Source organism: Panacagrimonas perspica, from assembly GCF_004364935.1.
In the GTDB taxonomy this organism is placed as follows: Bacteria; Pseudomonadota; Gammaproteobacteria; order Nevskiales; family Nevskiaceae; genus Panacagrimonas; species Panacagrimonas perspica.
Window position 1 is genome coordinate 2,339,110 of the sequence record NZ_SOBT01000008.1, and the last position, 57,671, is coordinate 2,396,780.

Below are 57,671 nucleotides of genomic sequence, written 5' to 3' on the forward strand. Positions count from 1 at the left end.
CGAGCCCGGGTGAAACCCGGGGGGGCTGTTTCGAAGGCTCTTGAGGGAAGCCGAAGCCCCGGGTTTCACCCGGGCTACGCGGTACCGATCAGGAGGGCTCGATGACCCACTGCTTCCCGATCAGCTTCACGGCCTCGGCTTCCGGAACCATGCGCGAGAAGTACCAGCCCTGCGCGTACTCGAAGCCCATCTCGCTCAACAGCCGCGCTTGTGCGGCGGTCTCCACGCCTTCGGCGACCACGTCCATACCGAGCTTCTGCGCCAGCGAACCCATCGCCTGGACGACCTTGCGCGTGGGCTCGTCCTCGATCAGACGCCCGATGAACGTCTGATCGATCTTGAGCGTGTCGACCGGCAGCCGGTGGAGGTACGACAGCGACGAATAGCCGGTGCCGAAATCGTCGATCGCGATCCGCAGGCCCGCGGCGCGCTGCTCCGCGAGCACGCGGATCGCCTTCTCGAAATCCTCCATCAGCAGGCTTTCGGTGACTTCGAGCTTGATGCGTCGGGGCTCCACCGCGGCCTCGCTCACCGCGGCGGACACGGCATCACTCAATCCTGGCGCCATCAGCTGCCGACCGGAAAGGTTGATGTTCATGAAAACGTCGCCGGTCGGCGCCATGCGCGCGAGCGCCGCGCATCCCTCGCTCAGGATCCAGCGTCCGATCGACAGGATCAGCCCCGAATCCTCGGCAACCGGAATGAACTGCGCGGGCGACACGAAACCCTGCGACGGACTCTGCCAGCGGATCAGGGCCTCGAAACCGGCGGTCTGGAGGTCCGCCAATCGGATGATCGGCTGATAGCCCAGCAGGAACTCCTTGCGATCCAGCGCCAGCGCCAGGTCGTGCTCCATCTTCAGCCGCGTGAGCACGGCCTCGCGATCGCGATCCTCCGGGCCCAGCGCACGCTGGCTGCCGGGCGCGAGCACGTCGCGGTAGCGCGCGAGCAAGACCTTGAGCAGAAGGCGCAGCATCGGGTCCGCGGCACCGAGGCGTTCGTGCAGATGCTCGAAGGTGACCGTGCGCAGGCTCAGCTCGGTGGCGGCGCGCGCGGAGGCCGAGCGGACGCACCCGTCGATCAGGGCCATCTCGCCGATCAGTTCGCCGGGTCCCAGGTGCGCGAGCGTCTCGATCCTGCCGTCGTGCTCGTGGGTGATGGCAACCATCCCCTTCTCGATGACGAACGCGCAGTCGCCCGGATCGCCTTCGCGGAAGATCCACTCGCCTGCTCGCAGACTCCGCAGGAAGCGGTTGTCCGACCCCCAAGCCTCCATGATCCGCCCTCTTCCTCGACGATTCGTCCCGGGCTGATGTGTACCCGCTCGGCGTCCGAATGATGGCCCCTGCCGCGGTCAGCCTATCAAGCCACGTTGCCGGCGCACAGGTTCGGTCCCCGGGAAAACCGCGCCTCACCCTCTGACACAATCGGGATCGTTCCGGAACCGCCCTCGCCCATGCTGAGCAGCGTCCCGGCCGCCCTCGCCGCGGCCTTCCTCGAAATCGCCGGCTGCTTCGCGTTCTGGTCCTGGCTGCGGCTGGGCAAGCCGGCGTGGTGGATCGTGCCCGGCATCGCCTCGCTGGTCGCGTTCGCGTGGCTGCTGACGCGCATCGACGCGGTTCACGCCGGGCGGGCGTTCGCGGCCTACGGCGGCATCTACATCGTCTGCTCGCTGGCGTGGCTGTGGGCCGTTGAAGGCGCCCGACCCGATCGCTGGGACACTGCCGGCGCGGCGGCCTGCCTGATCGGCGCGGGCCTGATCCTGTTCGGCCCGCGCGGCGCGGCCTGAGCATCCCGCGCGATGTCCACCTTCACGCCCCGGCAGCGGATGCGCGCGATCTTCGGCGGATCGGTAGGCAACCTGGTCGAGTGGTACGACTGGTACACCTACGCCGCGTTCTCGCTGTACTTCGCGCCGGTGTTCTTTCCCAAGGACGATCTGACGGCGCAGCTGCTGAACTCTGCCGCGATCTTCGCCGTGGGTTTCCTGATGCGGCCGCTCGGCGGCCTGCTGTTCGGCTGGTACGCGGACCGGCGCGGCCGCAAGGCGGCGCTGACGCGCTCGGTCGTGCTGATGTGCTTCGGCTCGCTGCTGATCGCGCTGACACCCGGCTACGCGCAGATCGGCGTGCTCGCACCGGCGATGCTGTTGCTGGCGCGCCTGATCCAGGGCCTGAGCGTGGGCGGCGAATACGGCACCAGCGCCACGTATCTGTCCGAGATGGCCACGCGCGAGCATCGCGGCTTCTGGTCGAGCTTCCAGTACGTGACGCTGATCCTGGGCCAGCTCAGCGCGCTGGCGGTACTGATCCTGCTGCAGGCCGTGCTGACGCAGGAGCAGCTCGAAACCTGGGGCTGGCGCATTCCGTTCGCGATCGGCGCTGCGCTGGCCATCGTCGCGCTGTGGCTGCGGCGAAACCTGGAGGAGACCGAATCCTTCGTCGTCGCGGGTGCTACCAAGCGCACCAACCCGGCGCGCGAACTGCTGCGCCATCCGCGCGAACTCGCCACCGTGGTCGGCCTGACGATGGGCGGAACGCTGGCGTTCTACACGTACACGACGTACATGCAGAAGTTTCTCGTCAACACCACCGGGTTCACGAAGGCGGCCGCGACCTCGGTGTCCGCCGCCGCGCTGGTCGTCTTCCTGTTCGTGCAGCCGCTGATGGGCGCGCTGTCGGACCGCATCGGACGAAGGCCGCTGCTGCTCGGCTTCGGAATCGGCGGCATGCTGGTCACGGTCCCGCTGATGCATGCACTAGCCGGCGTGCAGACGCCGTTCGCCGCGTTCGCGCTGATCACGTTCGCGCTGCTGATCGTCAGCGGCTACACGTCGATCAACGCCGTCGTGAAGGCCGAACTGTTCCCGGTCGAAGTGCGTGCGCTCGGCGTCGGGCTGCCGTACGCGGTCACGGTGTCGATCTTCGGCGGCACCGCCGAGTACCTCGCGCTGTGGTTCAAGTCGATCGGACTCGAGAGCGGCTTCTACTGGTACGTCGTCGCGTGCATCGGCGTGTCGCTGGTGACGTACTGGCGGATGGGGGATACGCGCACGACGTCGCGGATCGATCGGGACCAACCGTAGCCCGGGTGCAACCCGGGATTCTTCCCCGATGTGAGAAAGAAGCCCCGGGTTTCACCCGGGCTACGGCGACTGCGGGTCCCTACTACTTCTTCTTCGCCTTCTTCGCCGGTGCCGCCTTCTTCTTCGCGCCCGCAGCCTTGGCACCCGCCTCGGCCTTCTTGAACGCCGCTACCTGCGCCTCGAGCGACGCGATGTACACGTCCTTCGGATTGAGCATGAACTGGCTCTGCAGCGCCGCACCACTCATCTTCACGCGCTGGCCCATCATCACGCCGTAGACCTCGCTGACGTCGTCGCCCCAGCAGCCCATGTACGGCAGATTCACCGGCGGCTCCGGCGTGTTCCAGGTCTTCACGAACTTGTCGTAAGGCACACCCCGCTTCATGCGCGCCTTGCGCTCGTCGGCGCGCGCTTTCGCCGTGGCGACTTCGTCGATGACGCCGCTCGCGGCGTCAAACACGACCTTGTAGATCTCGCGCGCGGTGTCGTGCGAGATCAGGTCTTCCTCGATGTCCTTCATCACCGAGGCCGGATCACGCTGCAGTACGTCGCCGTAACCGCCGCCGGCACCCTGGCACATCATGTAGATCTCGCCCGGCGCGGCCAGCTCGAACGTCATGGCCATCGGGTGCGTCGAATACGCCGCGCCCTCGATGGGCTGCTCGTTCATCAGCTTGATGATGTCGAACGGCACCCGTTCGGGATTCTTCTGCAGCTGCTCGAACACGTCGGTGTTCTTGATCTTGCACAGCGGGTAGGTCGGCGACGAATACCCGCCGAACAGCGGCTGCGACGACGGGAACAGCGAGCCCGAGCAACCGGTCATGTAGCCCCACATCGCCGACCCGCGGAACGTGTGGATCTGCTCGTAGCCCATGCCGCTGCGCTGCTTGCCGAAGCCGACGCGATCCTTGGTCAGCGTGAACGCGCCCAGGCGCACCAGCGGAAGGTCCTCTTCCATCAGCTCGATCTCGCCGATGTCGCAATGCGCGGCAAACGGCGGCGACACCGAGTGTTCGCCGTCGCGGTGGCTGCGGCCGCCCTGCCCCATGCCGTTGATGTCCGCGCAGAAGTTGCCGGTGAACTCGGCGTGCTGCGTCAGGCCGCCGTAGATCAGCGTGGCCGGCTGGTCGTACTGCGGCGCCACGATCGCGGTGTAGCGAACGGGCAACGAGTAATTGAACTTGGCCATCGGCACGCTGGCGATGGTCATCGTCTTGAACAGCGGGATCAGGCTCATCGCCTGCGGCGTGTCGAACGAGCCGTTGATGATCGACTTCTCGTCGAAGATGAAATCGAACGGCGTGAACACCGCCATCGTGAACGGCAGGTCCGGCCACACGTTCTGCATCCAGCCGCTGTAGAGCATCGTCTTGAACGAGGCCTGGCAGGCGTTGATCGAACGGTTGAGCAGTTCCGGCGAGGATCCGCGCATGTCGACGGTGAGCTTGTCGCCCTGCACCGTGATCGCCATGTTGAGCTTGAGCAGCGCGCTCTCGCGCAGCGTCGAATCGGCGAACGACATCGTGCGCATCGTGCCGTCCGGCATCTCGCGGATGCGGCGCTTGACCTCCTCCACCACGTCCTCGATGTTCTTGCGCAGCGTCACGATCAGCGCTTCCTCGCCGTATTCCTCCAGCACCTTGATCACGCGCTCACGCAGGCGCAGGCAGGAATGCAGGCGCACCTTCATGTCCTCGAGCTGCAGCTTGGGATCGCGCACCGAGTTCTGCAGGAAGGTGACGAGGTCGCGCTTGAGCTCGAACTTCTCGACGACCTTGAACGGCGACATCTTCAGGCCTTCGTCGAACTTGCTCTCGGCCGCGGCCGGCATGCCGCCGGGCTCGGTGGCGCCGTTCTCGCCTTCGTGGATCGTGGCCGAGATCCAGCACACCAGCTTCTCGTTCCAGAAGATGGGCATCATCATCGACTGGTCGGTGTTGTGGATGCCGCCGTAACGCGCGTCGTTGTGGATGAAGCCGTCGCCGTCATGCACGCCGACGCTGGGCTCGTGCGTCCAGTACTTGTTGACGAACTTGATCGGGTAGAACACCGCGGCCGCGAAGCCGCCGACGCCGTAGGGCGCGATCATCGACAGATCACCGGCGGCGGTGAAGATGCCGGTGGTCATGTCGCCCCACTTGGCGCCGGGCGCCGCGCCCATCTGCTCGATCATCGTGTTCGATTCATCGAGTGCCGCCGTGATCAGCCCGCGGACCTCGTTGACCTTGTGCGCGTCCACCGGCGCGGAGAGCAAGCGTTCCTCGAGCGCACTACGCGCCTCGATGCGGTGGTTCTCCATGATCGCCGGATCGGGGCCGTAGAACAGCTTGTTCTGGCGGACGAAGCGATCGAGCATCGCCTGCTGTTCGGGGGTGTTGGGTGCGTTCATCGGTAAGTTCTCCTCGATTTCCAACGTCTTCACCGCAAAGGCGCAAAGGGAAAAGAAAGGACGCAAAGAAAAGCCACAGGCTGATGAATCAAAACCTTTGCGACCTTTCTTTTCCCTTTGCGCCTCTGCGGTGAAAATCTTTCAGTCCGCGACGCGCGTGAACCACACCGCGTTCTGATCCGCCGCCGTATAGCGCCAGCCTGGTTCGATCAGGTACGTCGTCGCCCGCGTCACGACGATGGCCGGACCCTCGATCGTCGTGCCGGGCTTGAGCGCGGCCTCGTCGTAGACCGCGGTCTTCTGGGCGCCGTCGACGCCGACGAAGTGGCAGTCGCGCGTGCCGACCGGCGGCGGCGCCGGCAAGGTGTTCTTCGGCGGCTTGATGTTGCGGAACTGGATGCCGGGGTGCGCCACGTAGCTGCACACGCGGATCGTGTTGATGCGCACGCCGGCTTCCGGCGTCTGGCTGCCTTCGCCGAAGCGCTCGCCGTAGCGGCCGTGGAACTGCTCGATCAGCTTGAGCACGTGCTCCGGCGCCGTCACGCGATTGAGATCGGTGACCACCGCCGTCTCGACGCGCTGGTTGCCGTAGCGCATGTCCAGCTCCAGGCGGTACTCGATGCGGTCGGCGGCGAAACCCTGGCGCAGCAGATCTTCGCGACCACGGCGCTCGAGTTCCTCGACGATGCCGTTGAAGCGCGGATAGTCGCTGAAGAAGGTCTGGCGGTTGGCGTCGAACAGCGGCGTCCAGGTGCTCATCTCGTGGATGTGCAACTGGCTCATGTTGCCCGCGCCCACCGCTGAGAACACCGATGCGAACGGCGGCGCCAGGATGCGCTTGACGCCCAGCGCGCGTGCGATGCCGCAGGCGTGCAACGGACCGTTGCCGCCGTAGGCCAGCGTGGTGAAATTCTCCGGCTCGTAGCCGCGCGTGCGCAGTTCGCGCGCGATGCCGTTGGCCATGTTGCCGTCGACAGTGCGCTTGATCAGCTTGGCGCACTCGACAGCGGAGATGTCGAGCTCGTCGACCAGATGCTCCTCGATCGCCTGCTTCGAGCGCTTGGCGTTGAGCTTGATGCGACCGCCGGCGTAGTTGCCCGGATCGAGATATCCGAGCACGAGGTCGGCGTCGGTCACCGTCGGTTTCATGCCGCCGCGGTCGTAGCAAGCCGGGCCCGGGTCGGAGCCCGCGGATTCCGGCCCCACCTGCACGGTCTTGAACATGCGGTCGTACCGGCAGATCGAGCCGCCGCCGGCACCCAGGGTCACCAGATGCACCATCGGCACGCTGACCATCCAGCGTTCGATGATCGGGTTGAAGTCGTAGTGCTTGACGCCGCCCTCGACGACGATGCCGATGTCGAACGAGGTGCCGCCCATGTCGGTAGCGACGATGTTGCCCAGTTCGGTCTGCAGCGCCAGGTGCTCGCTGGCCGCGATGCCCGACACCGGACCCGAGTGCACCGTCTGCAGCGCATCGGTGGAATTGAGCTGCGCCATGCCGCCGGAGTTGTGGTTGCACAGCATCGGCTTGTCGTAGCCGGCGTTGCGCAGGTTCAACTCCAGCGTGCCCAGGCCGTGGTACATCACCTGGTGCAGGAAGCCGTCGATGATCGTCGACATGGCGCGCACGTACTCGCCCTTGCGTCCCGCCACCTGGTGTGACAGCAGCATCGGGATCGCGCCGAGCATGTGGCCCGGGTATTCCTCGAGGAAGATCTCGCGGATGCGCATCTCGTGCACGGGATTGACCACGGAGTTGGCCAGCACGACGACGATGGCCTCGGCGCCGCGGTCCACCAGCTCGCGCAACTGCTCGCGCAGCTGGTCCTCGTCCAGCGCCATGACCACCGCGCCGGCGTAGTCCACGCGCTCGCGGACTTCCAGGATCATCGGGATCGGCACGATCGGATCCGGACGCTGCGCGTTGGGCACGTCCATCTGCTGCTTGTACGGCAGGCCGGTGGAATAGCCCTTGGCGCGCGTCAGCGGCACCGAGGAGCGAAAGCCATCCGTCGTCAGCAGACCCAGGCGCGGACCCTTGCGTTCGATCAGAGCGTTGGTGCCCAGCGTCGTGGCGTAGCGCACCGAGTCCACCTGCGAGAGCAGGTCGCGCTCGCTGATCTCCAGTTCCTTGCACGCGCTCTTCAGCGCTTCGTTGAAGCCCAGCGCCAGATTCTGATGTGTGGTGAGCGCCTTGGACTCGATCGTGCGGTCGCCCCAGGCGACGAAGCAGTCGGTGAAGGTGCCGCCGATGTCGACCGAGACGCGCTTCACTTCTCTTCTCCGGTGAACATGCGCGCTGCGCGCTGGCCGCCATGTGCGATGCGTTGGCGCGTGTCCTTGTCGGCGGGCGGCACCGATACCTCGGGACGATCCTTCCACTGCGCCTTGAGCGCATCGATATCCAGCGTGATGTCGCGGATCGGCGGGTGACCCGGCGGCAGGTACTCGGTCTCGATCATCGAGCCGCACTTCGGGCAGTAGTACTCGAGGATGCGGCACCAATCGGGATTGGGCGCGTACGTGAGTTCGTACTTGGCCGGATCCAGCAGCGGCTTGTGGATCTCGCGCGGGTCGCGGTTGTGGACGAGCAGGCCGCGCTTGTAGTTCTCGCGCGCGCCGATCAGCTCGGCCTCGCAGCTACGGCATTCCCACTTCTCCGTGTCCAGATCGATACGGAGATTCTCGGTGATCAGCACTTTCTTCATTCGGGGCTCCTCGGGCGCAGGCTGCGTGTGGCCTGCGTTCGGCACCCCGGCAAGTTAATGGCCGTGGGAGGGCCCGACCCCACCCTAAACGGTGGCCGGGTAGAGACCGGCGCCACCGTAGCCCGGACGAAGTCCGGGGCTTGTCCCTGCAGGTCGAGGGGGATCCCGGACTTCGTCCGGGCTACGGCTTACGCCGGCTTCGGAGGCACCAGGAACTGCGCCAGCAGAATTCCCGCCGCGATCAGGACCGCACCGACGACGTGAAACCCCTGCAGCCGCTCTCCGAGGAAGATCGCCGCCAGCAGCGTCCCGAACACCGGCATCAGGTGCAGGTACTGACCCGCCCGGTTCGCGCCGATCAGCTCCACCGCGCGGTTGAAGCACAGGTAGGCCAGCAGCGAGGGAAACACCATCACGTAGACCAATGCGAGCGCAGTCGGTCCGTCGAAGTGCATCTGCCGGTAGCCGACATGCTCGACGAGATAGACCGGCAACAGCATCAGCGAGCCGATCGCGAACGTCCCCGCGCAGAAGCTCAGGGGATGCACCTTCGGCCGTTCCCGCAGCAGGACCGAATACATGCCGTAGAGAACCACCGCGAGAAAGATGATGCCGTCGCCCGGACGCAGCGCCAGCGCCAGCAGTGCCTGCACGGAGCCATGCGAGATGATCACGGCCACGCCGGCCAGCGAGATCAGCAGCGCCAGCATCTGGATCCTGCGCACCGGCTCGCGGTAGATCAGGAACGAGCCCAGCACGATCAGCAGCGGCATCGTCGACTGCAGCAGCACCGCGTTCATGACGGTGGTCGTGTTGAGCCCGAAGTAGACCATCGAATTGAACGTGGCCACGCCCAGCAGCGACAGCAAGGCCACGCGCCCGGGTTGCGCCCGCAACGTCGGCCAGTCGCGCTTCAGGTGCGGCCAGGCGAAGCCCAGCACGATGACGAAGGCCCCCGCCCAGCGGAAGAACGCGAGCGCGATCGGCGGAATGTGCTCATGCACCGCCCGGCCGAGCACGAAGTTGCCCGACCAGAACAGCGTCGCGAGGGCAAGCAGCAGCGGTGCGGTGGACCAGAGGGAGCGCAGCATCGGGTCGGATCATAGGGGCGGCCTGCTGCCGAGGCGAGCGGTTCCGGGTGCTCTGGAGCTTCGAAAAGCTTTCAGCGCAAAGGGCGCGAAGAAAAGCAAAGACAAGGGCGCAAAGGATTGCAAGGTGGGCCGTGCGCTCGCGCCGCCTCACGTCCGCGGCCGGCAGTAACGGCAACGGCGCAGGAGTTCCCGATTCCCTTTGCGTCCTTTCTTTTCCCTTTGCGCCCTTTGCGCTGAAAGCTTTTCGAAGCTCCAGAGCACCAAAGCCTCTCGAAGCTCCAGAGCACCCAGGACGCCTCGCTTACACTCGCTGCCGGCACCCCACTGTCTTCCCGCGTGCAACCCGCCATCTCGATCCAGAACCTCGGCAAGTCCTACGCGACCGGCCATGTGGCACTCAAGAACGTCAGCCTCGACATCCAGCATGGCGAGATCTTCGCTCTGCTGGGGCCCAACGGGGCCGGCAAGACGACGCTGATCGGCATCGTCTGCGGGCTGGTCAATGCCACGAGCGGTTCGGTCTACGCGGATGGCCACGACATCCGCAAGGATTTTCGCGTCGCGCGTTCCATGATCGGCCTGGTGCCGCAGGAGATCGCGACCGATTCCTTCGAGACCGTGTGGGACACGTCCTGCCTGAGCCGCGGCCTGTTCGGCAAGGCGCCGAATCCGGCGCACATCGAAAAGGTGCTGCGCGCGCTGTCGCTGTGGGACAAGAAGGATTCGATGATCCGCACGCTGTCGGGCGGCATGAAACGGCGCGTGATGATCGCCAAGGCGCTGTCGCACGAACCCACGATCCTGTTTCTCGACGAGCCCACCGCCGGCGTCGACGTGGAGCTGCGCCGCGACATGTGGCAGGTCGTGCGCGATCTGCGCGCGGGCGGCGTCACGATCATCCTGACCACGCACTACATCGAGGAAGCCGAGGAGATGGCCGATCGCATCGGCGTGATCCGCAAGGGCGAACTGATCCTGGTCGAGGAAAAGTCGGCGCTGATGCGCAAGCTCGGCCAGAAGCAGCTCTGCCTGCGACTCAAGGCGCCGCTCGAAGCCGTCCCCGAGGCGCTGTCCGACTACGCGCTCACCCTGTCGGCCGACGGCAACCAGCTCATCTACCGCTTCGATGCGCAGGCCGACGAGACCGGCATCGCCGCGCTGCTGCGCCGGCTCGGCGAGCAGGGCATCGATTTCAAGGAGCTGCAGTCCGACCAGAGCTCGCTCGAGGACATCTTCGTGAGCCTGATCCATGAAGAATCCAAGGAGCACGCGCGATGAATTTCCACGCCATCCGCGCGATCTACCGCTTCGAGATGCACCGGACCTTCCGCACGCTGACGCAGAGCATCGCGTCGCCGGTGCTGTCGACCTCGCTCTACTTCATCGTCTTCGGCGCCGCGATCGGTTCTCGCATGGGCGCCATCGACGGCATCAGCTACGGCGCCTTCATCATCCCGGGCCTGATCATGCTGTCGCTGCTCAACGAGAGCATCTCGAACGCTTCGTTCGCAATCTACCTGCCCAAATGGACCGGGACGATCTACGAGGTCTTGTCGGCGCCAGTGTCGTTCGTCGAAGTCATGGTCGGCTATGTCGGTGCAGCGGCGACCAAGTCGGTGATCCTGGGCGTGCTGATCCTGTGCACGGCGCGGATCTTCGTCGACTACTCGATCGAACACCCGGTGTGGATGCTGTTCTTCCTCGTACTGACCGCGGTCACGTTCAGCCTCTTCGGTTTCATCATCGGCATCTGGGCGGACAACTTCGAGAAGCTGCAGGTCATCCCGCTGATGATCGTCACGCCGCTGACGTTCCTGGGCGGCAGCTTCTACTCCATCAGCATGCTGCCGCCGATCTGGCAGAAGATCACGCTGTTCAACCCGGTCGTGTACCTGATCAGCGGGTTCCGCTGGAGTTTCTACGGCGTGGCCGATGTCAACGTGGTCGTCTGCATCGGCGTGATCGTGGCGTTCCTCGTGGTGTGCGTGGCGACGGTGTGGTGGATCTTCCGGACCGGGTATCGCCTGAAGCCGTGAAGTGCGCGTGCGGGAACGCGTTTTCTCGCGGCTGTCGCTGGACGGGCTGAAAAGCGGAACGGTCCTGGCCGTCGCGCGACATCGGGTTCCAGGCGACAGGCCCGCGATTCCTGCCGCAGCCGGTAGGGTGCGCTGTGCGCACGCGGATGTCGTCGGCAGGCCCGCGTGCGCGCGGCGCACCCTACGAAGCGCTGCGCTCAAAAGCGCGAGGCGGGCCTTCGCTTCAGCGACGACTCGCCAGGAACGCCGCGACCGATCTTGATGGCGAGGTGAAAACCGGGGCCTGACTGCCTCCCCGATTCCGCCGCCTTCTCAGTTCTTCCCGACGGTATGAACAAGGTTCGTCACCGGCTGGACAGGAGCGACAAAGCCGTCGAGGCTCGGGCCGTTCGGGTCGCTGCATTCCACGCTGTTCTTCGTGCAGGTCCGGATCGAGGGCGCCTGGGAGACCGTGCCGACGAAGCCATCGAGGCTCGGGCCGTTCGGGTCCGCGCACTCCGCGGTGGTCTTCGTGCAGGTGCGGATCGACGGCGCCTGGGAGACGGTGCCGGCGAAGCCGTCGAGGCTCGGGCCGTTCGGATCGGTGCATTCACTGCCGGTCCGGCACGTCTTGATGCCCAGCGACGCGTACGCGTGAAGGCCGACCGTTGCGAACGACGGGGCCGACACGAACGACAGGGCGACGGCAGAGATGGCGGCGGCGGACTTGAGGGTCTTGACGAGGTTCATCGGGAATCTCCTGAGCGGGTAGTTGGCCGAAGAGATCGTCCCTTCGATGGACGCTACTTTGCTCGCCGCCTTTCCCGACATCCTCCCCGCAGAACAACAAGATTCAAACCTCATTCACACCTGCCGCATGCGCGCGGACCATCACCGTCCCTCTCCGCAGGCAGCTGCATCGCATGGGGAGAGGGACGGGGTCCGGAGGAAGCCGCTCGCCGCAAGAGAGCGCTCGCGCGTCCAAACAGCCCGCCTCTCACCGCGGCCCTCTTGCGTGAACAGCCCACGGGGAGAAGGCGAAAGGCCCCTCACATCACGCGCGCACTGAGCGCCGGAAACTGCTCCAGCGCGTCCTCGATCACCTCGAGCGTGTGCCGGCATTCCTCGCGCGTGGCCTGCCCTCCGAGGCACACCCGTACCGCCTCGGGCGCCGGCGCCGTGACGGTGAACGCATCCGACACCACGACGCCCACGCCCTGATGGCGCAGGTGCGTCATGAACTCCACGCGATTCCACGGTGACGGGATGTGCAGCCACAGATGGAAGGCCTCGGGCTTGGCGACGTAGTCCGCGCGCTTGAGCACCTGCCGTGCGATGTCCTGGCGGGCGCGTGACTCGTTCCGGATCGCGAGCGTCGCCGCCTGCACGGTGCCGTCGTTGATCCACTGCGTCGACAACGCGACGGTGAACGGCGAGGCCATCACCGTCATCGTGCGCAGCGCCGACGACAGCCGCGCGGTGTAGCGGGAATTCGGCAGCGCGAGATAGGCCGTGCGCAACCCGGCGCCGACGTGCTTCGCAAACCCGGTGACATAGAACGTGAGCTCCGGCGCCAGCGCGGCCAGCGAGATCGGCGAGTCGCTGGGAAGAAAACCGTAGGCGTCGTCCTCGATGATCGGCACCGCATGCCGGCGTGCGATCTCGACGATCGCCTCGCGCCGTTCCCGCGACATCACGGCCGTCGTCGGATTGAGGTACGTCGGGTTGCAGTACAGGGCCTTGGGCGGATCGAGCACGCACACCGCAGCGAAGGCCTCGGGATCGATGCCCTCGTCGTCGGTGGGCAGGCCATGCAGGCGGATACCGAGCTGCGAGGCCAGGCCCTTCAAACCGGGATAGGTGATGGCCTCGCAGCAGATCGTCTCGCCGGGACGCGCCAGCACGGCGAGCAGGGCCAGCAGTCCCGACTGGATGCCGGGGCAGACCAGCACACGTTGCGGTGACAGGCCCGGGATGCGTTCCGACAGCCACGCCGCGCCCGCCTCGCGATCCTCGGGTGCACCACCGAACTCGTGGTAGCGCAGCAGCGCATTCGGATCGCTGACGTCCAGGCTCGCGAAGCCGCGCCGGAATCGTTCGAGCAGGGCCTCGTCAGTGGGCTCGGGCGGCATGTTCATCGTCATGTCGACCAGGCCCACGACCGCCTGCGAACGGACCTTGGGCGCCAGCGGCGCGATCGACACCTGCGCCGTGCGCACGAAGCTGCCCTGCCCCACGCGCGAGTCGATCAGCCCTCGCTGCTGCGCCTCGGCGTAGCCGCGCGCCACGGTCGTGAAGTTGAGGTCGAGCTCGCGCGCCAGCGTGCGCAACGGCGGCAGGCGTTGCTCGGGCAGCAGGCGCTGCGCGTCGATGTCGTCGGCGATGGCATCGGCGAGCGCGATGTAGGCCGGACGGCTGCTCGCACGCAACGCGGCGAGCCAGCGATTGGAGATCGTCGCCATCTCAGCGCGGCCCGATCCGGTGCAGTGCGCGCTCCGCTAGCGCGCATCTGCACCGCGCTGGACCAGCTCGCAAGGGATGCAGAGGCATGAACGGACAGGGCTTTGGTCGAGTCATGCCATCGCCTAGCAAAAACAAATCCAATCAATTCCAAACGCTGTGCCAGTGATCGCACATTGATCGCGTGGCTCGCTCGAAATCCTGGCGTGCAGGTTGCGGCTATGACAAGGCCATCCACCCGCTTCCACCCGGAGTTCCGACATGCCCGCAGTGACCACGCCCAAGACCAAGAAAGGCGACTTCTTCGTCGACTACGAAGAAAAAGTGTTCCCCGATGTAAAGGCCAAGCCGGGCGAGAAGGCGCTCGTCACGTTCCACACCGTCGCATTCGAAGGCTCGATCGGCCTCGTCAACATCCTGCAGGCCAAGCGGCTGCAGAAGAAGGGCTTCGAGACCTCGATCCTGCTGTACGGACCCGGCGTGACGCTGGGCATCCAGCGCGGCTTCCCGACCATCGGCGACGAGGCCTTCCCCGGTTCGCAGAACTTCGCCGGACAGCTCACGACGTTCATGGACGGCGGCGGCAAGGTCTACTGCTGCCGCTTCGCGCTGCAGATGCTGTACGGCCACGGCGAGCATTCGCTGCTGCCGGGCATCATCCCGATCAATCCGCTCGATGTGCTCGATTGCATCCTCGTCCACAAGGACGCGGGCGCTTTCATGATCCACACCTGGACGGTGTAGGGCCTCGTCCGATGAAGACCCAAGGCATCGTCAAGGCAGCGGCGGTCCAGCTTTCGCCGGTCCTCGGCAATGCCGACGGCACCGTGGCCAAGGTGATCGACACGATCGCGCACGCCGCCTCGCAGGGCGTACAGCTCATCGTGTTCCCCGAGACCGCGGTGCCGTACTACCCGTACTTCTCGTTCATCACGCCGGCCGTGTCGATGGGCGCCGAGCACCTGCGGCTGTACGAGCGTTCGCCGCAGGTGCCCGGCCCCGTGACCGACGCCGTCGGCAAGGCCGCACGCGAGCACGGTGTCGTCGTCGTGCTCGGCGTCAACGAGCGCGATCACGGCACGCTGTACAACACGCAGCTCGTGTTCGACACCAGCGGCGAGATCGTGCTGAAGCGCCGCAAGATCACGCCGACGTATCACGAGCGCATGGTCTGGGGCATGGGCGACGGCTCCGGCCTCAAGCCCGTGGACACCGCGGTCGGCCGCATCGGCGCGCTGGCCTGCTGGGAGCACTACAACCCGCTCGCGCGCTACGCACTGATGGCTCAGCACGAGCAGATCCACTGCAGCCAGTTCCCGGGCTCGCTGGTCGGCCAGGTCTTCGCCGACCAGATGGAAGTCACGATGCGCCACCACGCGCTCGAATCCGGCTGCTTCGTCGTCAACGCCACGGCCTGGCTGTCCGAAGAACAGGTACAGAGCGTGACCACAGATCCTTCGATGCAGAAGGCGCTGCGCGGCGGTTGCTACACCTCGATCATCTCGCCGGAAGGCAAGCACCTGGCCGAACCGCGGCGCGACGGCGAAGGCATGGTGATGGCGGAACTCGACTTCGCACTGATCACCAAGCGCAAGCGAATGATGGATTCGGTCGGTCACTACGCGCGCCCCGAACTGCTGTCGCTGGTGCTCGACGATCGCGCCACCGCGCCGATGGCTTCTTCCCCGACTCCCACCGGAATCTGACGCATGACGCCCAACCAGCAACTCATGACGGACCTGCAGTCGCGCGGCCTGCGACTGGTCGACGACAGCGCCGGCGCACCGAGCCGTCGCGGCGGTGCCGGGCCTTCCGATCACAAGGCCGTCGTCGTCGACGGGCGGACCATCATGGTGCCGGTGCACACCGGCAGCGCGGCGGCCTCGCCGTTCCAGCTCGGAGCGCCCGGGCCGGATGGCCGCGCAACCCTGCGCCGCAACGACACGGCGGTGGCGCAGATCACGTTTCCGAAGACACCACGCTTCTACAAGCTGCAGACCTTCGACGGCGTGCCGTACTGGCAGATCGCGCAGCTTCACGGCAGCGACGTGCTCGCCACCACGGTGCTGCAGACCTGCATCCGCTACGGCCGACGCAGCACGTCGTGCCAGTTCTGCGCAATCGGCGAGTCGCTGGCGCACGGCCGCACCGTCAATCGCAAGACGCCGCAGCAGCTCGCCGAGGTCGCCCGCGCCGCGGTGCTGCTCGACGGCATCCGGCACATGGTGATGACCACCGGCACGCCGAACTTCACCGATCGCGGCGCGCAGATCCTGTGCGAGTCCACGTTTGCCGTGAAAGCGGCCAACCCGGATCTGCCGATCCAGGCGCAGTGCGAGCCGCCGGACGATCCGGCCTGGTTCACGCGCCTGAAGGCCGCGGGCGTGGACAGCCTGGGCATGCATCTCGAAGCGGTCACGCCCGAAGTGCGCCAGCGCATCATGCCGGGCAAGGCCGAAGTCGATCTCGACGCCTACATGAAGGCCTTCGCCGACTCGGTCGCGGTATTCGGCCGCGGCCAGGTCAGCACCTACATCCTCGCGGGGCTGGGCGACACGCGCGAAGCCATCCTGTCGATGTGCGAGCAGCTCATCGGCCTGGGCGTCTATCCCTTCGTCGTGCCGTTCGTGCCGATCTCCGGGACGCCGCTGGAGAACCACGCGGCGCCGGACCCGCAGTTCATGCGCGAACTTCTGCAACCGCTCGGGAAAATGCTCGTCGCCGGTGGCCTGCGATCGGCGGACATCAAGGCCGGATGCGGGCGCTGCGGCGCGTGCTCTTCGTTGTCGGCGTACGAGAAGTGAACCTCGTCAACGTAGCCCGGACGAAGTCCGGGGATTTCTCCTGCTTCCAGAGCGCTGCCCCGGACTTCGTCCGGGCTACGTATGCGGATTTCACGGTGGCGCCGTATCGCTTTGCGCCCGGCGAGTTCCGCATCAAGCACGTCAGCGAATCCTGGGAACGCCGCGCCTGCGCCGAGCTGCGCCGCGCCGTGTTCTGCGACGAGCAGCAGATCTTCGAACACGACGACGCCGATGCGCTCGACGCATGCGCGCTGCCGATCGCGGCCATCGCCTGCCTGATCGGCCAGCCCGACGATGTCGTCGGCACGGTGCGCATCTGCGAGACCGAACCCGGCACCTGGTGGGGCTCGCGCCTCGCGGTGCGGCCGGACTATCGCCGCTCCGCCTGGCTGGGCGGTGAGCTGATCCATCACGCGGTCTGCACCGCGCATGCACGCGGCGCGAAACATTTCTACGCGCAAGTGCAGGTGCAGAACGTGAAGCTGTTCGAGCGCCTGCACTGGACGACGCTCGACGCCGTGATCGTGCAGGGTCGCCCGCACGTGCTGATGCAGGCCGATCTCGCGCACTACCCGGCGCGGGCGCAGGACGACGTCGGCTTCTTCAGCGGCCTGCGGGCCGCAGCCTGAGGTGCGCATGTCGCTTCCCCAGCTCCTGGCGAACGCGCTGCGCGCGAGTCGCGGCATCGCGCACAAGACCGACATCGCGGCGGCCGTCGCGGCGCTGGGCGTGTCCGATCCGCGCACGCTCATTCCGGTCGGGGACGACTGCGCGGCCATTCCGGATGGCGACGGTCACCTGCTGTTCGCCATCGAAGGCTTCATCAACGAATTCGTCGAGAAGGATCCGTGGTTCGCCGGCTGGTGCGGCGTGATGGTCAACGTCTCCGACATCTACGCGATGGGCGGGCGTCCGATCGCCGTCGTCGACGCCATCTGGAGCGCTGGCGAGTCGCGCATGCGCGCCGTGCTCGCAGGTCTGGCCGACGCATCCAGAGCCTATGGCGTACCCGTCGTCGGCGGACACAGCAATGCCCACAGCGATCGCGGACAACTGTCGGTCGCCATTCTCGGTCGCGCGCAGCGTCGCCTGCTGACCAGCTTCGACGCGAAACCGGGCGACGTGCTGGTGGCCGCCATCGATCTGCGCGGCAGCTATCGCGAGCCCTATCCGCACTGGAACGCCAGCACCGGCGCGCCACCGGCGCGACTGCGTGCGGACCTCGAGATCCTGCCTCGCCTGGCCGAGGACGGCCTGTGCCACGCGGCCAAGGACATCAGCCAGGCCGGCGTGATCGGCACGACGCTGATGATGCTCGAATGCTCCGGCGTGGGCGCCACGATCCGCGTGGACGCCGTGCCGGCACCGCCCGGCGTGAGCCCCCACAAATGGTTGATCTCGACGTTCCCGAGTTTCGGCTTCGTGCTCGCCGTGCCGCCGCAGAATCTCGCGCAGGTCACACAGCGCTTCCTGGCGCGCGACATCGCCTGCGCCGCCATCGGTCACTGCGACGACACGCGCCGCCTGCGCCTGCGCGATCACGCCGACGAATGCCTGGCCTGGGACCTTCACGAGCGGACGCTGATCGGCTGCGGTCCCGCGGCCTCGAATGCCCTGCAGGAGCCCCTCCATGCCTGAAGTCCATTTCCGCGTGCGCTGGCCGGACGACTCGGTGATGCACGCCTATTCGCCGAGCAGCACGATCAAGGATGCGCTGCGCCTGGGCCATCCGTATCCGGTCGCCGAGTTCGTGGCGCAGTCGCGCGCGGCCCTGGAGCACGCGAGCGATCGCGTCGCCCAGCGCTACGGCTTTGGCTGCGGCCACGCGGCGGCGCAGATCCGCGAAATCGAACGCGTCGCGCAAGGTTTCAACGGCGCCTCGCAGACCGTGATCGTCGAAGCCTTCGAAGACTAAAAGCCCCTCTCCTTTCCTCGCGCGTGCGGCCAAGCCGGCGCGCCTCCATCGGAACTCCGAGCATGAAACCCTCCCACGTCGAAGTCGCCGTCATCGGCGGCGGCCAGGCCGGCCTGTCGATCAGCTGGTATCTGAAGAAGGCCGGCATCGAGCACGTCGTGTTCGAGCGTCACCGCGTGGTCAACGAATGGCGCAGCGCGCGCTGGGATTCGTTCTGCCTGGTGACGCCGAACTGGCAGTGCCGTCTTCCCGGATTTCCCTACGACGGCGTCGAGCCCGACGGCTTCATGCTGCGCGACGACATCGTCTCCTACCTCGACCGCTACGTCGCTTCGTTCGAGCCGCCGTTGATGGAGCACACGCACGTCAAGCGCCTGCGCAAGCTGCCGGGCGGGCACTTCGAGATCGACACCAGCGCCGGCACCTGGCACGCCAACCAGGTCGTCATCGCCACCGGCGGCTACCAGATCCCTACCGTGCCGCGCAGCGCCGAGCGCCTGCCCGACTCGATCCTGCAGCTGCACTCCTCGAATTATCGCAATCCGGCTTCGCTGCCCGCGGGCGAGGTGCTGGTCGTCGGCACCGGCCAGTCCGGCTGCCAGATCGCCGAGGACCTGCATCGCGAAGGCCGCAAGGTGCACCTCGCCGTCGGCACCGCGCCGCGCGCGCCGCGGCGCTACCGCGGCCGCGAAGTCACCGACTGGCTCACCGAGAGCGGCTACTACGCGATCCCGATCGACAAGCATCCGCAGGGCGAGGCAGTGCGCGACAAGACCAATCACTATCTGTCGGGTCGCGACGGCGGCAAGGAGATCGACCTGCGCCAGTTCGCGCTCGAAGGCATGCGTCTGTACGGCCGCATGAAGGACATCGCGGGTTCGACGATGCAGTTCGAACCCGATCTGCGCAGGAACCTCGACAGCGCCGACGCCAGCTATCTGAACATCCGCGCCGCGGTGGACCGCTACATCGCCGAGGCCGGCATCGACGCGCCACTCGAGCCGGCCTACACACCGGTATGGCAACCGGACGTCGATCCGACCGAGCTGGACGTCACCGCGTCGAACATCACCAGCGTGATCTGGAGCATCGGCTTCGGCGTGGACTATCGGTGGGCCGAACTGCCGCTGTTCGACGGTCGCGGCCATCCGGTGCACAAGCGCGGCATCAGCGTGATGCCCGGCGTGTACTTCCTCGGACTGCCCTGGCAGAACACTTGGGGCTCGGGACGCTTCGCCGACGTGGGGCTCGATGCGCAGTTCCTGATCGACCGGATCGCGGCGCGCGTGGCGCAACCCGCGACGACCCTCGCCGCCTGAGGCGGCGCGTACGGCGCCGCTACGAGACGGTCTTGGCCGACGCGCGGTTGTAGAGCAGGCCCGCGACGACCACGAACAGCGTGAGGATCTGCGCGCCGACGACCTGCATCGAGGGCGAGATGCCGAGCAGGTCGATACGCGGCACGAAGGCGAGCGGGTCCACGCCGACCCAGCCTGCTTCCTGCAGCGCGGCCACACCCTTGCCCGTCAGCACGAAGGCGAGCAAGGCGATGAACAGCGAGCTGACCGAGAAGAAGGTGCCGATCGGCAGGCGCCGGCTGAAGCCGAGCATCGCCCAGGTGATCAGCGCGAGCGCCACGACCGCGCTGGCGAAGCCCGCGACGATCGCCACCAGCGTGTCCGGGTTCCACATGGCGGCGTAGAACAGGATCGTCTCGAACACCTCGCGATAGACCGAGATGAAGCACAGCGTGAACAGGATCCAGGCGGAGCGCGTCGACAGCGCGTGCGACAGCTTTTCCGTCAAGTACTGCTGCCAGCGGCCGGCCAGGCTCTTCTGGTGCATCCACAAGCCCACGCCGATCAGCATGACGACCGCGAACAGGCTCGCGAGTCCCTCGGTCACCTCGCGTTGCGCGCCGGCAATGTCGATCGCGTACGTCGCCAGGGCCCAGGTCGCGAAGCCCGCGATCAGCGCGCCGATCCATCCTGCGTGCACGTAGCGCATCGTCTCCAGGCGTCCCGCCTTGCGCAGGAACGCGATGATCGCGACCACGATCAGCAGCGCTTCGAGGCCCTCGCGCAGCAGGATCGTGAACGCGCCGACGAACGCCGCCGCGGCGCTGGCGCGGCCGTGCGAAAGCGCGAGTTCCGTCCGATCGAACAGCGACTCGATATGCGCGGCCTGCGTCGACACCGCCTCCACGTCGGCGCCGCGCTGGAGGCGCGAACGCAGTTCGAGCATGCCCTTCTCCACTTCCCCGAGCAGCTCGGGATCGCGGCCGCGCAGCATCGGTTCCACCGGTTCGAAGCCGTCGATGTAGGCCGACAGCGCCTGCTCCGAGGCGCTCTTGCGATCTCCCGCCCGATACGCGGCCACGGTCTGCGCGAGGCGCTCGCGCGACAACGCGAGCAGGGTGCCGCTGCCGGCGATGGCCGCCTGCGGCGCGCCGCGCAGATAGGCCGTCACCGAATGCGCGGTGTCCTCGTCCGTTTCCGCGGCCAGCGCGGCCGGTGTGATGCGCACGAGCTGTTCGAGGTTCAGGACCCGGCCGCGCAGCGGCTCGTCCGCTTCCCAGCGCTTGCGGCCGGCGTCGGCGAGGTCCGCGGGAAACGCGAAGCGGCCGACATGGAACGCCAGCGCCCAGCGATCCTCCACGGGCAGCTGCGCGAAGCTCTGCATCGGCGTGCCGTCGAGACCCTGGTCGATGACCTGGTAGAGCGCGAACAGGCTGCGCTGGCTCGCGCGCTTCGCGTCGGTGAAATCGATCGGCGGCGGCTGCATGGCCGCGGCGGCGGGACCGTCGCCGGCGCCGTGCGCGCCGTGACAGGCCGCGCAATGCTCGGCGTACAGCTTTTCGCCGCGCGCGAGGTCGGGTGCTGATGCGGGGGCCCTCGCGATCGGATAGCTCTGCACGAGACGATCCGCGAGTGCATGCGCCTGGCGCCCGACTTCGTCCGCAGGCGCCCTGGCGGTCACGAGCTGGCGCAGCGCGCGTGCGGCGTCGACGAGTTCCGGTTGCGCGCGCGCAGCCGGCAGCGCCGCGAGCTTCGTCTCGATGGTCTCCGAGAACTCCTGCATCTCCGCGTATTCCGAGGCGCTGACGACCTCACCGTCCGCGACCGCGCCGCCGTAATCGACGGCGAGGTAGTCGAGGAGTCGCCAAGTCACTGCCGCGGCATCGCTCGCGAACGCAGAGCCGGTGAACAGCGAGAGGCCGAACAGGCAGATCAGCAGCCGCAGCAAAGAGAACATGGACGGGTGCGAAGCGTGAGGCGCGAGAAACGCGGGCAGTCGGGCTGGCGTCGCGCGAAGAAGGATCGGCTTTGAGCAAGGAAGGCCATCGCCGACGTGTACGCGGTGACGGCCGGCCGGGCGGAAATTTTACACCGCGGCCACGGCGTCCGGCCGCCGACGCCGTTGAACGACGGCGCCGGTCGCGCTCCCTGCCGCGCGTCGTGTGCGGCCGCGTCGCGCTATTCGATCAACCCGAACCGTCTCGCCAGCGCGATCGCCTGCACGCGATTCTTGATGCGCAGCTTCTCGAAGATGTTGCGCAGATGCCATTTCACGGTATTGGTGGACACCGACAGCCGCTCCGCGAGATCGCGGTTGGACAGGCCGGCCGACACGAAGCGCAGCAGGTTGCGCTCGCGCTCGGTGAGGCTCTCGATCAATCGATCGGCCGTGCCGGCGCCGCCCGCGTCCCCGGTCTTGGCGTCGGCTTCGCCGCCTTCGCCCGCTGCCACCAGCAGCTTCTCGAGATAGGCAAGCACCGCGTCCGGCTGCACGCCCCGCGGTGCGCGCACCTGCTTCATCAACGCGAGCGCCGGTGCGCCCTCGTCGAGAAAACTGCGAACGAATCCGCCGGCGGCGCCGATCTCCAGCGCTTCGAGCAGCGCACGCCCCGCGAGGTTGGCCTTGTCGGCCGAACGGAACGCCATCGCGTTGAGCAGCCGCAGCTTCATCTCGCGGCGACGACGGCGCGCAGCGACCGCGCGGCGGATCTCGCCTCCGAGCAGCACGCGCGCCTCGGCCTGGCGATCGCAGCGGATCAGCCAGCGTGCGTACGTGACAGTGCAGGCCTCCGCTTCGCCGGCATGGAACATCAGGCCCTCGCGCGGCTCGTCGCGGAATGCGGCAGGCAGTTCGCGCAACCAGCGTTCGGCCTGATCGAGCTGCCCGTCCAGCGTGGCCTGGCGCGCGAGTTCCGCATGCGCGTAGATCACGAGGCGCTCGAGCGAGTGGCGATAACCCAGATACAGCGTGCGCTCCAGCGCCTCCTCCGCCTCGCCGCGCCGGCCGGCCAAGTGCGCGATGCGTGCGCGCGTGATGTTCATCGTGGCCACCGCGTCGACGATGGCCTGCTGCTCGACGAGCTGGCCGTAGTCGCCGATCAGCGTCTCGGCCTCGACGAGACGGTTCTGCTCGTACAGGTGACTCGCCAGATACGCGGCGGCAACCGATCCGGCCGAGACGCTGCCGAAGGCGCGTTCCTCGGTGCGCTTGAGCGCCGTCGTGAGGCCCCGCACCGCGTCGTCGATGCGACCCTGGACCGACAGGCTCATGCTGTAGATCGCGTCCTGGTACGCCTGCCCAAACAAATTGTGGTCGCGGTCGTGCAGCGGGCGCGCCTGCATCGCGAGGCTGCGCGCCTCTTCGCATTCGCCGCGGCCGATGCACAGCATCGCGCGCGAGTTGAACGTCACCGCGTACGGAAATCCGCTGCGATCGTCGAGCTGCTGCGCCGTCTCCGCGCCGACGGCGCCGAGTTCCTCGATGCGATCCTGGGCCGCCAGCACGAACAGGCGCGAGAAATTGTGCAGCCCGATCTGTGCGCGGCCGGCGCCGGATTTCTCCAGCCGTTCGCGATGTAGCTGCAGCAGGCGGTCCGCCTTGTCGAAGGCCCGGCGGAATCCGTACGCGATGATCGCCGCGTGGACCAGGTTGTCGTGCCCGAGCAGCGCCGTCGCCGGCAGCTTCTCGGCGTAGGTCTCGATCAGTCCCAGTCGTTCCTGCGCGACCAGCGCATCGACGATGCCGGCGAGCAGGTTGGCGGCGCGATCCGTCTCGCCGGCTTCGAGCCAGTGCTGGATGGCCTCCTCGCGCAAGCCGTTGTCGGCATACCACTCGGCGATGCGACGATGCCGGCGACGCAGATCCTCCGCGGGAAACAGCGCCGCAGCGCGCACGAGCAGGAACTGCCGGAACAGGTTGTGGAAGCGCAGCCAGTTGCCTTCGAGGTCGACCTGCGCGAGGAACAATCCGGCGCGCTCGATCTCGGCGAGGCGCTCGGCGCCGCGGGGCTCGCCGGTGATGTGCTCGACCAGCGCCGGCGACAGCTTCTCTGGAATCGCGAGTTCGAGCAGCAAGGTGCCGAGCGCGGGCGCAAGGTTGTCGAACATCTCCGCGGCGAGGAAATCGATCAGCTCGCGCGTCACCCCCTTGCCGGCGTAGGCCTCGGCACGGAAACGCGCGCCGCGACGCAGGCACAGTCGGAAGGCCTGCAGCGCGGCCGGCCAGCCGTCGGTGCGCTCATGGATCTCGGCCACTTCCTCGGGCCGCAGGCTCGAGAACTCGCGGAAGAATTCGATGGTCTCGGACGGCCGGAAACACAGTTCCTCGTTGGCGACCACGACGGTGCCGTCGCGGATCTGCAGCCGCGCGAGACGCGCCGTGGGCAGCACGCGCGTACCCACGCAGAGCTGCACCGACATCGGCAACCCGCGAACGACCTGCGCGAACACCGCTTCGAAATGCGCGGACGCAGCGGTCTCGAAGTTGTCGACGACGAGCACGACCGGTTCGCGCACGCGCACCAGCGAGCGCAACAGGTCCTGCAAGGTCGCGGGACGTTCCTGCGAAGGCGTCGCGCCGCGCTTGCGCGCGCCGGTGTCGAGACCTTCGACGGCGTCGCACAGCAGCCGCAGGAAATGCGCCGCATCGCCCGACTGCGCATCCATGCGCACCCAGCCGATGCGCTCGCCGAGCGCCGCGCGGCGTTCGCAGTGCTGGCGCAGCAGCGAGGTCTTGCCGTAACCCGCCGGTCCCTGCACGACGATCAGCCGCGGGCGCGGATCGGCGCCGAGGCGATCGAGCAGGCGGTGGCGGACGATGGAGCTGCGCGCGTTGGGCGACGACGCGGTCGACGTGACGCTGGACGCGACCGCGGGGAGCGGCGCAGCGGCATCGGGCGCCGGCGCCTTCTTCGCAGAACCTTTCGTCTTGGCGCTCTTTCGAATCATCGCAGGGCTGGTCTCCCTCTCCCCATGCGCTTCGTGCACGGACAGAGGGCCGAGGTGAGGGGCAGGCTTTTGGGTTGCGCGGCTCTTCGAGGAATCGCTGCTCGTCACGAGCCCCTCACCCCGATTCTGGTTCTGGAGTGACCCAATGTCACTCCAGAACCAGAATCCCCTCTCCCCGCTTTCGCGAGGAGAGGGGATGGTTACGCTGGCTCCTTCCCGATCTGCACCATCACCTTCCCGGTGTTGGCGCCCGAGTACAGCATCTTCAGCGCGTCGACCGAGTTCTCGATACCCGGCACCACGTGCAGGCGCGCGTTGAGCTTGCCTTCGAGCATCCAGCCCGCGAGTTGCTGCTGGTACTTCGCGTAGTGCTGCAGGTAATCCAGGATCACGAAGCCCTCGACGCGCAGCCGCTTCATGATCAGGTTGCGGAAGTTGTACGGGCCCGGCACGCGCTCGCCAGGCTGGGCGTTGTACGTGGAGATCAGGCCGCAGATCACGACGCTGCCGAAGTTCTTCATCACCGCCATGCCGGCGTCGAGCATCTCGCCGCCGACGTTCTCGAAGTGCACGTCCACGCCCTCGGGCGCGAGCGCCTTGAGCCGCTCGAGGACGTTCTCCTTCTTGTAGTCGATGGCGTGGTCGTAGCCGAACTCGCTCGTCAGCCAGCCGCATTTCTCGGCGCCGCCGGCGATGCCGATGGTCTTGCAGCCGTTGATCTTCGCGATCTGTCCCACCAGCATGCCGACCGCACCCGAGGCCGCGGTGACCACCACCGTGGCGCCCTTCTTCGGGCGGCCGACTTCCATCAGTCCCACCAGCGCGGTGGGACCGGCGATGGCGAGCACGCCGAACGCCATGTCGAGTTTCAGGCCCGGGATCTTCGGCATCACCGAGAAGCCGGCGCCGTCGCTGACCGAGTACTCGGCCCAGGGCGCCAGGCCCGCGGCCAGTGCGCCGACCGGGAACGCGGCGTTCTTCGACTTCACGACTTCGCCGAGCATGAAGCCCACCATCGGCTGGCCCGGCCGCACCGGCTCCATGTAGAGATCCGTGTCGGTGTCGTTGAGCCACAGGCGGTTGGTGGCGTCCATCGACAGGTACATCGAGCGCAGCAGGAACTGGCCGTCGGCGATCTCGGGGACCGGCTCCTCGCGCAGCACCAGCGTGTCGGCCTCGATGTCCTTCTTCGGCGGCTTGTTGAAGTACCAGCAGCGCATGACGGCTCCTCCTGTTGTTTTAGTGGCCAGGCGAGTGTCGACCCGGCTTTCGGGCGCGGCCCCACCCGAATGGGCGGGACCGTAGCCCGGGGGCTCGGCACGCCGGCAGCACCAGGCCGGTAGGGTGCGCCGTGCGCACGCGGATGTCGCCGGAACTCCCGCGTGCGCACGGCGCACCCTACGACGTCGCGTTCAGAAACGCCTGGCTGCGATGAACGTGGGGATGAGCCGCGGCGAACGGGCCTGTCGAGAGACCCTTCGTTCTCGCGGTCCGGGGTGCAGCCCGGGCTACGCCGGGGACCGGCGTCGCCTTTTCAGAACGCCGGTAGCACCAGCGCGAAGCGAAGGCTGAAATCCGGCGACGAGGCCACGATCGGATCTTCCTGGAACGACAGCTCCGCGCAGGGCGCCTTCCCTTCGGCGCACCAGCGGCCGCCGATGCTCAACTGCAGCCCCGCGTTCTCCAGCGCGTTGACGTCGCTGTCGTCGTACAGCGGCCCGTGCGCGTAGAGCTGCACCAGCGCCTGCAGCGAGGGCAGCAGGCGCAGGTCGAAACCCAGCGCGCCGAACGGGATGACGGTGTTCTGCTGATGCTCGAGCACGTCGGACTTGTCGTTGACCGACAGGCCCGCCGACGCGAAGCCGCCGAGCCTCGATCCAGCCTCGAACGGCAGCGGCACATCGGCCCACAGCGCGGCGCCGAGATTTCCGCCGGCGAGTTCGTCCTCGTCGCCGGTCGGCAGCTTGATCATGCCGCGCAGCATCGTGGCGCCGAACAGGCGCATGCCCGCCCCGACCTGCACGTCGCCCAGGTTCGTTCCGCCGGACTCGGCGTCGAGCAGCGCCTGGCCGTCGCGCACGTATCGATACCGGTAGCGGTCTTGTGCCGACTCCTCGCGCCCGCCCTGCGGCAGGCCGAAGACGTCGTGCCAGCCTTCGATCGGGCCATCGAGAAAGCCCCCGCCGGTGTGCAGCAGCGGCACCTCGATATTCCAGTCGGCACGCTCGCCCAGCGATTGCTCGAAGCGCAGGCCGAACCGCGCCGTCTCGCCGTCGAGCCGGATGGACTCGCCGCCTTCGTCCTTGTCGACGAACTCGCTGGTGAGGTCGATCGAGGCCGTCCAGCGGCCCTGGCTCACGGGCGCCGTCTGGCCGACGACGGGCAGCGCGAAGTTGCGCGCCAGCGTCGACTGGTTGGTGGTTCCCAGCCCCTGGGCGCCCGCGATCGCCGGACACAGCGACGCCAGGGCCAGGCAGGACAGCGCAACGCGGCTCGAAGAAGAGGTCATGTGCTCGGCAGCGGAGAGGGCGGCAAGGAGCCGCGATTCTGCCCCGTTTCGAGGCACGCGGGCTCAGCGTCGTAGCCCGGGCGAAGCCCGGGTTGCGCTCCGTAAGCGAGGGGAACCCCGGGCTTCGCCCGGGCTACGGGTCTCTATCCCTTCTTCTGCAGAGCCTCGAAATCCGTCGCCAGCTCCAGCAGCTGGGTCCGCAGATGAGCCCGCTGGCGCTCGACGAGCGTCGTCGAAAATGAAGCCAGGAACGCGAACCAGGTCTGCGCGTTGTCCTGGTTCACGAGGTCCTGATCCTGCCCCTGTCCCTCGGGAAGCAGCAGCGTCTTCAGCTCGCCGCAGAACGCCGGACTGCTGCGCTGGTCCAGCGTCACCGCCAGGCGGTCCCGCCAGCGGCGGCGCTCGGCGATCCACTCCGCGTAGCGCTTCGGCCGGCGCTCGGCCCAGGCCTCGACCATCGCTTCCTGCCCGGGCTCGAGATCGCCGACCCAGCGCACCAGCGACTTGCGCAGCCGCTTGCGGGCATCCTTGCGCACCGTGTCGATCGGCGGCCCGAGATATTTGTCGACGTCGTCCTGGATGTCGTCGTCGATCCGCTGGAGCATCGAGTCGCGTTGCGCGTCGTCGAACGTGGCGAGCAGCTCGCAGGCCGGCGGTGCCGCACGCTCGACGACGCGGCGCGTGTGCAGCCCGGCGCGCGAAGCCCACTGCCGGACTGCCTCGGCATTCATCGGCTCCTGCGTCTGCTGCGCCAATTCCCGCAGGTCGCTGCCATAGCCGGCCAGCTCGGTGGCGCGATGCCAGTCCCACAACTGCCTGAACTCGGTATCGAAGCGGCTTTCCTGCGCGGACTTCAGGTCCACGTACTGGCCCAGCTTCCACGATGCCAGCCAGTCCAGCCGCTTGTAGGCGATTTGCGGCGCGGCGCAGGCGCCCAGCACACCGACGAGCGATGCCAGCACCAGCCCGCGGCCGAACGCGCGTGCAGCGTGCATGAAACCCCGTGAATCCAGGTTCATTGGGGCGCGCCCTTACCGGAAGGAGGGACCGCTCGACGGATAGGGGGCTTTAAAATGCACATTCACGCTCTTCAGAGCAGCTTCCCAAGGAACAGGTTCCCCATGGCTTCCAAAACCTTCGTCGCCGGCGTCGGCATGATCCCCTTCGTCAAGCCGGGCAAGAGCGAGAGCTACGACGTCATGGGCGCCAAGGCGATCGCGCTGGCATTGGCCGACGCCGGTGTCGGCTACGAGAAGGTGCAGCAGGTCTACGCGGGCTACGTGTACGGCGACAGCACCTGCGGCCAGCTTGCGGTGTATCACGTCGGCATGACCGGCGTCCCGGTCGTCAACGTCAACAACAACTGCTCCAGCGGATCCAGCGCGCTGTTCCTCGCGCGTCAGGCCGTCGAGAGCGGCGCCGTGGAATGCGCGCTGGCCGTGGGCTTCGAGCAGATGCAGCCGGGTGCGCTGACCAGTCACTTCAACGATCGTCCCGAGCCGCTGGGTCCGTTCATCGCGGCGGCGCAAGCGATGAAACCGGCGCCCGGCGCGCCGATGGCGCCGCACATGTTCGGCGCCGCGGGTGCGGAATACCTGGAGAAGTACAACGTCGGCCCTGAAGTGTTCGCACGGGTCTCGGTGAAGGCGCGCAAGCACGCGCAGCACAACGACAAGGCGATCTTCCGCGACCTCGTCACCGAAGAGCAGGTGCTCGCCTCGCCGGTGATCTTCGGGCCGATGACGCGACTGATGTGCTGCCCGCCGACCTGCGGCGCGGCGGCGGCGATCATCGTCAGCGAAGCCTTTGCGAAGAAGCACGGCCTCCAGCGCGACGTCGCGATCCTGGCGCAGTCGATGACCACCGACTTCACGTCGACCTTCAGCGAAGGCTCGATGATCAAGGCCATCGGCTACGACATGACCGGTGCCGCGGCCAAGGCCGTGTACGAGAAAGCCGGCGTGGGTCCGCAGGACGTCGATGTCTGCGAACTGCACGACTGCTTCACCGCCAACGAAGTGCTGACCTACGAGGGCCTGGGCCTGACGCCGGAAGGCACGGCGGACAAGTTCATCTCCGACGGCGACAACACCTACGGCGGGCGCGTCGTCACCAATCCCTCGGGCGGCCTGCTCAGCAAGGGCCATCCGCTGGGCGCGACGGGTCTGGCGCAGTGCACCGAACTGGTCGATCAGCTTCGCGGCCGTTGCGGCGTGCGCCAGGTCGAGAATCCGAAGATCGCGCTGCAGCACAACCTGGGCCTGGGCGGCGCCTGCGTCGTCACCTTGTACGGCCTGCAGTAAGCGTCAGCCGGCTCCGTCGAGCCCGGCGCCGATGAGCGCCGGGACGGCGGCCCTGTCACGGGCCGCGCCTGCCTCACGTAGCCGCGTCGATCGAATGTAGGGGATGATCACGGCTTGATTGAAAGGCGCCTCGATGAAGATCCTGCTGTTCGCTGTCGTCCTGTTCGCTCTGGTCCTCGCGGGCGCCGCCTGGGTTGCGCGTCGCAAGCGCGGTGCGGAAACACTGCGGAGGAACGCGGCGCCCTCGATGGCCGCGCCGCATGCGCAGGCCGTCGAAACGCCCCGGACACCCACGCTCGACGCGCCCGCCGTCGCGCGTCGGGAATCGACATCGGTCGAGGCACCCGCCGGCCCCATCGCACCGACGCTGACAGCAACCCGCGGCCCCGACAACGGGCCTACTGAAACCGCGGATGGGCAGGAAGGTGGCGCGGACTTCTATGCGGAGGTCGTCGGCCTGCTGGAATCCGAACTGGGCCGCAATCCACAGCGCGACGATCTGCGCATCAAGCTGCTCGAGGTCTACGCCGCCACCGAGCGCAAGCTCGAGTTCGTGAAGCTCGCCACGCTGCATCTGCGCGCGATGCGCGACGGGCGCAAGGATCCGAACTGGCAGCCGGTGCTCGAGATGGGCCGCCGCCTCGTCCCGAATCACGCGCTGTTCTCGGATACACCGGCGGCTGCCAGCACGGCGCCGACGATCGCGGCGCCCGAACCGCAGAAGCTGCGCCGCTACTACGAGTCCGTGGATGCCGACGCGCTCGCCAGCCTGCAAGCCGAACTGCACAAGGCCTATCAGGGCATGCGCCAGGACATCAAGTTCTGGAAGCAGCTGCGCGAGCGCTGCAACGAGTTCACCGGTCCGCCGCCAGCGCTCACGCACGCGCGCAAGCTCAGCGGATTCCTCGGCGGCGCGCAGATTCTCGTGCGCGACGAATCCAAGCGCTCGGCGAGCGACGCCGCGGTGGTCAGCGCCGTCGGACAGGTCCTGCTCTCGCAGTCGCTGGGCCGCTGGCGCGTCGTCGCCTCGCCTGCCGAGGAAGGTCATGCCGTGGCGGTCGCGCGTGCGGCGAAGCAACTGGGGCTGGAAGCCACGATCGTCGTCACCCGCTCCGAGGAAGCGACGCGTACCGAAGAGCTGATCCGGGTGAAGCAGGCCGACGCGAAGCTCGTCGTCGTCCCCGACGGCAGCGGTGGCGCCAACGAAGGGCAGCGCGCCGCGCTGGCGCTCTCGCTCGAGCACGGGCCCGGCACGCTGTTCGTCAGTCCATTGTCGGCCGGTCCGTTCCCCTACCCGGCGATCGTGCGCGAGTTGCACGGCCTCTCCGGCCTTCAGCTCAAGTCGCAGGTCCACGGCCTGATCGAGCGTCTTCCCGATGGCGTCATCGTCAGCGCCTCGGACGGCATGCCCGCCGTCGGCTTCCTGCAGGCCTTCCTCGGTTCGAACAACGTGAAGCTGTACTGCGTCGAGGCGCCTTCGGGCGGCAGCCGCAGCCATCGGCTCGGCCGCGAGCACGTCTGGCTGCGAGCCAGCGGCCGCGTGCGCTATTCGTCGGTTCCCGACGACGTCGCGAAGTTCGCGGCCCGCCACTGCATGCCGGACATCGCGGAGGAGTTGCAGTGGGGAAGTGGCGAGGTGCTGGCCGAGACGTTCGCGCTGGCCCGTCAGTTCACGCAGAAGCAGGTGCTGGTGGTCGTGCTGCCGGCGCAGCAGCGCTGATCGCGTAGCCCGGACGAAGTCCGGGGGTTCCTGTCGATCGAACGAGAAAATCCCCGGACTTCGTCCGGGCTACGGGATCACGCGGGACTACGCGGAAAGAGAGAAGCCACGGTATCCGTCTTCGACGACCTGCCGCACGTACTCGAAGTACGTGAGCCCGCCACCGGCATACGGCATGAAGCCCACCGGCTTGCCGGCGACGTTGCCGCCCGTGTACCAGGACTTCACCTTCGTGTAGATCGTCTGCTTGGAGATCCACACGACGTACTTGGTCCAGGCGTTCTCTTCGCGCTCCTGGGCCTCGATGCTGGCGTAGCCGTTCTTGCGCAGGTGCTCGATGGTGTCGAACACGAAGTCCACGTTCTGCTCGATGCTGCTGACCATGTTGTAGAGCACCGAGGGGCTGCCCGGCCCGGTGATCATGAACATGTTCGGGAAGCCGGAGACGGTGACGCCGAGATAGTTCTTCGTGCCTTCCTGCCACTTGTCGCGCAGCGACTGGCCCTTGCGTCCCTTGATGTCGAAGGCCAGCAGCGCGCCGGTCATCGCATCGAAGCCGGTGGCGAAGACCACGGCATCGAGTTCGTACTCGGTGCCGTCCTCCATGCGGATGCCCTTGGCCGTGAAGCTCTCGATGCCCGACTCGCGCAGGTCCACCAGCGTGACGTTGTCGCGGTTGAAGGTCTCGAAGTAGTTGGTGTCCACGCACAGGCGCTTGGCGCCCATCGGGTACTGCGGCATCAGCTTGTCGGCGGTCTTCGGATCCTTGATGCGTTCGCGGATCTTGTTCTTCACCCAGTTGCTGACGATCTCGTTGGATTCCAGGTCCGTCACCAGGTCCGGATAGGACGCGAGCATCAGGTAGCCGCCGCGCTTCCACGCGAAGTCGAGCTGCTTCTCCAGCGCTTCGGCATCCGCCTGCTTGGCGCCGATGGTCGGGCCTTCGTACGCGATGCCCACCTCGGACTGGCGCACGAGACGACGGATCTCGTCGTAGTTCTCCTGCGCGCTGCGCATTTCCTCGTCCGACATCGCGCGGTTCCACGCCGGGATCGCGAACTGCGGCGTGCGCTGGAACACGAACATCTTTTCCGCTTCCTTGGCGATCAGCGGCGAGGCCTGGATGGAACTCGAGCCGGTGCCGATGACGCCGACGCGCTTGCCGGTGAAGCTCACCTTCTCGTGCGGCCAGCGGCTGGTGAAGTAGCGCTCGCCCTTGAACTGCTCGAGTCCCTTGAACTTGGGCTCCAGCGGCTTGGACAGGCAGCCCGTCGCCATGACGAAGAACTGCGTCGACACTTCCTCGCCCGAGGACGTGCGGATCTTCCAGCGGCCGGCGGACTCGTCGAACACCGCGGATTCCACCGACGTGCCGAAGCTGTAGTGCTTGCGCAGGTCGAAGCGGTCCGCCACGTGCTCGATGTAGCGGAGGATGTCCGGCTGCTCGGCGTAGCGCTGCGGCCACTTCCACTCGCGCTGCAGATCGCTGTCGAAGGAGTACGAGTAGGTCAGGCTCTCGATGTCGCAGCGCGCGCCGGGATAGCGGTTCCAGTACCAGGTGCCGCCGACGCCCGGTGCCTTGTCGAACGCACGCACCTTGTAGCCGGCCTTCGTGAGTCGATGCACCTGGTAGAGACCGGCGAAACCGGCTCCGACGACGACGACGTCGCAGGCGGATGCATTGTTGCTGGGGCTGGCGCCGCGCGATGTCGCGGCAGCGTTTTTCTGGGTCATGGCGATGGCTCCTGCGGGGTCCGCCGGCGCAGGGCCGCGGACGGGTTCCGGTATACCGAAAGTATTGTCGATCCGGTTTGTTCATAGACAGGCCGGAACGGCGGTAGTGGCCCTCGCGAGGGCTCGCCCTTATACGCGGCGGTCGATTTGCCACGGCAGCGCGTTGCAGCACTCGCCTTCGTCGACGTACCGCGACACCCGACGGGTTCGGGCGCACCCCAATGGTATTGACGCAGGGGCAGGGTCGGATGCGTCAATACGGGTCCCGGCGAAGCGTGCGCTCAAGATGAGGCTCGCTTCGGCAGGGACGAATTCAGGGATCACCGTCCTGCGCTGCCGATGGCGGCACAAGGCGTGACGGTCCGTCACCGATTTCAAATCGCGTCTTACAGACTCGTCCGCACGCACGGACGACGACCAGAAGAATCACCAGGAGATTTCCGCATGGCGCTCGATCCCACCGCCCAGTTCATCCTCACCGCGCTCGAAAAACAGGGCGTGAAGTCCTTCGAGCAGATCGGGGTAGAGCAGGCACGCGCCGTCATCGACACGTTCCCGACGCTGCAGAACGTGCCCGAGGACGTGGAGCGCGTCGAAGATCTCGAACTCAACGGCGTGCCGCTGCGCGTGTACGTGCCGGCCAAGGCCAACGGTTCGGCAATTCTCTACGTGCACGGCGGCGGCTGGATCGGCGGGCACCTCGGCGTCTGCGACGAACCCGCGCGCGCGATGGCCAACGAGACGCGCGCCATCGTCGTGGCGACGAGCTATCACCTGGCGCCGGAAGCGCGCTTCCCGACGCAGCCCAACGACGTGTTCGCCGCCTTCGAGTGGCTGCGCGCGAATGCCAAGCGACTGGGCATCGATCCGACGCGCGTCGCCATCGTCGGTGACAGCGCCGGTGGCAATCTCGCCGCCGTGACCGCGATCCGCGCCCGCGATGCCGGCCTGCCGCTGGCCGCCCAAGTGCTGCTCTATCCGGTGATCGATCGCCGCTGCAACGGCGAATCGAAGACGAAGTACGCCGAGGGGTATCTGGTCACGCGTCCGGCCGTGGACTGGTTCTGGGATCACTACCTGTCTAAGCCGTCGGACATCGAAAGCCCGCTCGCCTCGCCGCTCAACGCGACGTCGCTCGCGGGCCTGGCACCGGCGCTGGTGCTGACGGTGGAGTTCGATGCCTCGCGCGACGAGGCCGTCGAGTACTACGAGGCGCTGAAGAAGGCCGGCAACGACGCCGAGCATGTCCGCCTGAACGGACTGATCCACGGCGTGTTCTGGATGTCGGGCGCGATGCCGAGAAGCTGCGAGGTGATGGGCGCGATCAGCGCGTTCCTGGGTTCGCGATTGGCGCGCGCGGCTTAGCGGGCGGTCGAGGCTGACGCCCTTCCTACAGGAGGGGCGTGCAGCTCGCGGCTGCGCTACGCGGTCAGACCGCCGTCGACGACCAGGTCCGAACCGGTCACGTAGCTCGCCTCGTCCGATGCCAGGAACAGGATCGCGGAGGCGATTTCCGACGGCTCTGCGAAACGGCCCATCGGGATGCGGCCCAGCGTTCGGGCCGCGAACGCATCGGCGTCCTTCTGCTGCATCGACGCCAGTGCACCCGCGACCATCGCCGTGCCCGCGAAGCCGGGGCAGACGTTGTTGATGCGGATCTTGTAGCCGCTGCGCGCGCAGTGGATGGCCGCCGACTTCGTGAAGATGCGCACGCCGCCCTTGGTGGCGTTGTAGGCCGGGATCTCGGGCTCGCCGACGATGCCCTCGATCGACGCGATGTTCACGATCGATCCGGACGTGGCCTTCATGCGCGCGATGGCCGCCTGCGTGCCGAGGAAGACGGCCGTCAGGTTGATGTCCAGCGTGCGCTGCCAGTCCTTCAGCGTCTGCTTCTCGACGTCACCGATGATGCCGATGCCCGCGTTGTTGACCAGCACGTCGAGCCGGCCCCACTTCGCGATGGCGGCGTCGAGCGTGGTGTCCCATTGTTCGGGCTTCGTTGCGTCCTGCACGCGGAAAATCGCGTTGGCGCCGAGGCGCTTGGCCTGCGTCTCGCCCTCGGCTGCGTCGATGTCCGTCAGCAGTACCTTCGCGCCCTCAGCAAGCAACGCTTCGACAGCCGCGAGGCCGAGGCCGCGCGCGCCGCCGGTGACGACGCAGACTTTTCCCTCGACTCGTCCGGCGCGGCTCATCGCGTCACCTTCAGACCGCGTAGCCCGGGTGCAACCCGGGGCTGTGCTCGCAGGTCAGAACAGAAACCCCGGGTTTCACCCGGGCTACGCGAACTCATTCGGCCACCTTCAAGACGACCTTGCCGAAGTTTCCGCCCGTGAGCAGGTCGGCCAGGCCCTGAGGTGCGTTCTCGAGACCGTCGAGCAGGTGCTCGCGGACGCGCATCTTGCCGCTCTCGACCAGCGGCGTGACTTCCTTCAGGAACTGGCCGTAGTACTGCGGATAGGCGTCGAAGATGATGAAGCCTTCGACCTTGAAGCGCTTGAACAGCACGTTCGACAGGAAGCCCGGCAGGCGATCGCGCCCATCGAGGCCGGCGCCGCTGTAATGCGAGATCAGGCCGCAGATGGGAATGCGCGCGAACAGGTTCAGCAGCGGCTCCACCGCGTCGGACACGGCGCCGCCGACCTGCTCCATGTAGATGTCGATGCCCTTGGGGCAGGCGGCCGCGAGCTTGGACGCAAATTCCTTGTCGCGATGATCCACGCAGGCGTCGAAGCCCAGTTCCTGCACCGCGTAGTCGCACTTGCGCTTGCCGCCGGCGATGCCGACGACGCGGCAGCCCTGCGCCTTGGCGAGCTGGCCGATGATCTGGCCGACGGCGCCGGTGGCGGCGCCCACACAGAAGGTCTCACCGGCCTTGGGCTTGCCGATGTTCATCAGCGCGTGCCACGCGGTGAAGCCGGGCATGCCGAGCGAGCCCAGGTACCAGCTCGGCACCTTCGCGCCTTCCGGCAGCTTGACGATGATGTCGCTGCCGTCGGACAGCACGTAGTCCTGCCAGCCCGCGTAGGAGTGCACCAGCTCGCCGACCTTGTACGCCGGGTTGTTGGAAGCCTCGACTCTCGACACGGTGCCGCCCACCATCACCTCGCCCTTCTTCACCGAGGGCATGTAGGCGTCGGCTTCGTTGAGGCGCACGCGCATGTACGGATCCAGCGACAGCCACAAGGTGCGCAGCAGGACCTGGTTCGGACCGGGCTTGGGCACCGGGACGGATTCCATCTTCCAGACGGCGGGCGTCGGCTCGGCGTCGGGCTGGGTGTGCTGCACGAGCACGAAACGGCGATTGGTGGTGGCGCTCTGGGACATGCGGGATTCTCCAATTGAAGGTGCGTCGTCGCTCGCTTCGTGCGGGCGGCGGTTGATGATGATGCGGAAGCTAGGAAATCAGGCGGAGAGGTCGGGACTGACGCCCCTCCTACAAATGCGCGGGCAGTTGCAGGAGGGGCGTCAGCCCCGACTTCCCCTTCGATGCATGCGAAAGGCTCCTACGAGCCCTTGTGATGCATGCGAAAGGCTCCTACGAGCCGTTGTACGGAATCGCCGGCGGATGCTCGATCCAGTCGCGGCGCTTCTCGAACGGCTGCGCGATGTACGCGCGCATCGCGGTGCGCGCGTCCTCGCTGAGCATCGTCTCCAGAAACGCCTCGCCCTCGACCTTGAGGCCGTCCGCGAGATTGCGGTCCACGCCCTCGTAGACGGCGCGCTTGATCTCGCGCAATGCGACCGGCGGCAGCGACGCGAGTTCCCCGGCGACCTCCCTGGCACGCACGAGCGCATCGTCCGCCAGTTCGTGCACCAAGCCCATCGCATGGGCGTCCTCGGGCTTGAGCACGCGGCCGCGCAGGATGAATTCGATCGCACGTCCGGCGCCGATCAGGCGCGACAGCCGCTGCGTGCCGCTGCCGCCGGGAAGGATGCCGAGCTTGGCTTCCGGCAGACCGAAGCGGTGATCGCCACGTGCCGCGATGCGAATGTCGCAGGACAGGCACAGCTCGAATCCGCCGCCCATCGCGTCGCCGTTCATCGCCACGATCACCGGCTTGGGCAGGTTGCGCAGCGACAGCAGCATCGCGTGGTAGCCGTCGTTGAGCGCGGTGCCCGAAGCGCGCAGGGCGCCATGGTCGGACGCGTAGCCTTCGAGTTCCTCGACGCTGTAGTGCGTGATGAACTTGCCCTTGATCGCTCCGGTGAGCACGACCGCGCGGATCGCCGGATCGCGCCAGGTCTCGATCAGCGCGATGAGTTCGCCCGCTCCTTCGGCGCAGAAGTAGTTCATCGGCGGGTTGTGGTAGGTGGCGACGACGACGCCGTTCTCGAGTTCGGTTTTCCAGAGCGCCATGCGGACGGTTCTCCTGATTCGTTTGTTCGTTCTTCGTTCGCTCGTACGTACGCGAGCGCGTGGCCCCTGGCTTCGGGCCGCGCCATCGTCTCTTCGTCGTCCATCGGCGCCTGCCGGTCGCATGCCGATGATCGATCCCGCGACCAGGACCCGGCCCGGGGGCCGATTATGGTCACGGGGTCCGAGAGGGCGCATCAGGGCAAGCCCTTCGGAACGGGGGCCTGCCCGTCAGAGTAGGTCTCGGCCGACTCCCTCGCCCCATGCGATGAAACCGCATGGGGCGAGGGAGACCCGCAAGCGGAGACGCAGCCGTCGTAGCCCGGGTGTTGAATTTCGCGAAGCGAAAGAGCGGGATGCCGGCCCGATCACGCTAAAAAGCCCCGGGGTTTATCCGCCCCCCCACAACGAACAAGGGGCCCGAAGGCCCCTTGCTCTCATCACATCGACCGCGATCAGTTGTACAGCGTGACCACCGGCGGCTGCACCAGGCCGAAGCTCTGCAGAACGCCGAGCAGCTCGCGATGACCCAGCGCCTGGCAGCCCGAAGCGAAGCCGACCTTCTTGGGCTCCGACTGCAGCAGGTGGAACGCGAAGTAGGCCTGCAGCAGTCCGGTCTGCTTGTAGTTCTGGTTGCCGTAGATCACGACGTGCTTGCGCGCCAGCGGGCCGCTCGCCCAGACCGAATCCACCGAGATGTTGGTGCGCGGGTTCTCGCGCGGCGGCATGCCGGCCTGCACACTGGCGGCCATCTTCGACAGCTCGGCCTGCTGCTGATCCTTGGGCAGCGGCTTGATCTTCTCGTCGATCATCGTGTTCATCGCCACGACGTTGTCCATGACCTCGCGAGCGAACACGCCGCCCATGACCTTGCAGTTGGACACGCGCGGGTCGTTCTTGAACCACACCGGCGACGCCGTGCCGCCCCAGGGCAGGACCAGCGCCGTGGTGTGCTGACCCGGGACCAGCGCGTCGGCCTTGGCGCCGTCCGGCCACTTCACGTACTGGTTGTTCTCCAGGTAGAAGAAGTCAGCGGTGAGGATGCTGAAGATGGTCTGCACCGAGGCGTAGGTCGGGAAGCCTTTCCACAGCACGAGCATGTCGAGCGTGTGCAGGCCGGGGGTCTCGAGCGCAATCTGCGCGGCGATTTCACCCGTGGTGTACATCTGCGCCATGCCGGGGGCCAGGCAGAGCTTCTTGGCGGCGAACTTGGCGCCCCACTTCTCGTCGCACTCGATCATCCAGTTCTGCTCGCCGTTGGTGTCCGTGTAGTGGACGCCTTCCTCGTAGCAGGCTTCGACGGCCTCGGGGCCGTACTTGGCGAACGGGCCGACCATGTTGAGCATGACCTTGGAGCCCTTGACCAGCGCGCGCAGCGAGGCGACGTCGTGCGTCTTGACCTCGGCGACCTCGTAATCGGCGGTCTCGACGCCCGGGACCTTGCTCATCACGTCCTTGATGCTGGCGCCATTGCGGCCAGCGGCGATGAACGGAATGTTCAACTCGCGGCAGTACTCTGCAACCAGGCGACCGGTGTATCCGGTGACGCCGTAAATGACGACGGGCTTCTTGCTGCTCATGGAACTCTCCTCGTGGGGTCGGTCGATCGGACGGCCGCTGACGGCTCTAAGCCGATGGTTGCAGAAAATGCAGCCCGAAGCTTAGGCGCGTGACGATTGACAGCCATTCGCTCCCGGTGACAGGGTTGTTGTCCCGGGGTGACGATCAGGTCGGCCAACACCATGCTTGCAATCGACGTCGAACGCTGCGTGATGCCCAACACCTACGCCAAGCAGTTGGCGCAGGAACTGGGCCGTCCGACCCCGATCGTGGCCGGCACCGGCATCGGCCCCGACGAGATCGAGCACTACTCGCGCCCCATCACCGTCCAGCAGCATCTGCGCATGCTGCGCAATGCACAGGCGATCGCGCCCACACCGGACTGGTACCTGAAATGGGGCCAGCGCATGGGCGAACATTTCCATGGCCCGGTGAGCATGGCCTGGATGAGCGCCCCCACGCTCGGCGAAGGTTTCGACATCTTCCTGAAGTACATCCCCAGTCGCGTGCCGTACCTGGCGTGGAAGGGCTACCTGGAGGGCACGAGCTTCGTCGCCGAAGTCGCCCCGCTGGTGGACGGCGGAGCCGTCGGGCACATGCTGGTCGAAGTGCCGATGCTGGTGATGCACGAGTACGCGCGCACGATCCGGCCCGGATCGATCGCCGAGGCCCGCATCGAACTCGCCCACCCCGCCCCGGCGCATGCGGCGCTGTACGCGAAGTGGTTCGGCTGTCCGGTCGTGTTCGGGGCCTCGCGCAATGCGCTGGTGTTTCCGCGCCACTGGCGCGACATGCCCAACGTCGGCCACGACGAGGCGATCTGGGAAGCAGCCTGCAACCGCTGCCGTGCGCTGTGTGGCACGCCGGAAGAACGCGACACACTGACGCTGGTGCGGCAGATCGTGTTCGACGGCATCGAACAACACGCGCATGGCGAAGGCTTTGCGCCCAGCCTGGAATCGGTCGCCGCCCGCCTGCACTGCTCGCCGCGCACGCTGATCCGCCGACTGAAGGCGCTCAGCACCAGCTACCACGAGGTCGTCGACAAGGTGAAGAAGCAGCGCGCCTGCGAGCTGCTGGGCAACGAACAGCTTCGGATCCGCGAGATCGCCGATGCGCTCGGCTACGGCGATGCCGGTGGCTTCGTGCGCTCGTTCAAGCGCTGCCTGGGTGTGACGCCGGGCCAGTACCGCGAGCAGATGGTCAAGCAGGCTCTGGTGTAGGCGCAGCGACGGCAGCAAGCCCCGTCCCGAAGTGAGGAAGACGTTGATGGCCGTCCACGCGATCCGGGCGCTGATACCGGGCCTGCTGCTCGCGGTTTCATCGGCGCACGCGGATCCCCAGCCCAAGTTCGAGCCGATGACCGAGCAGATGCTGATCGACACGCTGCCGGTCGACGCGACCCTCGAGGTCCGCGTGGATGCCGACCTCAACGGTGACGGCATCGTCGACACCGCGTTCATCGGCGGCACCGAGGAAAAGCGCCTGCTCAAGGTGATGCTCGGCTACAAGGACGAATTCGACTGGGGCCACGCGCCCGCCGGTGAGCTGGAACTCGACAGCTACCCGCTCGGCCCGGCCACGCTGTCGGTGAAGAAGGGCGTGCTGGTGGTCGAAGACCTCACCGGCGGCACGACCGCGACATCGGCCACGTATCGCTATCGCTACGACGCGAAGCTTCCGGTGCCGGGGATGCGCCTGATCGGCCTGGATGCGGAGAACTACAGCCGCACCAACAGCCACGACAGCTTCAAGATTTCCTGGAACCTGCTGAGTGGCGCCTTCGTCAGCCGCCGCGGCCGCGTCAACGAAGGCGCGGGCGACGAGGCCTATCGGTACGACCCCGAGCGCAAGTCGGTGCGCAAGTCGGCGCCGATCCTGCTCGGTGCCACGCCGCGTCCGGACGACCTCCTCGACGAGGTTTCGAAGCCCTGACGCGGGTGCTGCTGCAACGAGACGACGTGGCCGACACGCAGCGGCCGCTTGGCGGGTTCAGGGGCCCAATGAAAACTTCGGCGTGCTTGTAATCGGCGAATTGCGATCTCGGCTTTTTCGTCCGATCCGTCCGCGAACAGCCTGGCCCCGTGGTCAGCCGATCTCGCGTTCTTTCCCGCTTTCCCGCCTGAGACGTCGAGCAGGCCCGATCCGGATCGCGACACCTGCCCGTCAGCGTGACGCAACGCACAGTGCATTTGCGTAACGCCTTTTTCCAGGCTTGTTTCAGGCATCGACGGGCGTCAGCATAAAAAAACGAACCGGCGGCCTAAAACGTCTCACGCCGCCAATTCACAAGGGAAAAAGCGACACGCTTGCGCATCGTGGTCGCTCCCCGGCCCGATGTCGCACCGATATTCCGACGACGATCCGGAGAGGACATGGTCGACACTGCGAAATATTCCCGCACGATATCGGCGAAGGAAATGCGGTTCTTCGTCTCGATAGGCAACAACGCCTACAGCTCCATTTTCTCGAACGAGCTGATTGTCGCGATCTGCTGGGAGGAATCGCGCTTTTCCAATATTCCACAGCTCAATGGGCCAGCAGTCGGATTTGGGCAGCTCCAGAAGGAAGGCCTCAACAAGGCCAATCAGCACCGCTCCGGAAACCCCTATGCAAAGGGTCCCGGATTCTTCAGTCGCGAAACCGTGCTCGGAAGCGAGCCGATCAGCATCAGTGCCGTGAGCCATTGTCTGGCCGGCTATTACGACGGCTTCAAAACCGCTCGGAAGAACAACGCCCTCAAAGCGTATGCAGGAGGCTTCGTCAGCGCGACGAATGACCTGATCCCACCGCGATGGCTCGCCTGCGAAGCGGCGCTCAAGCAACTCCCGGGTCCGGCGCACTTGAATCCCGAAAAATACATGGAGGCCTTGAATCTCGCGCTTTCTCCATCGAATCCACCGCAGCGCCTCGGCTCCTCGGGACCGCTATACGACTTTGTCCGCGCGAAGCTGTTTCCGGAACTCGTCCCTCAACTCGATTACCAAAGCAACTGGCGCTGGTGCAAGAAGTGTCAGGGCCTGTTTTACGGGGGCAACCCCACGAAAGGCGTGTGTCCGGCCGGAGGCGCCCATACCGACATTGGAAGCGGCAATTATCAGCTCTCGGCAGGCAAGGGACCGGGCCAGGCAGGCTGGCGCTGGTGCTCGAAATGCCAAGGGTTCTGGTTCAACGGTGACGGTATCACCGGCGTCTGTCCTGCCGGTTCAAACCACATCAGTACCGGGAGCGGCCAGTATTTGGCCCAGGGCTTCGCCGGGACGGGGCAGAACGGCTGGCGGTGGTGTCGCGATTGCTCCGGCATGTTCTTCATCGGCAACGGGAGCGTCGGCGTTTGCGCCGGCAACAAATCGAGACACCATGATGGTTCGGGAAGCGGCGACTACGCGCTTACCAAGATCTAGCGGGCTTTCCAATGCACAAGCGAATGACATCTGATCGCGCGCAGCGCCGCGCACGTTACCAATGGCGGCGTGTGCGCCGATCACGCGACTGGCACGCCGCCGCCCTCTCCAAGCTTCCTTCTAAGCTTTCTTGCCCCCGATCGGCGCCGTCGGCCTGACGTAATCCTTCGAGGTGTCCGCGAAGTCGATGTACCAGTCGATGCTCGCCCAAGAGATCAGCATCTTCGCGGCGAAGCGGAACGCGGCATCCGTAGCCCGGGTGAAACCCGGGGCTGGTTCTCCGATGTCGAGCGGGGATCCCGGGTTTCACCCGGGTCACGTCATTTCTTTCCGCCCAGCGGCGCTGCCGGCTTCACGTAATCCTTCGACGTGTCCGCGAAGTCGATGTACCAGTCGATGCTCGCCGGGTTCATCATCGCGTCGCGGCTCGCAGCCTTCTCCAGCGGCCAGCCCATCAGGATCTTGCGCACCGGCACTTCCATCTTCTTGCCGGTGAGCGTGTACGGAATCTCGGCCACGACGTACATCTTGTCCGGCACGTGGCGCGGGCTGCAGTCGCTGCGCAGCTTGGCCGTGATCTTCTTGACCAGCGCATCGTCGAGCGCGAAACCCGGCTTGAGCTTGAGGTACAGCGGCATGAAGAAATTGCCCCCCTCGAGTTCGCAGCACACGACCAGGCTGTTCGCGATTTCCTCCACCTGCTCGACCGCGCGATAGATCTCGGCGGTGCCGATGCGTACGCCGAAGCGGTTGAGCGTGGAGTCGCTGCGGCCGTAGATGTAGCAGCCGCCGCGCGAGTTGATCTTGATGAAGTCGCCGTGGCGCCAGACACCGGGGAACACGTCGAAATAGGCTTCGTGATAGCGCTTGCCGTCGGTGTCGCCCCAGAAGAAGATCGGCATCGACGGGAACGGCTTGAGGCAGACCAGCTCGCCGACCTCGTCCACCACTTCCTTGCCGTCATCGCTCCACGCACGCACGTCCATGCCCAGGCAGCGCGCCTGGATCTCGCCGGCATGAACCGGGAGCGTGGGACTGGCACCGACGAAACCGCTGCACAACTCCGTGCCGCCGGACTGCGATGTCACCCACAGGTCCGCCTTCACGTTGTCGTAGAACCACTTGAAGGTCTCGGGCGTCGACGGCGCGCCGCCGAGCAGCGCAGCCTCGAGCTTCGACAGGTCGAACTTCTCGCCCGGCTTGAGCTTGGCCTTCTCCATCATCTGCACGAAGGTGGGGCTTGCACCGAACGTGGCGGCGCCGGTTTCGGCCGCCATCTTCCACAGCAGATCGAGGTCCGGATACACCGGGCTGCCGTCGTACTGCACCGCGGCCGCGCCCGTCAGCAACGACGAGACCACGAGGTTGTACATCATCCAGCCCGTGGTGCTGTAGAAGAACATCACGCTGCCGGGCCCAAGGTTGAGATGGAAACTCATCACCTTGAAGTGCTCGACCAGCACGCCCACGTGGCCGTGCACGATGGCCTTGGGCAGGCCCGTCGTGCCCGACGAGAACATCACCCAGATCGGATGATCGCAGTCGACGCGCTCGTACTTGAACGATTCGCGCGGCACGTCGGCACCCGACAGCATCGAGGCCCAGGACTTCGCACCTTCGACCGGCGCCTCGGTCTTGTCCGGATACAGGAACGGCAGCCAGACGACGTGCTTGAGCGTGGGCAGCGCGGAGACGATCTGCTTGACCTCCGCGGCGCGCGCGAAATCCTTTCCGCCGAAGCGGTAGCCGTCGCAGACGAAGATCAGGCTCGGCTCGATCTGCGCGAAGCGCTCGGTCACCGTCTTGGTGCCGAACTCGGGCGCAGCCGATGACCACACGGCGCCGATCGCGATCGTCGCGATCATCGCGACGGTCGTCTCGGGCACGTTGGGCATGTACGACACGATGCGATCGCCGGGCTTGATGCCCATGGCGCGCAACTGCGTGGCCAGCACGCGGACCTGTCGTCCCAGTTCCTGCCAGCTCAGCTGCGCGAGCGGGCGGTTCTCGGCGAGGTGATGGATCGCGGCCTCACCCGGCTTGGCCTTCGCCTCGTAGCGCAGCAGGTGCTCGGCGTAGTTCACGCGCGCGCCCTGGAACCACTTGGCGCCCGGCATCACGCGGCGATCGAGCACCTGCGCGGGCGGTGCGTCGGAAACGATCTCGAAGTAATCCCAGACCGCAGCCCAGAAACCTTCGATCTCCGTCACGGACCACTGGCGCAGGGCCTCGTAGTCCTTGAAGTCGAGGCCGCGCTCTTCGCGCAGCCAGTTCGTGAACTTCGCGACTTGCGAGCGTGCCGCAAACGCGGCGCTCGGCGTCCACAGCAATTCGCCTTCGGTGACGGCCATTTTCGTTCTCCCCGCGGTGATGCCCGCGTGCTCTTCTCGTAAAACGGGATTCAGCGAAGCGCGTAGACGTCGTAGGTCACGATGCCCTTGCGGAACTGCACTTCACCGATGTTGATGAACTGGCAGCCGTTGACCCAGGCATAGGCCGCGCTCGAGGTCGCGATGCGCGGAGCCGCACGTATCGGCGCTCTCTCGGGCAGTCGACCCGCCAGCAGGTTTTCGTAACCGTCGGGGCCCAGATCGACCAGGCCGTTGTAGACGGCGTACAGCAAGGCGCCGTCGTGGGTCTCGACCGTCGCACGCACGTCGAGAACGCCCTTGCCGTCGCGGCGAATCGTCATCCAGTCACCGCCGACCGCGCGCACCTTGCCGATCTTCGCGCCGTCGGGCGCCCAGACCTCGCCTCCGGTGACGTAGAAGTTGGCGCGAATGTCGTCCGGCACCGTGCCGATGATCTCGGGCTGCGTCAGCGTCGCGTTGTACGAAAAGACGTGTTCCATCTTGTAGTCGAACTGCGCCATCGTTCTCTCCTCCAATGGGTTCGATCCAGCCGCCGCTGGAGACGAACGCCGTCAGCGCAGCGTCGCGAGCCGCTCGAGCACTTTCTCGGGCACTGCGTCGGCGGGAACGACCGCGAAGCGAAAGCCGCCCTTGGGCGCCGCAGGCGCGGCGCCGCCGGACCAGAAAGCGCTCGGTAGCGCGAGGCCGTTCGCGGCGCCGCTGACGGCCTTCGGGGAGATCACGAACTGCGCGCCGGTGGCATCACCGCTGAATCCCGCGCCGGTGGGCAGACGTACACCGAGATCCCATCGGTAGTGTCCGGCGATGTTCATCACCGGCTGATACCAGGCGAGCTCTTCGGCAGAGACCGGTTCGGCGCCTTCGCGCTCTTCGAGCAGCAGGCCGTCCACACCGGACTCGCCGAAACTGCGAAGGAACTCGGCGACGTAGACGGCGCAGGAATCCGCCTCGTCACCGCCGACTTCGACTTCGGCATCGGCGCCGAAGGCTTGCAGATAGGCCTCGGTCACCCAGGCCCGCGGCGAAGGGACGGACAGGATCAGCGGCGCGCTGCCGAGCGCGGCACGCAGGCCCTTGAGCATCTCGACCAGATGCGCGCGCAGCGGCTCGTCCGCGAGCAACGTGCGCACCGGCGCAACAGCGCGCTTCTTCGCGGCCATCGCCTCCTTCAGCGGCGCGTGGCTCGCCACCCAGGCGGCGACGAGTCGTCCCACCGGAATGACGGTGAAGTCCGGCTTCAGTAGGCCCTGGGCCTTGCGGCGGAATGCGGTGTATTCGGCGCCGTCGTGCCACGGCGTCTTGCCGCCGGCCAGGAGCTTGTCGGAGTAGGCGGTGTCGTCGAGCCAGAGCAGCGGCTTGTCGCCGGCGGCGAGACGATCGAGGAGCTTGGGCATGCGATTTTCCTGAAGAGGTCGGTCAGACGTCGGGTACGGAATCGAAACGCGTGTAGCAGCGGCCTGTCGGTGCGATCAGACCGCCTGGCGCGATGGCGCCATCTCAGGCAGCGGTGAGGCCACCGTCGATGACCAGTTCGCTGCCATTCATGAACTTGGCTGCGTCGGAAGCGAGGTAGATCACCGCGCTGGCGACATCGCGGGTCTCGCCGAAGCCCATCGGGTGAAGACCCTTGATCGCCGTCTCGGCCGCGGCGAAATCCGGGGCAAGGCCCAGCTCGACGAAGTGCTTGATGAAGTTGGTGCCCATGTCGGTGCCGATGATCGCCGGATGGACCGAGTTCACGCGGATGCCGGTGCCCAACTGCGCGCACTCGATTGCCGCCGCCTTGGTCATCAGGCGAACCGCGCCCTTGGACGTGTGATACGCAACGTGCGCCGTGGTGCCGATGATGCCGGCCACCGACGAGAGATTGATGATCGACGAACCGGGCTTCATGACGCGCATCGCGTGCTTGTGACCGAGAAACACGCCGGTGACGTTGACGTCCATGACGCGGCGGAAATCCTCGACCGTGCACTGGGTGATCAGCGCGGCGGTCTCGATGCCGGCGTTGTTCACCAGGATGCTGAGGCTGCCGAACTTCGCGATGGCGGCGGCGACGGCGGCTTCCCATTGGGCTTCGACGGTGACGTCGTGTTTCAGGAACTCCGCCTTGCCTCCGGCCTTGCGGATGCTCGCGACGGTTTCGGTGGCTTCGAGCACGTCGGTGACCAGCACGGATGCGCCGGCCTGGGCGAGCGCTTCGCTGACGGCCGCGCCGATGCCGCGCGCGCCACCGGTGACCAGGGCAACCTTGCCGTCCAGACGGAAGGCCTTGTTGTAGTCCGTCATGCCGCTCTCCTCGTTATGTTCCGCGTGATCCCGCGGTGATGTGAAGAGAGATTAACCCGAGATGCGCGCGACTGGCCCTACCCGCCCGCGTAAGCCGGGGAGATGTCAGCGTCGGACCACGCGGTGTCACCCGGGGCCAATGCAAAGCCGACGTCGGCCGAGGCGAAGGCCGGGGCTTTTGCCGCAAATCGAGCGGCACCCACAGGCTTGCCCCGGCTACGGTTACGCGCCGCGCTCGATCAGGATGTCGCCGGCCTGATTGATCGTGAAGCGCCAGCCCGCATCGACACGGCACGTGAAGAACGCCTCTTCGAGCACCGCCGGACCGGCTGCGCTCGCACCCGCCTTCTGATCCTCGACCCGATATAGCGGCAGATCCTGGAAGCCGGCGCGGGTGAGCACGCGACGCCGGGCCGAACTGCGCGCCGAGCTGCGCGGCCCCTTGAAGTCACCCGACAGATGAGGCTGCGGAATCGGCCGCGATACGTCGAGCGCGAGCACCAGCCTCGCTTTCGGCGGCAGATCCTTCGGCAGCGCGTCGCCCTTCAGCGCCAGGGTCTTCTCGCCCTCCGGGGTGATGATCTGCAGCGACTTCGCGACCTGGCACTGGGAGAGCTCGAAGCCTTCGCCGAACATGCCGCGCTTGGCCTTCTGCATCAGGCTTTCGAGCGCTACCTTCAGGCTCGCGTTGTCGTGCGCCGCCAACGGCGCCTCGTAGACGTGTGCGATGTCGGAGAAGCCCAGGCCGAACGCCGAGAACACCGCCGCGAGACCCGGGATGACGATGCTCGGGATCCCCGCCACTTCGGCCACGCGGCACACGACGAACGGGCCGCCGCCGCCGAAGGCCGCCAGCACCGTGTCCGGCGTGATCGACGTGTAGCGCTTCAGGCTGTCGGCAACTTTCGCGACCCAGGCTGTCTCCATCGCGAGCGCCGCATCCTCGGCATTCAGGCCCAGACCCTTGCCGATCTTCTCGACGACCGCGTTACGCGCGCGATCGGCGTCGATCTTCAGCTCGCCGCCGAAGAACGTCGCCGGATCGAGCAGACCACCGACGAGAAAGGCGTCCGTGATCGTCGCCTCGGTACCGCCCAGCGCGAAGCAGGCCGGACCCGGCGCACTGCCGACGCTCTCGGGTCCGACGTGGATGTCGCCTTCGTGCAGCTTGATGATGGACGAGCCGCCGACACCGACGCTGACAACGTCGGACAGCGGAAACGAAACCTCGACGCCTTCGACCTTGCCGCGGCGATCGGACTTCACGACACCCTTCTCGACCAGGCCGATGTCCGTTGTCGTGCCGCCGACGTCCATCGTCAGCAGCCGCTTGAAACCGTAATGCGTGGCCAGCGCACGCGAACCTTCCATGCCGCCACGCGGGCCGGAGCTGTAGGTCTTGATGGCGATGGTCTTGGCCACCCGCGCGGAATGCCCATCGTTGCGGAAGATCAGCAGCGGGCTGGTGGCGCGGTGCTCGCGCAGCTTGTGCTCGGCGCGATACAGGAAGCGCTCCATCGCCGGATGCAGGAAGGCGTTGAACACGGCGGTCCAGGCGCGCCGCGCGTCGTTGTCGTCCTCGACGACCTCGTGCGAGTACAACAGCGGGATCGCGCCCAGCAGGTGCGGCGGGAACTTGCGCAGCAGCAATTTCTTGAGCCGGATCTCGGCAGGACCGCGATCCGCGCCGCCCGCGACGATCGCGAGGCGATTGGCGCCGGCGGAGGACAGCCCGTTCACGGCCTTGACCGCCGCGGTCTCGAGCGCTTCGTCGTCCAGCGTCAGGTCGATGTTCATCACGCGCTCGCCCACCAGCGCATCGAACAGCTCCGGCTCGCGCTTGCGGATATCGGCAGCCTTCAGTCCACCTCCGAGCACGAGGCCGATACGCTGGCCTTTGCGCTCGACCAGCGCGTTGGTGCCCTGCGTCGTCGAATAGCGGATGTGGTCGGTGCCCAGGATCAGGCGCTGCACGTCCTCTTCGCCGTAGATCGCACGCGACGCCTTCGTCAAACCATCGAGGAAGCACTTCGAAAGGTCGTACGGCGTAGTCAGCGTCTTGGTGCGCCAGACCTTGTCCCCCTCGATCACGCAGATGTCGGTCAGCGTGCCGCCGTTGTCGATGTTGATCAGCTTGCCGCCCGCTTTCCTGCCTGCGGCCGTTGCGGCGACGGATGCCGTCTGCTTCTTGCCCGACGAAGGTGTTGCCGCCATGCGTCTTCTCCTCGCTCTTGTCGTCTGCGGCTCGCGACGTCCTCAGGGAAGTCGGGGCGCGGATGGTTTCTGTCGAGGGTGACTATGCCGAGGGCCGATGCGGGTGCAGCCACCCCTAAGGATGGTCTGGGGCGGGTCGTCCGTCGTGCGCGATTCGAAGAGCCCCGGAACGTAGCCCGGGTGAAACCCGGGATGCCCGCTCGGGAAAAGAAAAAACGCCCCGGGCTACGGGGCGTCGTTGAGGCCAAAAAAAACGCGGCGACGATCCATCGTCACCGCGTCTATATCGCCGCAGCTGAGACTCTCAGCTCGTCCCGAGCGACCGCAGCGCGTTCTGCGTCAGGTAGCGCTCGTACATCGTCGGATCGTTGGCGCCGCTCTTGTGCTGCGTGTCGTGCACCTTGACCTGCTCGACGCGCGTGACGTCGCCAGTCTGGATGTCCGACGCCGTGAAGTGGCACCAGCTCCAGTACGGATGCTTGCCGTCCATGACTTTCTGGTCGCCCTTCTCGTACAGGCTGTAGGCACCATCGAAGCAGCGGAACGGCTCTCCGCGACGGTCGTACGTGACCATGCCGACGAGCACCTGGTTGCGGGCATCGAACCACAGCTGCTTCTTCGATACAGGCGCACGCGGGAAGCCGGTGGGCTGCGCCTCGATCATGATCGCCTCGGGAATCAGCTCCACGTTGGTGTCCCAGAACGTCTTGCCCTGCGCACCGCCGTGCGTGGTGTGCTCCCAGTTCGGAGCGTCCGCCGCCCAGCTCTCCGAAAGGCCGCACAGCCAGGGGCCGCGGTTGACGATGTTGTAGCCGCTCCAGGTATGCAGCGGATCGCCGGTGCCCCAGGCATCCGACAGATACAGCGAAAGGCCGGGGAGCAGCGGCTCGAAGCGCTGGTCGGTGGGGAACTGGCGGATACGCTTGAAGTCCGCCACGTACCCGTAGAGCTCCGGAAACTTGCGGTGGTCGTAGTACCAGATGTTCATGAACGACGTGCCGCGAAAATTGTTCGGCGACAGGAAGAACACCGACTGGAAGCGCAGCTTGTCCTTCTGCTCGGGCCAGTAGGGCTTCGGGTCCAGCGTCGTGCGTGCCACCGCCGACAGCTCCGCCCAGCCACCGGTGTAGCGGAAACGCGGCGCACCGTCCGCGCGCATCGCGTAGGCCGTGATCGCGTAGAACGAGGCGTCGTGGCGGCCCCAGCTCAGCGTCTGCGCTGCGGCCAGCTCGATTCCCTGCTTCGGGTCCGGGAACGGGTTGCCGCCGATCCAGGGCTGGCCGTCGGCTGCATTCACGACGTTGCCCTTCTCGTCGAACTTGGCCTTGCCGGCGTTCTTGAGCGTCGCCTCCTGGTACTCCCAGGGCGACAGCCGCATGACATCGGTCGTGCTCTTGACCACCTTGAGCTTGCGACCCTGCTTGACGATCTGCTGATAGGTGATCGGCTGCATCAGCGCCTTGACGTGTTCGACGTTCGCGGACGTGATGTAGTCGCCGGTCTTGATCTTGCCCTTGGTGTAGCCCTCGATGGACAGGAGTTCATCGGGATAGGCCTTGCTGACCTCTCCGGTCGCCGCGATCGTCTTGGCCAGAGGCGCCAGGACGCCTGTAGCGAGAACGCCGCGGCTGGCATCTGCAAGGAATTTTCGGCGGGTGTAGTCGCGGCCGAAGCGGGTGATGATCATCTGTGATTCTCCTTCCTAACCAATAAGAAAACGGTGAACTCGCTGCCGGAGCGCCTGCATTGGGCGCCCTCTGCTTGCAGCAGTAGACCAAAAAAAAGGCCCCCGGGTTGCACCCCCGAGGGCCTCCTGAGTCTTCTTTCTTACGTGTTACTGGGCGAAGTGGATGCCGCGCCCGGCAACCGGCAGATCAGAACTGATACGCGGCGCGAATCACGAACTCATCCGCCCAGCCGATGTTCTGGAGCGCGTTGGAGTTCGGATCACCGTAAAGGTCACCGTCGATGTAGTTGTAGATGAAGTCGAACGTCATGTTGTTACCCGGGCTCCAGCGGAAGCCGCCCTGAACCAGCAAGCCACCGTCGACATCGAGCAGCGCAGCGCCGCTCAGACGGTAGATGTAGTTCGGGAACGGCTGCAGGAACGCGAGCACCACGTCGGTGCTGCCGCCCTTCTTCTCGTCGGTGCACTGCTTGGTCTTGCGGTTGGTCGCAGCCGCTTCGGTTCCCGGATCACCGCCCGTGCCGCCCTGGCAGCCCAGATGCTGGCCGAACAGGTTGGAGTCGGACTTGTGGATCGCCTGGAACACCATGTAGGTGGCCGGGAAATCATCAAACCAGCGGTGGTACTTCTCCATCACGAGGTCGGTGACGCTTTCGTCCGACTCGATGAAGTTGCGCGACAGCGACTTCTCCGTGAACTTGCGCTCGGGGATGTAGCTGGTTTCCACGTTGATGATCAGCTGGTCGAGCAGCGAGCCCGGCTCGGCTTCCACGACGTAGCTTGCGCCGGCGCCGTAGATCTCTTCCTTGTGGTACTCGTGGATGATGTGACCACGCAGACCACCACCGTTCGTGTTGAGGGCCGCCAGACCGCCGCCCACGCCGAAGAACAGGTCGAGTTCACGTGCCGCAGCCGTGATGTTGTCACCCACTTCCGAACCCGTCAGCAGGCCGGTGAAGGGCTGGAACTCGCGGACGAGCGTGTTCAGGCCTTCGACACCGTCCAGGCGGACCTGGCCGGCATACGTGAACCACTCGTTCGCCGACCACACACCGGTGGGATCCGCTTCGAGCGGCGTGCCCGCCATGATCGAACCGGTGCCCGGCAGGCCCGGCAGATCACGTACGACACCCGACTCCACCCAGCGGAACGTGCCTTCGTGGTTGTAGCGCTGCGTCGCGATGAACTGCAGACCCCAGTTGCCGAAGTTGCCGCGCAGACGCAGACCGTAGTTGAAGTCTTCGCCGCGATGCTCGTCGGACCAGGTCTCGTGCACCGAGAACTGCGAGGGAATGACGTTGTACGGCGTGTTCGGCGTCGGATAGATCGTCGGCGTGAACATCTGCGCGTAGGCGTCGGCTTCCCACTGGTCGGTGGCCTGCCACGTCACGCGAACACCAGGAGCGGCGACGCGTTCGTCCGCGTACTCCTCGAGTGCGTCGTCGAGAATCAGGTGGCGACGAAGATCGAGACCGTTGGGAACGTCGAAGATTCGGAAGAACAGCGCCTGTCCCCATGCGATCTGCTGCTGACCGGCACGGATGAGGACGGGACCCGCGGTGATGTCCAAGTACAGGGACGTGAAGTCCGCCATGTAATTGTCACCGCAGATTTCAAGGTAGTTCAGGCAGCTCTTGCCGCCATCCTTGTAATCGTCGTATTCGAAGTAGCGAACCTTGCGCTGGTTGAAGCCATCGGGATTCGACGGATTGCCGGCGTAGTCGAGCGTATCGCTACGCTTGAACTCATCGTAGTTTCCGAAGTCATAGATCGTACGAATGCTCGAGTACATCTGAACATTGGAACTGAACGTGACACCCAGATCGAACTTGCCACGGAGCTGGTTGAGGTTCCAATCGTTATGGCCGCGCGGCGTGTTGCGCGTAGCGGTGCTGGGCACGCCCGGCGCCGCGGTGATCAGATTGTTGACCGCATTCTGGAGAGCCTGGCCAACGAGGGGAACACCCAGCGTGGCACCGACGCCCGGAAGAGTGTTCAAGGCACCGGTTCCGTTAGCCGGGAAAGCGCTACGACCCGTGGTCTTGCCGTTGAAAGGATTGGTTCGCTGATTGTTCGGGTTTTCGTCGGAATCGGTATGGAAAGCCGAGTCGAAACGCACGAAACCGCTGAATGCAAACCCCATGTCGCTGAAGAACCCACCGCCACCGCCGCCATCCCCACCGCCGCCGAAGTCACCTCCGCCGCTGCTGGGCTCCGCTCCGCCTTCCTGCGACATCGCGGGGCCTGCTGCGAACGCACTTGCGATGGCCAGAGCATAGAGACTCCGACGCAATTTCCCGTCCACCCTTTTCATGCTTCTCTCCTTCCTAAAGTTATATCGCTGCACATGCGCTCCACCCTCTTTCGCATGTGCGCCCTTACTTAGCGTTTTGCCAACTGTTTAGCCGACCGTTTTTCTGCTTTTTCAACCACCGATCCGGATGATGCGTCCCGCCTGCCCAACAGCGAGAACGTCCGTGCCCGGAGAGCCCACGCCAACGTACCACACGGTCGTGACCTCGGGGTTGTTCACGGAACTCCAGCTGGCTCCATCATCGTTGCTGACCATCATTTCGCGCATCGCGGTGATCGTGACCTTTCCATCCGCCGACGAGTGAACCCCGTTGAGAATGGCCTTACTGCCGACGTCGATGCAAGTCCACGTCACACCGCCGTCCACCGTCTTCAGCGCGTAGCCGTCCTGACCCACGGCGTAGCCCTTTCCGTCATCGCGAATCTCGACGTCGAACAGCGACGCCGACGACTTGTTCTGCACGCTCCAGTTGCGGCCGCGATCGGTCGACCGCAGCACCAGCCCGAACTCGCCTACGACGGTGATCGAGCCATCGGCCGCCACGTGGGCGCCGTACAGATGGGGCTCGGCGCCGCCGTCGGTGCCGACCTGCATCCAGTCGAGCGTCAGCGGGTGCCAGGTGCGGCCCCCGTCTTCGGAAAGCACCAGCGCGCCGAATTCACCCGCGGCGACCGTCAGGCCTCCGACGTTGCTGCTCACGCTGAACAGGCGCTTCTCGATGCCCGTCTTGACCTCTTCCCACTCACCGCCGGCGCTCTTCACGAACGCGTGGCCGGTCTGGCCGACCGTGATGGTGCGGGCCGGGTCCACATGCACGCCGAGCATCGCCAGATCGGTCGGCAGCTTCGAGGCCTTCCAAGTCTTGCCACCATCTTCGGTGCTCTGAACCTCACCTGCGGCACCGACGGCAACGCCCCGCTGGCCATCGAAGCCGATGCCGAACAGGGTCTGGTGGACGGTGCCCTTCACGACGACGTCGATCTTCTTGTCGACCGACGCGGCACTGGCGACGAATGCGGCGCAGCCGGCCACGAGGCCGAGCGAGAGTGCGGCACTGAGCCGACGGTGGGTGGTCACGAAACGAGTCCTCCTGGGGAGCTGGCTAGCGAGCGATTCCATACGCATGTTCTCAATATCTTCCACGGCTTCCTGACGCCAGATCGCGGCGCCCCGATCCAAGCTGCGGCCGACGGGTCACGTCGGCCGCATATTTCCTAAAGTCTTTCCGTCGATCCCGATCTACTTGGCCGGAACCAGATTCTTGTCGTCGTCGTCATCGCCAGCGGTGAAGAGCGAAAGATCGACGCCTTCACCGACGAGCAGATCCTTGCGCTTCACGAAGCTGGGCTTGATGAGATAGCACAGCAGCGGCAGCACGACCAAGGCGAGAACCATGTTGATGGCCATGACCATCATCAGCAGCAGGCCCATGTCCGCCATGAACTTCAGCTCGGACATGAAGTACCAGGGCGCGATGCCCATCAGCATGATGACCGCAGTGAACATGATCGCCTTGCCGGTGGTGGTCAGCGACATTTCGATGGCCTTGCCCCAGTCCTCGTTCTGCGCGTGGTACTCCTCGCAGATACGCGACAGCAGGTAGATACCGTAGTCGATACCGACACCGACACCGATCGCCGCCACCATCAGCGTGTTGATGTCGAGGCCCACACCCATCAGATGGATGGTCGCCGTCAGCGTGAAGTTGGCGAGATTCACCGGGATGAGCAGGATCAGCGCAGCCACGAACGAACGGTAGGCGAAGCTGCAACCGATGCCGATCACGATGGAGAGGCACGTGATGATCACGTAGTGGAAGCGATCCACGACGTTGTTCATGGCCTGCTGCAGCGCGATGGTGCCGGTACCCAGGCGGATGCGGAACGCCTCGTGATCGATCTTCGCGTTCTCGACGGCCTTGGTCGCCGTTTCGAGCGCCTTGTCGACCGTCTCCTGCTTGTTATTCGCGTACCAGAGCGACACCGTCGAGTGCTGCAGTTCGAAGTCCGTGACGTGCGAGTAGGCCTTCGGGCTGGAGCCGGCGAGCGACACCATCGAGGCCGCGCTGACCGCGTCGTTGGTCGGATCGACCGGCGTCCACTTCGGATTGCCGCCAGCGAACAGGCGCTGGGCTTCACCCAGGTAGTCGCCGTAGGACAGCGTCGCGCGCGGCGGGAATTCGCCGTTCTCGAGCTCCGTCTGGATCTTGCGGGACGTCAGGAACGTGTCCGCGAGCTTGGCGACACGGTCCGGGTTCTTCGCGTCCTTGGCTTCGAGCACGATTTCCAGCGTGTTCACGCCAGGGAAGTTCGCGTTGATCTGGCGGATCGCCTCGTTGTACTCCGAGTGATCCCACAGCAGGCCGCTACCTTCGACCGGGTTACCGATCTTGACCTGCACGGCGATCGCGACCGACGCGATGCTGAAGATCAGGACGATCGGCGCGGTGATGCGGGCCTTCTTGCCGTACGAAAGGGACGCGATCCAGCGCAGCAGGCTCTGGAAGCCCTTCTGGAAGGCGCCGCCCTTCTCCGCGCTGTGACCGCCGACGAGTTCTTCGACGTTCTTCGGTGCCGGCAGCACCGCGAGCAGCAGCGAGATCAGGACCACGCCCGTCGGGATCAGCCAGATGCACCACATGCCGCAGAAGAACGCGAAGCGCTCCATCGCGGGAATCGGCGCCAGGGCGATCAGGAACACGCCGACGATGTCGGTGAAGATGCCCAGGATCGACGGCGCCATCATGACGCCCATCGTGATCTCGGCCGCCTTCGGCTTGTCTTTCACGTGCGCGTAGATTTCGTAATAGCGCTCGGTGAACTGCACGCAGTGCGAGAACGAACGCGCCACCAGCAGCAGCGGCACGATCATCAGCAGCGGCTCGATCGGCGACTTGATCCATCCCACCAGTCCGAAGCCCCAGATGGCGGCGACCGTGCTGGTGATGATCGGCGTCACGACGCCGACGATGTTGCGCATGTAGATGACCAGCATGATCACCATCAGGCTCAGCGTGATGGCGAAGATGACCCGCATCTGCTCCTGATAGAAGTACACCCAGCCGGTCAGCGCGGGCTGTCCGGCGAGGTACACGTCATGGTCCTTGTCGCGATTCTTGACGACGAGGTCCTGCACGAACGCGAACGCGGTGCCGTAGTCGAGCTGCTGCTCGATGAAGGTGGCGTTGATCAGCGTGGCCGAGGAGTCGGTCGAGATCAGGAACGTGCGCGAGCCGGGCGACTTGTCGACGCGGGTCTTGAAGTCCGCGATCTCTTCCGGGGTCTTGGGCACGTAGTCGCCCATCAGCGGGCGCATGTCGATGCCGAACGGGGTGGCTTCCGCGTAGCGGGCCTTTTCCGTTGCGATCGACAGGATCTGGTCATGGTCGACGCCAGGCGACAAATCGATGTCGCGCGTCATCTGCCAGACCTTGGCGAGGGTTTCGGCGTTGTAGATATCGCCGTCCTTGCGCTTGAGCATCACCGTGACGGTGAGCGGATTACCGAAGTTCGGATGGTCCGAATACACCTGAACGAACGGGTCATCCTTCGGCAGCAGATCCGAGAAGATCGTCTGCAGCTTGACGTCCTTCAGGCCGATGGCGAAGAAGACGGTGATGGCGATGAACACCGCCCAGCTGAACATCCGATTGCGGATGACCCAACGGGCGATGCGGAAGCGCAATGAGTACATGGGCAGTTACCGGCTGAAAAAGGGCGCAAAGCAGCCATATGAGCGGATTGCCGCCCGGACCATTCTTGTGAATTTCATTTTTCTCCTCATCCGTTCCGGCACGTGTCCGCAAACGTTTGTTGTTGCGCGTCTAATGGTGCGCGCTCTCTCCGCAGATTACAGGCCGGCGACTTCGAGGGAACACTACCCGAAGGGGTAGTGTTCAGCGATAGGGGTAAATCCTTAGCAAGGCGTCGCAATAAAGATAGTCAAAAAAGCCTTGTTTTCCTGCACTCCGAGAGGCATCGGCCTGGATCGTCGCGAATGTGCACCGCGCCATTTTCCTGCCACGGGTCCGGAAACGAAAAAGCCCGCAGCATGCGCTGCGGGCTTCGTCGGATTGGTGGTGATGAGTGGAATCGAACCACCGACCTCAGCATTATGAGTGCCGCGCTCTAACCGTCTGAGCTACATCACCGTTGCGGGCCAGAGCCAGCAGGGGCGCGGATTGTAGTGGACCACCCGGCCAAGGTCACGTCCCCGGCCTCCAAACATGTATTCGCCATGACCGAGCTTGCCTACCGCTGGCGCAACCAGCGTCTCGAAGTCGTCCCCCACCCCCACAAGGTCAGCGCCGAGGCGCTACGGGGGATCGACCGCCAGAAAGCTGCACTGCAACAAAACACCCTCCAGTTCGTCAGGCGCAAGCCGGCCAACCACGCCCTGCTGACCGGGGCCCGAGGGACCGGCAAGTCCAGCCTCGTGAAGGCCATGCTGGATGAATTCGCCGGCCAGGGGCTGCGGCTCGTGGAGATCCATCC

General features: G+C 66.0%; 44 protein-coding genes and 1 tRNA gene (1 of these 45 running past the window's edge). 18 read left to right on the forward strand and 27 right to left on the reverse strand.

What is annotated here, in order from left to right:
• Positions 1-88 precede the first annotated feature (88 nt).
• Positions 89-1,276, reverse strand: a complete 1,188-nt coding sequence (locus tag DFR24_RS10575) for an EAL domain-containing protein (RefSeq protein WP_133881224.1) — start codon at positions 1,274-1,276, stop codon at positions 89-91.
• Positions 1,277-1,456: 180 nt separating this feature from the next.
• Here DFR24_RS10575 and DFR24_RS10580 point away from each other — a divergent pair, with 180 nt between their 5' ends.
• The gene (locus DFR24_RS10580) at positions 1,457-1,789 is read left to right on the forward strand and encodes a YnfA family protein (RefSeq protein ID WP_133881225.1); all 333 of its coding nucleotides are present in this window, start codon (positions 1,457-1,459) and stop codon (positions 1,787-1,789) included.
• Between the two features lie 12 nt (positions 1,790-1,801).
• Positions 1,802-3,085 (forward strand): MFS transporter, encoded by a 1,284-nt coding sequence (locus DFR24_RS10585; RefSeq protein WP_133881226.1) that lies wholly within the window; start codon positions 1,802-1,804, stop codon positions 3,083-3,085.
• 82 nt (positions 3,086-3,167) lie between these two features.
• Here DFR24_RS10585 and DFR24_RS10590 read toward each other — a convergent pair whose 3' ends face one another.
• The 4 genes from DFR24_RS10590 to DFR24_RS10605 all read right to left on the reverse strand — a co-directional run bounded on the left by DFR24_RS10590 (position 3,168) and on the right by DFR24_RS10605 (position 9,279).
• The gene (locus DFR24_RS10590) at positions 3,168-5,477 is read right to left on the reverse strand and encodes a hydantoinase B/oxoprolinase family protein (RefSeq protein ID WP_133881227.1); all 2,310 of its coding nucleotides are present in this window, start codon (positions 5,475-5,477) and stop codon (positions 3,168-3,170) included.
• A gap of 141 nt (positions 5,478-5,618) precedes the next feature.
• On the reverse strand, positions 5,619-7,754 hold the full coding sequence (locus DFR24_RS10595) for a hydantoinase/oxoprolinase family protein (protein WP_133881228.1): 2,136 nt from the start codon (positions 7,752-7,754) through the stop codon (positions 5,619-5,621).
• Positions 7,751-8,188, reverse strand: a complete 438-nt coding sequence (locus tag DFR24_RS10600; protein ID WP_133881229.1) for an acetone carboxylase subunit gamma — start codon at positions 8,186-8,188, stop codon at positions 7,751-7,753. The genes DFR24_RS10595 and DFR24_RS10600 overlap by 4 nt, the downstream gene beginning before the upstream one ends.
• Positions 8,189-8,376: 188 nt before the next feature.
• A complete protein-coding gene (locus DFR24_RS10605; RefSeq protein WP_133881230.1) occupies positions 8,377-9,279 on the reverse strand; it encodes a DMT family transporter in 903 nt (300 codons plus the stop codon).
• A gap of 336 nt (positions 9,280-9,615) precedes the next feature.
• Here DFR24_RS10605 and DFR24_RS10610 point away from each other — a divergent pair, with 336 nt between their 5' ends.
• The gene (locus tag DFR24_RS10610; RefSeq protein ID WP_133881231.1) at positions 9,616-10,557 is read left to right on the forward strand and encodes an ABC transporter ATP-binding protein; all 942 of its coding nucleotides are present in this window, start codon (positions 9,616-9,618) and stop codon (positions 10,555-10,557) included.
• Complete coding sequence (locus DFR24_RS10615) at positions 10,554-11,315, forward strand: ABC transporter permease (protein ID WP_133881232.1); 762 nt, start codon at positions 10,554-10,556, stop codon at positions 11,313-11,315. Before DFR24_RS10610 ends, DFR24_RS10615 begins: the two co-directional genes overlap by 4 nt.
• Before the next feature lie 312 nt (positions 11,316-11,627).
• Here the strand turns inward: DFR24_RS10615 and DFR24_RS10620 are convergent, their stop codons facing one another.
• Together DFR24_RS10620 and DFR24_RS10625 are read right to left on the reverse strand one after the other, a co-directional pair.
• Positions 11,628-12,044, reverse strand: coding sequence for a hypothetical protein (locus DFR24_RS10620; protein WP_133881233.1), 417 nt, complete (start codon positions 12,042-12,044; stop codon positions 11,628-11,630).
• A 299-nt stretch (positions 12,045-12,343) separates the two neighbouring features.
• Positions 12,344-13,756: an aminotransferase-like domain-containing protein gene (locus DFR24_RS10625; protein WP_133881234.1), complete on the reverse strand. Its 1,413-nt coding sequence runs from the start codon at positions 13,754-13,756 to the stop codon at positions 12,344-12,346.
• 259 nt (positions 13,757-14,015) lie between these two features.
• Here DFR24_RS10625 and DFR24_RS10630 point away from each other — a divergent pair, with 259 nt between their 5' ends.
• The 7 genes from DFR24_RS10630 (at position 14,016) to DFR24_RS10660 (ending at position 19,792) form a co-directional block, all read left to right on the forward strand.
• Positions 14,016-14,498, forward strand: a complete 483-nt coding sequence (locus DFR24_RS10630; protein WP_133881235.1) for an MSMEG_0572/Sll0783 family nitrogen starvation response protein — start codon at positions 14,016-14,018, stop codon at positions 14,496-14,498.
• A gap of 11 nt (positions 14,499-14,509) precedes the next feature.
• Entirely contained in the window at positions 14,510-15,460 is a 951-nt protein-coding gene (locus DFR24_RS10635) for a Nit6803 family nitrilase (RefSeq protein WP_133881236.1), read from the forward strand.
• Between the two features lie 24 nt (positions 15,461-15,484).
• Positions 15,485-16,558 carry an MSMEG_0568 family radical SAM protein gene (locus DFR24_RS10640; protein ID WP_133881558.1) on the forward strand — a complete coding sequence of 358 codons (1,074 nt, stop codon included), beginning with the start codon at positions 15,485-15,487 and terminating at the stop codon, positions 16,556-16,558.
• Positions 16,555-17,187, forward strand: coding sequence for an MSMEG_0567/Sll0786 family nitrogen starvation N-acetyltransferase (locus DFR24_RS10645; RefSeq protein WP_246051583.1), 633 nt, complete (start codon positions 16,555-16,557; stop codon positions 17,185-17,187). Before DFR24_RS10640 ends, DFR24_RS10645 begins: the two co-directional genes overlap by 4 nt.
• A gap of 7 nt (positions 17,188-17,194) precedes the next feature.
• A complete protein-coding gene (locus DFR24_RS10650; RefSeq protein ID WP_133881238.1) occupies positions 17,195-18,196 on the forward strand; it encodes a sll0787 family AIR synthase-like protein in 1,002 nt (333 codons plus the stop codon).
• The gene (locus DFR24_RS10655; protein ID WP_133881239.1) at positions 18,189-18,473 is read left to right on the forward strand and encodes an MSMEG_0570 family nitrogen starvation response protein; all 285 of its coding nucleotides are present in this window, start codon (positions 18,189-18,191) and stop codon (positions 18,471-18,473) included. The genes DFR24_RS10650 and DFR24_RS10655 overlap by 8 nt, the downstream gene beginning before the upstream one ends.
• Before the next feature lie 62 nt (positions 18,474-18,535).
• Positions 18,536-19,792 (forward strand): MSMEG_0569 family flavin-dependent oxidoreductase, encoded by a 1,257-nt coding sequence (locus DFR24_RS10660; protein WP_133881240.1) that lies wholly within the window; start codon positions 18,536-18,538, stop codon positions 19,790-19,792.
• Between the two features lie 19 nt (positions 19,793-19,811).
• Here DFR24_RS10660 and DFR24_RS10665 read toward each other — a convergent pair whose 3' ends face one another.
• From DFR24_RS10665 to DFR24_RS10685, 5 genes are all read right to left on the reverse strand, one after another.
• Entirely contained in the window at positions 19,812-21,728 is a 1,917-nt protein-coding gene (locus DFR24_RS10665) for an FTR1 family protein (RefSeq protein ID WP_133881241.1), read from the reverse strand.
• 221 nt (positions 21,729-21,949) lie between these two features.
• A complete protein-coding gene (locus DFR24_RS10670; RefSeq protein WP_133881242.1) occupies positions 21,950-24,718 on the reverse strand; it encodes a LuxR C-terminal-related transcriptional regulator in 2,769 nt (922 codons plus the stop codon).
• 200 nt (positions 24,719-24,918) lie between these two features.
• A complete protein-coding gene (locus DFR24_RS10675; RefSeq protein WP_133881243.1) occupies positions 24,919-25,938 on the reverse strand; it encodes an NADP-dependent oxidoreductase in 1,020 nt (339 codons plus the stop codon).
• 314 nt (positions 25,939-26,252) lie between these two features.
• Positions 26,253-27,227: a DUF3187 family protein gene (locus DFR24_RS10680; RefSeq protein ID WP_133881244.1), complete on the reverse strand. Its 975-nt coding sequence runs from the start codon at positions 27,225-27,227 to the stop codon at positions 26,253-26,255.
• Positions 27,228-27,370: 143 nt separating this feature from the next.
• Positions 27,371-28,246 (reverse strand): DUF6279 family lipoprotein, encoded by an 876-nt coding sequence (locus DFR24_RS10685; RefSeq protein WP_162851152.1) that lies wholly within the window; start codon positions 28,244-28,246, stop codon positions 27,371-27,373.
• Between the two features lie 102 nt (positions 28,247-28,348).
• Here DFR24_RS10685 and DFR24_RS10690 point away from each other — a divergent pair, with 102 nt between their 5' ends.
• The gene (locus DFR24_RS10690; protein WP_133881246.1) at positions 28,349-29,530 is read left to right on the forward strand and encodes a lipid-transfer protein; all 1,182 of its coding nucleotides are present in this window, start codon (positions 28,349-28,351) and stop codon (positions 29,528-29,530) included.
• 133 nt (positions 29,531-29,663) lie between these two features.
• Complete coding sequence (locus DFR24_RS10695; protein ID WP_133881247.1) at positions 29,664-31,250, forward strand: pyridoxal-phosphate dependent enzyme; 1,587 nt, start codon at positions 29,664-29,666, stop codon at positions 31,248-31,250.
• Positions 31,251-31,337: 87 nt separating this feature from the next.
• On the opposite strand, the gene DFR24_RS10700 is transcribed toward DFR24_RS10695, so the two are convergent.
• Positions 31,338-32,984 carry a flavin-containing monooxygenase gene (locus tag DFR24_RS10700; protein WP_133881248.1) on the reverse strand — a complete coding sequence of 549 codons (1,647 nt, stop codon included), beginning with the start codon at positions 32,982-32,984 and terminating at the stop codon, positions 31,338-31,340.
• 444 nt (positions 32,985-33,428) lie between these two features.
• On the opposite strand from DFR24_RS10700, the gene DFR24_RS10705 reads away from it, so the two are divergent.
• The gene (locus DFR24_RS10705; protein WP_133881249.1) at positions 33,429-34,349 is read left to right on the forward strand and encodes an alpha/beta hydrolase; all 921 of its coding nucleotides are present in this window, start codon (positions 33,429-33,431) and stop codon (positions 34,347-34,349) included.
• Between the two features lie 56 nt (positions 34,350-34,405).
• Here the strand turns inward: DFR24_RS10705 and DFR24_RS10710 are convergent, their stop codons facing one another.
• From DFR24_RS10710 to DFR24_RS10725, 4 genes are all read right to left on the reverse strand, one after another.
• Positions 34,406-35,176, reverse strand: coding sequence for a glucose 1-dehydrogenase (locus tag DFR24_RS10710; RefSeq protein ID WP_133881250.1), 771 nt, complete (start codon positions 35,174-35,176; stop codon positions 34,406-34,408).
• A 94-nt stretch (positions 35,177-35,270) separates the two neighbouring features.
• The gene (locus DFR24_RS10715; RefSeq protein WP_133881251.1) at positions 35,271-36,308 is read right to left on the reverse strand and encodes an NADP-dependent oxidoreductase; all 1,038 of its coding nucleotides are present in this window, start codon (positions 36,306-36,308) and stop codon (positions 35,271-35,273) included.
• Between the two features lie 211 nt (positions 36,309-36,519).
• Positions 36,520-37,341: an enoyl-CoA hydratase/isomerase family protein gene (locus DFR24_RS10720; protein WP_162851153.1), complete on the reverse strand. Its 822-nt coding sequence runs from the start codon at positions 37,339-37,341 to the stop codon at positions 36,520-36,522.
• Between the two features lie 452 nt (positions 37,342-37,793).
• The gene (locus DFR24_RS10725; protein WP_133881253.1) at positions 37,794-38,918 is read right to left on the reverse strand and encodes a DUF5938 domain-containing protein; all 1,125 of its coding nucleotides are present in this window, start codon (positions 38,916-38,918) and stop codon (positions 37,794-37,796) included.
• Positions 38,919-39,080: 162 nt separating this feature from the next.
• On the opposite strand from DFR24_RS10725, the gene DFR24_RS10730 reads away from it, so the two are divergent.
• The 3 genes from DFR24_RS10730 to DFR24_RS10740 all read left to right on the forward strand — a co-directional run bounded on the left by DFR24_RS10730 (position 39,081) and on the right by DFR24_RS10740 (position 42,302).
• A complete protein-coding gene (locus tag DFR24_RS10730; RefSeq protein ID WP_133881254.1) occupies positions 39,081-40,121 on the forward strand; it encodes an AraC family transcriptional regulator in 1,041 nt (346 codons plus the stop codon).
• Between the two features lie 46 nt (positions 40,122-40,167).
• Positions 40,168-40,833: a hypothetical protein gene (locus DFR24_RS10735; RefSeq protein WP_133881255.1), complete on the forward strand. Its 666-nt coding sequence runs from the start codon at positions 40,168-40,170 to the stop codon at positions 40,831-40,833.
• A 440-nt stretch (positions 40,834-41,273) separates the two neighbouring features.
• Complete coding sequence (locus DFR24_RS10740) at positions 41,274-42,302, forward strand: hypothetical protein (protein ID WP_133881256.1); 1,029 nt, start codon at positions 41,274-41,276, stop codon at positions 42,300-42,302.
• A gap of 320 nt (positions 42,303-42,622) precedes the next feature.
• On the opposite strand, the gene DFR24_RS10745 is transcribed toward DFR24_RS10740, so the two are convergent.
• The 10 genes from DFR24_RS10745 to DFR24_RS10790 all read right to left on the reverse strand — a co-directional run bounded on the left by DFR24_RS10745 (position 42,623) and on the right by DFR24_RS10790 (position 57,328).
• Positions 42,623-44,653, reverse strand: coding sequence for an acetoacetate--CoA ligase (locus tag DFR24_RS10745; protein ID WP_133881257.1), 2,031 nt, complete (start codon positions 44,651-44,653; stop codon positions 42,623-42,625).
• A gap of 50 nt (positions 44,654-44,703) precedes the next feature.
• Positions 44,704-45,174, reverse strand: a complete 471-nt coding sequence (locus DFR24_RS10750) for a DUF3237 domain-containing protein (protein WP_133881258.1) — start codon at positions 45,172-45,174, stop codon at positions 44,704-44,706.
• A 51-nt stretch (positions 45,175-45,225) separates the two neighbouring features.
• Positions 45,226-46,068 (reverse strand): hypothetical protein, encoded by an 843-nt coding sequence (locus DFR24_RS10755; protein ID WP_133881259.1) that lies wholly within the window; start codon positions 46,066-46,068, stop codon positions 45,226-45,228.
• A 103-nt stretch (positions 46,069-46,171) separates the two neighbouring features.
• Entirely contained in the window at positions 46,172-46,963 is a 792-nt protein-coding gene (locus DFR24_RS10760) for an SDR family oxidoreductase (protein WP_133881260.1), read from the reverse strand.
• A 222-nt stretch (positions 46,964-47,185) separates the two neighbouring features.
• A complete protein-coding gene (locus tag DFR24_RS10765) occupies positions 47,186-49,177 on the reverse strand; it encodes a hydantoinase/oxoprolinase family protein (protein WP_133881261.1) in 1,992 nt (663 codons plus the stop codon).
• Between the two features lie 304 nt (positions 49,178-49,481).
• Complete coding sequence (locus DFR24_RS10770; protein WP_133881262.1) at positions 49,482-50,864, reverse strand: DUF1329 domain-containing protein; 1,383 nt, start codon at positions 50,862-50,864, stop codon at positions 49,482-49,484.
• Positions 50,865-51,051: 187 nt separating this feature from the next.
• The gene (locus DFR24_RS10775; protein WP_133881263.1) at positions 51,052-53,178 is read right to left on the reverse strand and encodes a DUF1302 family protein; all 2,127 of its coding nucleotides are present in this window, start codon (positions 53,176-53,178) and stop codon (positions 51,052-51,054) included.
• 111 nt (positions 53,179-53,289) lie between these two features.
• Positions 53,290-54,255, reverse strand: a complete 966-nt coding sequence (locus tag DFR24_RS10780) for a WD40/YVTN/BNR-like repeat-containing protein (protein WP_133881264.1) — start codon at positions 54,253-54,255, stop codon at positions 53,290-53,292.
• 162 nt (positions 54,256-54,417) lie between these two features.
• Positions 54,418-56,871 (reverse strand): efflux RND transporter permease subunit, encoded by a 2,454-nt coding sequence (locus DFR24_RS10785; RefSeq protein ID WP_133881265.1) that lies wholly within the window; start codon positions 56,869-56,871, stop codon positions 54,418-54,420.
• 380 nt (positions 56,872-57,251) lie between these two features.
• Positions 57,252-57,328 (reverse strand) — tRNA-Met (locus DFR24_RS10790).
• A gap of 86 nt (positions 57,329-57,414) precedes the next feature.
• On the opposite strand from DFR24_RS10790, the gene DFR24_RS10795 reads away from it, so the two are divergent.
• A protein-coding gene (locus tag DFR24_RS10795) for an ATP-binding protein (RefSeq protein WP_133881266.1) crosses the window boundary here: on the forward strand, positions 57,415-57,671 show its 5' portion. The gene runs 499 nt beyond the window's last position; 257 of the gene's 756 nt are visible here — the first part of the coding sequence; the start codon lies at positions 57,415-57,417; the stop codon falls past the right edge of the window.

Excerpts from the sequence above, each read along its gene's own strand:
- DFR24_RS10745 (WP_133881257.1), bottom strand. The coding sequence starts at position 44,653 with ATGGCCGTCACCGAAGGCGAATTGCTGTGGACGCCGAGCGCCGCGTTT.
- DFR24_RS10575 (WP_133881224.1), bottom strand. The coding sequence starts at position 1,276 with ATGGAGGCTTGGGGGTCGGACAACCGCTTCCTGCGGAGTCTGCGAGCA.
- DFR24_RS10720 (WP_162851153.1), bottom strand. The coding sequence starts at position 37,341 with ATGGCGCTCTGGAAAACCGAACTCGAGAACGGCGTCGTCGTCGCCACC.
- DFR24_RS10625 (WP_133881234.1), bottom strand. The coding sequence starts at position 13,756 with ATGGCGACGATCTCCAATCGCTGGCTCGCCGCGTTGCGTGCGAGCAGC.
- DFR24_RS10765 (WP_133881261.1), bottom strand. The coding sequence starts at position 49,177 with ATGGCGGCAACACCTTCGTCGGGCAAGAAGCAGACGGCATCCGTCGCC.
- DFR24_RS10605 (WP_133881230.1), bottom strand. The coding sequence starts at position 9,279 with ATGCTGCGCTCCCTCTGGTCCACCGCACCGCTGCTGCTTGCCCTCGCG.
- DFR24_RS10660 (WP_133881240.1), top strand. The coding sequence starts at position 18,536 with ATGAAACCCTCCCACGTCGAAGTCGCCGTCATCGGCGGCGGCCAGGCC.
- DFR24_RS10725 (WP_133881253.1), bottom strand. The coding sequence starts at position 38,918 with ATGAGCAGCAAGAAGCCCGTCGTCATTTACGGCGTCACCGGATACACC.
- DFR24_RS10695 (WP_133881247.1), top strand. The coding sequence starts at position 29,664 with ATGAAGATCCTGCTGTTCGCTGTCGTCCTGTTCGCTCTGGTCCTCGCG.
- DFR24_RS10655 (WP_133881239.1), top strand. The coding sequence starts at position 18,189 with ATGCCTGAAGTCCATTTCCGCGTGCGCTGGCCGGACGACTCGGTGATG.
- DFR24_RS10750 (WP_133881258.1), bottom strand. The coding sequence starts at position 45,174 with ATGGCGCAGTTCGACTACAAGATGGAACACGTCTTTTCGTACAACGCG.
- DFR24_RS10705 (WP_133881249.1), top strand. The coding sequence starts at position 33,429 with ATGGCGCTCGATCCCACCGCCCAGTTCATCCTCACCGCGCTCGAAAAA.
- DFR24_RS10675 (WP_133881243.1), bottom strand. The coding sequence starts at position 25,938 with ATGCGCTGCTGGTACTTCAACAAGCCGCCGAAGAAGGACATCGAGGCC.
- DFR24_RS10700 (WP_133881248.1), bottom strand. The coding sequence starts at position 32,984 with ATGACCCAGAAAAACGCTGCCGCGACATCGCGCGGCGCCAGCCCCAGC.
- DFR24_RS10680 (WP_133881244.1), bottom strand. The coding sequence starts at position 27,227 with ATGACCTCTTCTTCGAGCCGCGTTGCGCTGTCCTGCCTGGCCCTGGCG.
- DFR24_RS10640 (WP_133881558.1), top strand. The coding sequence starts at position 15,485 with ATGACGGACCTGCAGTCGCGCGGCCTGCGACTGGTCGACGACAGCGCC.
- DFR24_RS10770 (WP_133881262.1), bottom strand. The coding sequence starts at position 50,864 with ATGATCATCACCCGCTTCGGCCGCGACTACACCCGCCGAAAATTCCTT.
- DFR24_RS10740 (WP_133881256.1), top strand. The coding sequence starts at position 41,274 with ATGGTCGACACTGCGAAATATTCCCGCACGATATCGGCGAAGGAAATG.
- DFR24_RS10635 (WP_133881236.1), top strand. The coding sequence starts at position 14,510 with ATGAAGACCCAAGGCATCGTCAAGGCAGCGGCGGTCCAGCTTTCGCCG.
- DFR24_RS10670 (WP_133881242.1), bottom strand. The coding sequence starts at position 24,718 with ATGATTCGAAAGAGCGCCAAGACGAAAGGTTCTGCGAAGAAGGCGCCG.
- DFR24_RS10600 (WP_133881229.1), bottom strand. The coding sequence starts at position 8,188 with ATGAAGAAAGTGCTGATCACCGAGAATCTCCGTATCGATCTGGACACG.
- DFR24_RS10755 (WP_133881259.1), bottom strand. The coding sequence starts at position 46,068 with ATGCCCAAGCTCCTCGATCGTCTCGCCGCCGGCGACAAGCCGCTGCTC.
- DFR24_RS10650 (WP_133881238.1), top strand. The coding sequence starts at position 17,195 with ATGTCGCTTCCCCAGCTCCTGGCGAACGCGCTGCGCGCGAGTCGCGGC.
- DFR24_RS10715 (WP_133881251.1), bottom strand. The coding sequence starts at position 36,308 with ATGTCCCAGAGCGCCACCACCAATCGCCGTTTCGTGCTCGTGCAGCAC.
- DFR24_RS10580 (WP_133881225.1), top strand. The coding sequence starts at position 1,457 with ATGCTGAGCAGCGTCCCGGCCGCCCTCGCCGCGGCCTTCCTCGAAATC.
- DFR24_RS10665 (WP_133881241.1), bottom strand. The coding sequence starts at position 21,728 with ATGTTCTCTTTGCTGCGGCTGCTGATCTGCCTGTTCGGCCTCTCGCTG.
- DFR24_RS10730 (WP_133881254.1), top strand. The coding sequence starts at position 39,081 with ATGCTTGCAATCGACGTCGAACGCTGCGTGATGCCCAACACCTACGCC.
- DFR24_RS10760 (WP_133881260.1), bottom strand. The coding sequence starts at position 46,963 with ATGACGGACTACAACAAGGCCTTCCGTCTGGACGGCAAGGTTGCCCTG.
- DFR24_RS10630 (WP_133881235.1), top strand. The coding sequence starts at position 14,016 with ATGCCCGCAGTGACCACGCCCAAGACCAAGAAAGGCGACTTCTTCGTC.
- DFR24_RS10785 (WP_133881265.1), bottom strand. The coding sequence starts at position 56,871 with ATGTACTCATTGCGCTTCCGCATCGCCCGTTGGGTCATCCGCAATCGG.
- DFR24_RS10710 (WP_133881250.1), bottom strand. The coding sequence starts at position 35,176 with ATGAGCCGCGCCGGACGAGTCGAGGGAAAAGTCTGCGTCGTCACCGGC.
- DFR24_RS10735 (WP_133881255.1), top strand. The coding sequence starts at position 40,168 with ATGGCCGTCCACGCGATCCGGGCGCTGATACCGGGCCTGCTGCTCGCG.
- DFR24_RS10620 (WP_133881233.1), bottom strand. The coding sequence starts at position 12,044 with ATGAACCTCGTCAAGACCCTCAAGTCCGCCGCCGCCATCTCTGCCGTC.
- DFR24_RS10590 (WP_133881227.1), bottom strand. The coding sequence starts at position 5,477 with ATGAACGCACCCAACACCCCCGAACAGCAGGCGATGCTCGATCGCTTC.
- DFR24_RS10615 (WP_133881232.1), top strand. The coding sequence starts at position 10,554 with ATGAATTTCCACGCCATCCGCGCGATCTACCGCTTCGAGATGCACCGG.
- DFR24_RS10585 (WP_133881226.1), top strand. The coding sequence starts at position 1,802 with ATGTCCACCTTCACGCCCCGGCAGCGGATGCGCGCGATCTTCGGCGGA.
- DFR24_RS10690 (WP_133881246.1), top strand. The coding sequence starts at position 28,349 with ATGGCTTCCAAAACCTTCGTCGCCGGCGTCGGCATGATCCCCTTCGTC.
- DFR24_RS10775 (WP_133881263.1), bottom strand. The coding sequence starts at position 53,178 with ATGAAAAGGGTGGACGGGAAATTGCGTCGGAGTCTCTATGCTCTGGCC.
- DFR24_RS10685 (WP_162851152.1), bottom strand. The coding sequence starts at position 28,246 with ATGAACCTGGATTCACGGGGTTTCATGCACGCTGCACGCGCGTTCGGC.